Here is a 56,296-nt window from a genome sequence, read left to right on the forward strand (position 1 = left end):
GCCCCGCGGGCGCGGGGGTTGCGCCTCCTGCCCCGAGCTGGCGCCGGGCAAGGGGGGGTCGGCCCCGCGCTCGCGGGGGTTGCTCCCTGTCGGCGGACAGCACCCACGACGGGGGAAGTCGGCCCCGCGCTCGCGGGGGTTGCTCCCAGGATGGTGCCGTACGGGACGCCGACGCCCAGTCGGCCCCGCGCTCGCGGGGGTTGCTCCACCGAAGGACGGACACACCGTGACCGAGATCGGTCGGCCCCGCGCTCGCGGGGGTTGCTCTGCCGAGGTCGACGGGGTCGGTCTGGGTACCCAGTCGGCCCCGCGCTCGCGGGGGTTGCTCCTCCTCACCCACATGCTGCACCTGCCGGTCGAGGTCAGCCCCGCGCTCGCGGGGGTTGCTCCAGCGGCGAGTCCATGGACTACGTCAACAAGATGTCGGCCCCGCGCTCGCGGGGGTTGCTCCGCCAGCCAGGCCAGGCCCACGGCCATGTCGTGGTCGGCCCCGCGCTCGCGGGGGTTGCTCCACACGGACCGGCCGACCGTCACCCCGTAGCGTGTCGGCCCCGCGCTCGCGGGGGTTGCTCCACACGGACCGGCCGACCGTCACCCCGTAGCGTGTCGGCCCCGCGCTCGCGGGGGTTGCTCCATCGAGTGCCCGGCCATCCTGGGTGGCTCCGCGTCGACCCCGCGCTCGCGGGGGTTGCTCCGGCTACGAGACGCACATCCGCGTCCACCTCAAGTCGGCCCCGCGCTCGCGGGGGTTGCTCCGGCGCCAGGACCCGCCCCCTCGGCGACGCCTGGTCGGCCCCGCGCTCGCGGGGATTGCTCCGCCCAGGCCACCGCCGGAGCCCACGCCCGCCTGTCGGCGCCGCGCTCGCGGGGGTTGCTCCGGCGAGGCCCAGGTCGACGCCGCAGTGGACCAGTCGGCCCCGCGCTCGCGGGGGTTGCTCCAGGTGGTCGTCGTTCTGGAGGGTGGTGCTGCTGTCGGCCCCGCGCTCGCGGGGGTTGCTCCGACTTGATCCAGGGCGAGGCACTGCCGACGCAGTCGGCCCTGCGCTCGCGGGGGTTGCTCCGGCACGGAGGCGAGTTCCGTCTGGACGACTGCGTCGGCGGGGGTTGCTCCGAGCCGCCGCCAGCCGGCGGCAGGCAGGCAGGCAGGCAGGCAGAGTCGGCCCCGCGCTCGCGGGGGTTGCTCTGCGCAAGACCACCGTACCCGCCCAGGCCGCCAGTCGGCCCCGCGCTCGCGGGGGTTGCTCCTTCACCAAGGTCATCAACCAGTACGCCCGGCTGTCGGCCCCGCGCTCGCGGGGGGGTTACTCCTTCCCGGCCCTTCACGGTGATTGGGCTCTTGGGTCGGCCCCGCGCTCGCGGGGGTTGCTCCACGGCGTGGCGGGAGCGCTTCGTGAGCTGATCGTCGGCCCCGCGCTCGCGGGGGTTGCTCCGGGGCCTCTACGACCGCCAGAGCGACGCCGTGTCGGCCCCGCGCTCGCGGGGGTTGCTCCGCGGGCATGCCCGCCGGCGGTCTCAACCGCGTGTCGGCCCTGCGCTCGCCGGGTTGCTCCAGCTACATGCAGGGGCACGGGATGCAGGGGCGGTCGGCCCCACGACGACGCCTTCGGCCGCGCCCCCTCCCATGCTCTCTTCGACCGCATCAGGGTCAAGCAGCTCCACGACGCCACCCGCAGCATCACCGACTACGGCCCCACCGAGGTCGACACCACCGACCTGCCTCCCCGGCGTCACCCTCACACAGCTGGTCCGATGACCACGACCCGACCCCGGCCAGGAGAGTAGGACCAACCCCAGGTCGCCCTCTCCTGGCCGGGACTCCACACTTACTGTGCCTAACCAATGCGGCTCTGTCATCCAGCCCGACCAGCGGACACTCCGGCACCCGATCGACCCGGGGCTCGATGACAGGCCACCACCCAAAACCCCGCCGGCCCTCAGCACCGCCGTAGCAGCCCGCGTACCTCTTCGCGCAGAGGTCACGAGCGGCCCGACCCGCCGGACTGGAAGGTGTCGCGGTCAGTACTCGTTCTTGACGACGAAGTACGAACCGCGGATGGTGCCGGCGAGCTTCGACTTCTGGCGTGCGAACTTGAACCGGGAGGCGAGCTCCTCCGGGACGTCCATCCCCTCGGAGAGCTTGAACCCGACGGCCCGCTTCTTGGCGTCGTCGACGGTGTACATCACGTTGACCGACAGGCCGCTCTCGTAGAAGACGTAGGCCATTCGGATGTCCTCGACCTGGAAGGCCGTGGCTTCGAGCGGCCGGGAGGAGATGACGATGTCGCGTTCCTCCTTGAGGATCCGGTGCACCCAGTCGACGGCCGCCTTCGCCTGGCCCGCCGGCTCCACCGTGAAGACGTGGTCGTACTTGTTCTTGAAGTAGCGGGCCTCGTTCGCCCGCAGACCGGCGAGCGCGTCCGCGACGGGCGACGACTCCAGACCGACGGTCGAGACGGTGACGAAATCCACGGTGTAGGTCATGCCAGGCTCCTTCTCATCGGCGTCGGTGGGCGGCAGAGCTCCGGCCCGGGCGCCGAGCGCGCACGGACGGACCCGGCGGGCGCCCGCCCGGACCGCCGGGGAACGGGCGCCGTCCTGTGCACCGCGCTCACCTGTGCTCCGGGTTCTCGAAGTCGAACCGGCACCCCGCGTCCCACTCCGAGCGCTGGTTGCCGTGCGCCGGGATGCCGCCGGCGTCCTTCAGCATCCGCGCCAGGTGCAGCAGGTTCCACGTCATGAACGTGGTGTTCCGGTTCGTGAAGTCGTTCTCCGGACCACCGGACCCCGGGTCCAGGTACGACGGCCCCGGCCCCGCCTCCCCCACCCACCCCGCGTCCGCCTGCGGCGGGATCACGTACCCCAGGTGCTGCAGGCTGTAGAGCACGTTCATCGCACAGTGCTTCGCACCGTCCTCGTTCCCCGTGATCAGACAGCCGCCCACCCGACCGTAGTAGGCGTACTGGCCCTCGGAGTTGAGCAGCGAGGAGCACGCGTACAGCCGCTCGATCACCTGCTTCATCACCGAGGAGTTGTCACCCAGCCAGACGGGCCCGGCCAGGACGAGGATGTCGGCGGCCATCACCTGGGAGTAGATCACCGGCCACTCGTCCGTCTCCCAGCCGTGTTCCGTCATGTCCGGCCAGACGCCCGTGGCGATGTCGATGTCCACCGCGCGCAGGACCTCGACCTGGACGCCCTGGCGCTCCATGATGCCGCGGCTGACGTCGATCAGGCCCTCGGTGTGGCTCCGCTCCGGGGAGCGCTTGAGGGTGCAGTTGATGACCAGGGCGCTCAGGTCGCCGTAGGACGTCGCGGTGGTGTCGGCCATGGACGCAGTCTCCTTCGGGACGCCCGGGGCGGCCGGCGACCGGCCGGCCGCCGTTGACCGCGTTTCGGCCGGGCCTCGGGTCCACTCCACCAGCATCAGGGCGGCGCTGCCCGCCGGGCTCGGCCACGAGGGTGGGCGGGCGGTGCGGACCCTCGCGGCGGGTCCAGGAGTGAGGCGCCGAGGATTCGAAGAGTCGCGCAACGGGACAAAGGGGTCGGACGGGCGACTGCGGAGGGCGCCGACCGGTGACGGGGAGTGTGATCCACCCACGGCGGGGTACGGGGGCGTCACACAGCGTGTGACGAGACGAGGAGAAGCCGGTGAAGACGGATCAGGACGGCCGAACGCTCGCACAGGCACTGAAGGACCGGGCCGGGGCCTTCGTCAACAGCCACGTCGACCTGTGGGTGGCCGTTGAGCCCGATGCCACCCTGGTGCTGGCCGGGAACGACGCGCAGGCCCTCTTCCAGGCCGCCGCCGACTGGCTGGCGGACGACCCGCACGACGTGGTGGACGTGGGCTGGGAGCGCCAGCAGGCCGAGCCGACCCAGGCCCTGCGCATCCGACTGGCGGCGCGGGGCACCGCCGGAGCCGCCATCCCGTCGCCTGCCGCCGGCTGAGCGGCCGAGGACGGAGGAGGACGGAAGGCGACGTAGGGGAAGGAAGCGGCGGGCGGACCGTACGGGTCCGTCCGCCGCTCCGTCTCCGGGCGAAGGTCGCCGACCGACGAGGGATCAGGTGCGGTCCGCGTAGCGGGCGATCGCGCCGAGTACGGCCCGGTGCAGGGCGGGGCTGCCGGTGTGCCCGGAGTCGTCGATCACGGTCAGCTCGGCGTCCGGCCAGGCCGCGGCGAGTTCCCAGGCGGTCCTGAGCGGGGAACTCAGGTCGAGGCGGCCGTGGATCAGGGTGCCCGGAATGCCCGTCAGCCGGTGGGCGTCCCGGAGCAGCCGGCCGTCCTCCAGCCAGGCGTCGTGGGCGAAGTAGTGGGCGGCGATCCGGGTGAATGCCATCAGTGCGTCGTCCGGGCGATCGCTGTACCCACCGGGCTTGCCGAGCACCTCGTGGGCGATCACCGCGTCCTCCCAGGCGCACCAGTCGCGGGCCGCCGCCATCCTGACGGCGGTGTCCGGGCTGTTCAGCCGGCGGCTGTAGGCGGCCACCAGGTCACCGGCGCGGTCCTCCGGGGGCAGGGCGTCCCGGAAGGTCTCCCACGGTCCTGGCAGGAAGCGGCCGACCCCGCGGTAGAGCCAGTCGGTCTCCTCGGGGCGGGTCATGGTGACGCCGTTGATGACGATCTCGGAGACCCGCTCGGGGTACTGCTCGGCGTAGGCGAGGATCAGGGTGGAGCCCCAGGAGCCGCCGTACAGCAGCCACCGCTCGATGCCCAGGTGCTCCCGCAGCCGTTCCATGTCGGCGATCAGGTGCCCGGTGGTGTTGTGCTCCAGGGCGGTGGCGGGGTCGGAGGCGTGGGGGCGGCTGCGGCCGCAGCCCCGCTGGTCGAACAGCACCGCGCGGTAGCGCGCCGGGTCGAAGAGCCGCCGGCTGCCGGGCTTGCAGCCGGAGCCCGGGCCGCCGTGCACCACCAGTGCGGGCTTGCCGTCCGGGTTCCCGCAGGCCTCCCAGTAGACCTCGTTGCCGTCGCCGACGTCGAGCAGGCCGTGGGCGTAGGGCTCGATCGGGGGGAACTGCTCGATCGGGGACGGCGGCTCGGCGGGGAGCGCGGGCCCGGGTGCGGGGCGGGGCTCGGGCACGGTGACGGACCTCCGGATCGGTGGGGACGACCTCGCGAGGCTACCTCCGGGGACGCCGGGAGGACACGGGCTTTCCTGGACGGTCGGGGCGCCGGGCGCGGTGGACGTACCGTCAGGTGCCCTTCCCCGGAACGCCCCCGGGTTCGGCGCCGCCGGCGGGCCCGCCGTCCGTCCCGCCGCCGACCGAGAGGCGGCGGGCCGCCGGACCGCCGGTGCCGCGCAGGACCGAGACGATGCCGAGCGCGGCGGCGCTGACCGGGACGGCCAGCAGGGCGCCGATCACCCCGGCGACTCCCCCGCCCGCGATCACGACCACCATGATGGTGGCCGGGTGGAGCTGGACGGTACGGCTCTGGATCAGCGGCTGGAGGATGTACCCCTCCAGCGCCTGCACGGCCAGCACCACGCCCAGCGCCCAGAGGGCGGTGGCCAGCCCGCCGTCGGCCAGTGCGACCAGCACGGCGACGGTGCCGGAGAGGAAGGCGCCGACGTACGGGATGTAGGCGCCCATGAACACCAGGGCGCCGAGGCCGGGGGCGCCCGGCACCCCGAGCACGACCAGGCCGATGGTGATGAAGAAGGCGTCGATCAGTGCGATCACGGTGGTGCCGCGCATGAAGCCCGCCGTCGCGGCGAACGCCTCCTGCCCGCAGGCGATGACGGTCTCGGCCCGGTGCCCGGGCAGGAAGGAGCGGACGCTGTCGGGCGCGCGGTGGCCGTCCCGGAGGAAGAAGAAGACCAGGGCCAGCGACAGGATCGCGCCGGTGAGCAGTTGGACGGCCACCCCGAGTCCGGAGAGCAGTCCGCCGGCCAGTGAGCTCAGCAGGGAGCTGCCCTCCCCCGGGGCGTCCTGCAGCGAGTGCTGGATCTTCTCGCCGGTCGGGCCGAGCCAGTCGGCCAGCTTCGTGCCGGCGTCCTGGAGCGCCGAGGCGATCTGCGGGGCGCTGTGGGACAGCGAGTTGACCAGCAGGGCCAGCACTGCGCCGACCATCACGACGAGCATGATGCAGGTGAGGGCGGCCGCCCCGCTGCGTCCGAGGCCCCGGCGCATCAGCCAGGGCATGACGGGGTAGAGCAGCGCGGTGCCGAGCAGCGCCAGGATCATCGGAACGGTCGCGGCACGCAGCTCGACGACGGCGAAGACGACCAGGGCGGCGACGGTGATGAAGAGGATCACCGCCACGGACCAGGCCGCGGCGGCACGGACGGAGCGGGGCAGCAGGGCGTCCGGGGTGCGGGCGCCGTTCTGGTCCGGTGGACGGCCGTCCGCGTGGTTGTCCGCGGGTTCCGCTTCACCGCCGACGGGACGGTCGGCCTCGCCCCGCCCGGCGCCGGCTCCGTCATGGGACCGGGAGCGGTCGGGCGGGGTGCCGTGGTCCGGTGTGTCCTCTGCCGACATCCCGCCTCCCTGCCCTCCGCTATGTCCTGATGACGCCCATTGGGACATATCAGCACACAATCGGATGGAAAGGCTGGTCCTCCCTCGCCCCGGCGTGGCCGTCGCCGCGCGCCGCCTGCCCGGCGGGCGGCGCAGGCAGGGCAGGTCGGGCCGGCAGACAGGGCAGACAGACAGCGCAGGCAGGGCGGCGCGGCTACACCAGCTCCGGCCGCTCGATCCGCAGCTCGCCGCCGCCCGCGAAGTCCAGCAGCCGGCCGGCCTCCTCCTCGACGGCCACCTCGTCCCGCTCCCTCAGGGCGGTGAACGGCCGCACCCGGACGATCCAGGGACCCTCGGCGGCGCCCGCGCTGCGTGCCTTCATCCGGCCGGGACGGTCGGCCTTGGCGTCCGTCAGCTCCCAACTGCCGGCGACCAGTCCGTCCACCAGCAGGCTGCCGAGGATCAGACCGTTCACGGTCATCACCCGGGAGCGGTACTTCTCGGGCAGGATCCGGCTGCGGTCGGCGTGCGCGAGCAGCAGGTTGTCGAAGGGTGCCACCAGCCGTACGGGCGCCGGGGTGGCGGTCGGCGGGCGCGGCGCGTCGGGGAGGTCGTAGAGGATGCGGCCCTGCTCGTCCCGGAAGGTCACCAGCTGCGGGGCCAGGTCGGCCAGGACCTTGCCGAGTCGGGTCAGGCCGCACCACTTCTGCACGTCGGTGGCGGTGGCCGGGCCGAAGGCCGCGAGGTAGCGCAGGATCATGGCGTCCAGCGACGGCTTCGCGTCCGGCACCCGGCCGAGCCAGTGCTCGGCCGTGGTGTGGGCGGCCGGGCCGCTGCGGCCCCAGACGCCGCGCGGCGGCACCTGGACCAGCGGCAGCCGGCAGCGGACGGCCTGGGCGAGCGCGGCCGGGTCGCGGCCCGGCCGGTCCTGCGCCAGCAGGGCGCCGAGCTGCTGGAAGGTCCGCGGCTCCTGCTCGACCAGGGCCCGGCCGGCCGCGGCGAGCTCGTCGAGGTCCACACCGGTCAGCCGCTTGCCGTAGGCGTTGCGCAGCGCCTGGTCGAGCACCGGCTGCAGGAGCGGGCGCAGGGTCAGGCAGTCGTCGGCGGTGACCAGGTGGATGGTGCCCCGTTGGAGGGCGATCCGGACCACCTCGCGCCGCTCGATCAGCCCGGTCAGCTGATCGGGGGTGAACCCGTCGAGACGGGACCACAGGCCCAGGTACGACGGCAGCGGGACGGCCTGCGCCTGGAGGCCGAGCAGGTGCCCGACCATGGCGGCGGGCGTCGCGGTGGAGCGTTCCAGCAGGTGCTGGCGGGCCAGCAGGGCACGGCCCAGCGCCCGGGTGGTGAGGGTCGCGGCGCCCGCCGCCCGCGCGGTCACCGGTGGCCGTCCAGGACGGACCTGAGCACGGCGATCCGGTTGCTGGTGATCGAGTCCACGCCGGCCCGGCGCAGCCTGCGCATGGTGCGGCGCAGGTCGGCCGTCCAGGTGCTGACGGCGAGCCCGCGCTCGTGGGCGGAGGCCACGAACTCCGGGTTCGCGAGGCCGAAGGGCGGGTTGAGGTAGTGCGGGCGCAGGTCGGCGAGCAGCGCGGTGTCGGGCAGTCGGGGCTGGGTCCAGGTGAGCGCGATCTCGGCCTCGGGGGCGAGCGCCCGGACGGCGAGCATCGCGCCGACCGGGCCGCACCAGGCCGCCCGGTCCTCCAGGCCGAGACCGGCGACGACGGCGTGGGCGGCGGCCGCCGGGCCGGCGTCGTCCAGGTCGATCAGCAGCCGTGCGGTGGACGTGCCGGCGACCGCCTTGAGTGCGGCGGCCAGCGTCGGCACCGCGAGGGCGCCGGTGCCGACCGCGTCCAGCTGGTCGAGGGTGAGCGAGCGCAGCGGGCGCGAGTCCCCCCAGAGGCGCTGCAGGGTGGCGTCGTGCAGCAGGACGGGCACGCCGTCGCGGGTCAGCCGGACGTCCACCTCGACCGCGTCGGCACCTGCGGCGAGTGCGGACTCGATCGAGGGCAGGGTGTTCTCGCGGTGGCGGTAGGGATCCCCCCGGTGCGCGACGGCGAGCACCCGGGGCCGGGGGTGCAGGAAGCCTGCGGCGGTCGCGCTGCCCGCACGGTCGAGGGGGTCGGGCAGGGACGGGTGGGCGGGCATCGGTGCGGCGACCTCTTCCTGTTCCTGAGCACTGTTCCTGGACGCTGTTGCTGAGCACTGTTCCCGGCGCTGTTCCCGGCGCTGTTCCCGGACGTGACGGGGTGTGGCTCTTCCCCCGGAGTCGGGGCGAGCCCTACCGGCCCGGGTGGGCCGCCCCCTGGCGGTCAGGCGCGCTCTACCATCACGTTCGTCGACTTGATCACGGCGGTCGCCGCCGCGCCGGGCACCAGCCCGAGCTCCTCGGCGGACTCCCGGCTGATCAGCGAGACCACCCGGAACGGGCCGGCCTGGATCTCGACCTGCGCCGCGACGTCCCCCAGCACGACGTCGGTGACGATGCCCGGGAACCGGTTGCGGGCGGAGGACGGACGGCCCTCGACCTCGGTGTGCTCGCTCCGGGCCAACTCGCGGGCGAAGGACGCGAGCTGGGCGCCGGGGATGATCCGGTGGCCGTGCTCGTCCCGCTCGGCGGCGACCCGCCCGGCGTCGACCCACCGGCGCATGGTGTCGGCGCTGACGCCGAGCATCGCCGCGGCCTCACCGATGCGGTACGGGTTGACCGGCGCGGGCACGCCCATGTGCGACTCCTGGCGGTGTGTCGGCAAATCCACTGTCACGGCAAATCCACTGTCACCGCCATCCTGCCGTACGGCCGGGGCGGACCGCGAAGCGGAGCGCCGCCCACCCGGGCGGACGCGCCCGGCGGGTGGCGGATATTCAGCCACGATTCACCCGTAAACTGCACGTATCGGACAGTGTTTCCGTCCACTCGCCCGCGGTTCGGTCCGGTCTCCCGCGGTTCGGTCCGGCCGCCGGGCACGTCACCGCGCCGACCACCGGCCCCACGAACGACACGAACGACACGAACAACACCAACGACACGAACGAGAGGCACCGATGCCAGACGCACCGCCGCGCGGACCGTCGACAGGCCGCGTACCGGGGACTAGCCGCGCGCCGTGGACGGCGGACCCGGGTGGGGAGTCACCGCGGCGCGGCCCGCTCGACCCCGGATCGTCGGGCGCCCGCACCGTCCGCGGGATCCGCCGGGGCGCGCCCGTCGCGGAGCCGGTGCCGTTCGCCTTCACCGCCGACGACCGCCGGCAGTACGCCGTGGAGCGGGCCTACCCCGGCAATGTGGCACCACCCCGGCGCGAGCGGGTGTCCGCCCGGGTGGTCTGCGGCCGGGTCGCGATCGGCCTGCTGCTGGTGTCCGGTCTGGTCGCGGCGGTGGCGCTCGGTACGCCGGCCCTGTCGGCCCGCGGCTCCGACCCGGGCGACCGGCCCGGGGCGCAGCCCGCGCCGGTGCACGGCCGGCCCTGACCGCACCCGCCGCGGCGGCGCCGAGCCGTCCGTCACTCGTCCGACCACCGAGCCCGAAGCCGGTTCACGGCCCGCCGAAGAGGTCCTGGCGGGCCGCGTCGCAGGCGAGCAGGACGGCGCCGCCCAGGACGCCGCCGCCACCGACCGCGCCGACCCGCACCTCGGTGCGCAGCGGGGAGAGTTCGGCCAGGCGCCGGCCGACCCGGGCCGCCAGTTCGAGTCCGCCCGCCCGGCCGACCTCGCCGCCGAGCACCACGCAGCCCGGGTCGAGCACCACGCAGAGGGCGGCCGCGCCGACGGCCACCCGGTCGGCGAAGGCGTCCAGGAAGGCCGCGCCGGCCGGGCCCGCCGCGACCGCGGCGTGCACCACGGCCTCGGCGGCGGCGGCGTCGCCGGCCTCGTCGGCGGGCAGCCCGAGGGCGCGGGCGAGCGCGCAGACGGCGCTGCTGCCGACCTGACTGTGGAAGCCGCCCTCGCAGTCGGAGGCGCTGGGCAGCCGGTCCGTCCCCGGGACGGGCAGGAAGCCGATCTCGCCGGTACCGCCGGAGGCGCCTCGGCGCAGCCGGCCGTCCAGCACCACGCTGGCGCCGGTGCCGTGGCCGAGCCAGAGCAGGACGAAGGTGTCGCGGTCGCGGGCGGCGCCGGCGCGGAGCTCGGTGATGCCGGCCAGGTTGACCTCGTTCTCCAGGATCAGCCCGGTGCCCGGCAGTTCGCGCAGGGCGGCGATCAGTTCGGTGTGCCAGCCGGGCAGGCCGCCGGTGTTGTCGAGGCGCCCGGTGGCCGGGTCGACCAGGCCGGGGATGCCGACGGCCACGGTGTGCAGCTGCTGGACGCCGGCCGCGCGCGCGGTGTCCAGCAGGGTGGCGACCGTCCGCGCGGCCAGACCGCCGCCTGCGGCGCCGCCGCCCCCGGATCCCGTCGGGCCACCGCTCGCGGGTCCGGCCGGGATCTCGGCGGTGGCGAGGGTGCGGCCGGCCAGGTCGGCGATGACGAGGCTGACGCCGACGGAGCGGACGTCGATGGCGGCGATGTGGGCCCGGGAGGCGACGAGCGCGTACAGCCTGGCGTTCGGGCCTCGGCGCTGCTCGCCGCGCTCACCGGCCTGGGTGACGAGTCCGCTGCGCTGGAGGCGTTCCAGCAGGTCGGCGACGGTGGGGCGGGAGAGCCCGGTGAGGTCGCGCAGTTCGGTGGCGGTGAGCGGGCCCTGTTCGAGCAGCAGGTCGAGCGCCAGCCGGTCGTTGATGGCCCGGGCGGTGCTCGGTGTGGCCGTTCGAACGGTGGTCATGAGGCAGCATCCTTCCAGATTGCGCTCCCCCGACTGTTTCTATCAGGGTCCCTTCCTGATAATTTAGCGGACCGGGCGCCCGTCCGGGCTCCATGACCATGGGCGGACACGTCGCGCCCACCGCGCGACTCGGAGGGAACGACGAAATGCCCGAGATCCTGAAGGACCCACGCCGGGCCCGGGTGAGCATCGCCCTGGCGTTCGCCCTGCACGGCTCCGTCACCGGGAGCTTCGCCACCCGGATCCCCTGGATCCAGCACCACCTGGACCTCGGCCCCGGCCAGCTCGGGCTGGCCCTGGTGATGCCCGCCGTCGGATCCTCGCTGGCCATGCCGCTGGCCGGGCGGATCGTCCACCGGTTCGGGGGCCGGGCCGCCGTCAGCGGACTGGTCACCCTCTGGTGCCTGTCGCTGGCGCTGCCCGCGCTCGCCCCCTCGCTGCCCGTGCTCTGCGCGACCCTGCTGGTCTACGGCGCCACCGCCGGCATGGCCGACGTCGCGATGAACGCCCAGGGCGTGGAGATCGAGGAGCGGCTCGGCCGGTCGATCATGTCGGGACTGCACGGCATGTGGAGCGTCGGCACCCTGGTCGCCTCCGCCGTCGGCGTGTTCGCCGCCCACCGCGACCTGGACGCCCGGCTCCAGCTGGCCGTCACCGCCGTGGTGCTGGCGGCCGGCGCACTGCTGGCCGGCCGGCAGCTGCCGGACATCCGGCCCGGCGCGGAGGAGGAGGCGCCGCCGCGCTTCGCCCTGCCGCCGCGCAGCGCGCTGGCGATCGGCCTGGTCGGGTTCTGCGCGGTCTTCGCCGAGGGCGCCTCGATGGACTGGAGCGGCGTCTACCTGCGGGACGTCACCGGCGCCTCGGCGACGGTCGGGGCCGCCGCCTACACGGCCTTCGCCCTCACCATGGCGGTCAGCCGGCTGGCCGGCGACGCGGCGATCCGCCGGCTGGGGCCGGTGCTCGCGACCCGGATCAGCGGGCTGATCGCCACCGCGGGCGGCCTGCTGGTGGTCCTGGCGGACACCCCCTGGCTGGCGATCCCCGGCTTCGCGCTGATCGGGGTCGGGATCGCGGTCGTGGTGCCGCTCGCCTTCGCGGCGGCCGGACGCACCGGCGGCAACCCCAGCCAGGCGATCGCCGGCGTCGCGACCGTCACCTACACCTCCAGCCTGATCGCACCGGCCGTGATCGGCGTCCTGGCGGAGGCGACCTCGCTCAGCGTCTCCTTCTGCCTGGTCACCGTGCTCGCCGCGGCACTGATCCTGAGCGCCGGGGCGCTGCGCCGCCCGGCGCAGGGGTCGGACGCGCCGGCCGGGGCGCAGGCTCCGGCGGCCCGAGCCGCCGCCGACCCGGTACCCAGCGACTCCCGGCGCTGACCGCCCCGCACCCGCGGGGCCGGCCCGGGCTCCCGGCCCGGGCCGGCGCTCCCGCCCCCACCCCGGTGTGCCCACCCGCCCGCGGCAGCCGCCCTGACCGGGCCGGTCGCCCGGCCGGGGACGGCGGCCGCGGCCGGAGGGCCTATGCTCGCCCGGTGCACGCTCCCCCGCCCTCCCCGCCGGCCCAGCCCTGGCCGCGCCGTGTGCTGCGGTCGCCCTGGACCAGGCTGGCACTGCTCCTGGTGATCCTCGGGACGGCCGCCGGCTCCCTGCTCCTGTGGGACCCGTCCGCCCTGCTCTCCGGCGGCCTCACGTCGAGCGTCCCGGGGGTCTGGCAGGCGCCGGTCTTCGTCGCCGTCTACGCCGTGGGCACGGTGGCGTTCGTGCCGCGACCGGCACTGAACGCGGCGGCCGGCCTGCTGCTCGGCGTCGCGCAGGGGCTGCCGCTCGCCGTGCTCGGCACCACCCTCGGCGCGGCGCTCGCCTTCGGGCTCGGCCGGCTGCTCGGCCGCGACGCCCTGCGTCCGCTGCTGCGCGGCCGCGCGCTCACCGCCCTGGACCGCCGGTTCACCGAGCAGGGCTTCCGCAGCGTGCTGCTGCTCAGGCTGTTCCCCGGGCTGCCCTTCCAGGCGGGCAACTTCGCCGCCGCGTTCTCCGGCGTCGCGTTCGGGCCCTTCGTCGCCGCCACCGCGATCGGCGTGGTGCCGAGCACCGCCGCGTACGTGGTCGCCGCCGCGAGTGCCCGCACCCCGGGCTCGGCGGCCTTCCTGGTCTCGGCGGGCGCCATCGCGCTGATGGTGGTGCTCAGCGCGGTGTCGATGTGGCGGGCGGCCCGACGCCGCCCGCGCGCGCGGACCGCCTGAGCGGGCGCACGACCCCCGGGAAGCCGCCGACGCCCGCCCCGACGCCCGCCCCGGGGCCGAGCCCGGGGACCGACGTACGGCGCTCGCCCCGGAGCGCCGTCCGACTATTCGGTCGCCACTGTCGGTCCGCTCCGCCAGGATGACCGCCATGACCACCACAACGAGCGGCACCGACCGCGTCGACCCGCCCTTCGCCGCCGACGAGAGCGCCATGCTGGCCTCCTGGCTCGACTACCACCGCGCCACCCTCGCCGTGAAGTGCGAGGGCCTGACGGAGGACCAGCTGCGGCTGCGCTCCGTACCGCCGTCCAACCTCTCGCTGCTGGGCCTGGTCCGGCACATGGCCGAGGTCGAGCAGCACTGGTACCAGGTGATCCTGCTGGGCGAGGAGCTGAGCGAGGGGCTCTACTGGTCGGCCGAGGACGAGGACGGCGACTTCAACGGCGTGGACACCGCGGACGCCGCCGAGGCCTTCGCCACCTGGCAGGCCCAGATCGAACTGGCCCGACGGGCCTGCGAGGGCCTGCCGCTGGAGACGGTCGGACGCCGCCAGCGCCGGGGTGCGGACGTCACGCTGCGCTGGATCCAGGTACACATGATCGAGGAGTACGCCCGCCACAACGGGCACGCGGATCTGCTCCGCGAGCTTGTGGACGGCGCCACGGGGGAATGAATCCGGTTCACCGGGGTTGACGAAAGGTCAATTCCCGATTGACCGGGATCCGTCTGGCCCGACAGCGCAACCATCCGCGGAGCTGGGGCGTCGCACCTGATGTCCGGGTCGGCCCGGATCGGCGGCGCGCCACGACCCGTACGGCGGTCGCGAGCGGGCACCGAACCGGTGATCAGTGCGATACTCGGACAGTTCCGACGAGTGGATGACGTGTCAAAAGGGCACGCGCACCCGGGGAACGCGTTCGGGACGAGACAGGGAGGCGCGGCATGGGAGCACTTCGCGACGAGCACCACAACGGGTGGCTGATGCCCTCCGGAAACTACCCGGCCGCGGCCTACGACGATCCCTGGGCGGACCAGGAGACCATGCCGGCCGCCCCGGCTCCCACGAAGATCGTCTCCCTGCGGCCCACCGGCTTCGAGGCGGCCCGGACGGTCGGCGAGCACATCCGGGCCAGCACCCCGGTGGTGATGGACCTGACCGAGATGGACGACGCCGAGGCCAAGCGCATGGTCGACTTCGCCTCCGGTCTGATCTTCGGCACCTGCGGCGGGATCGAGCGGATCGCCCGCCGGGTCTTCCTGCTCACCCCCGCCGACGTCGAGGTCATGGTGATCGACCGGCCGCTGGACGAGACCGGGTTCTACAACCAGAGCTGACAGCAGTACGCGGGACACCCCACCGGGGACGGCAGCAGGAGCCGTCCCCGGTTTTTCGCGCGCCCGAACGGGTGGGGCGAGCGGCCGGGTTCGCGGCCGCCGCCGGGAAGGCCCGTCGCGCAGGGCCCGCCGGGCCGCCGGCCAACCTGAAGCAGGCCCCAAGCGGGCCTTAAATCCTTCCCGGGCCGCCCCTCCCGGAGCACCCGGCTTCCGAGGGTCGGTTGAGCCACTCGACGATAAAATGAGACACGGATGTCTCATCTGAACTACACTCGTCCCATGGCCACCGATCGTGACTCCGTCCTCGAAGCCGCCGTCGGCGTGCTCTCGCGCCGTCCGACCGCGCACCTGGACGAGATCGCCCGCGCGGCCGGCATCAGCCGCGCCACCCTGCACCGGATCTTCCCTGGCCGGGAGGCGCTGATCCGCGAGGTCGGCGCGCACAGCCTGCGCAAGTTCGCCGCCGCGCTGGACACCGCCGCCGTCGAGGACGGCGACGCCCAGTCCGCCCTGCGCCGCCTGGTCGACGCCGTGGTACCGGACGCAGCGCTCTGCGCCTTCATCGCCGGCGAGAACCAGCTCTACGACGATCCGGAGATCAACGAGCTCTGGGAGGTCCAGGACGCCCGGGTCCGCGCCCTGTTCCTGCGCGGCCAGCAAGAGGGCGTGTTCCGGATCGAGCTCTCCGCCGGCTGGCTCAGCGAAGCCTTCTTCGACCTCGTGGCCGGCGTCGGCTGGGCCGTCCAGGACGGACGCCTGGCCCCCCGCGACAGCGCATTCTCGCTCGCCGAGCTCTTCCTCGGCGGCGCACTCAGGAGACCTGAAACACCATGAGCACCACCATGCTCCCCACCACCCTCCCCACCAACCCCCGGCGGCGCTGGACCGGCCTGGCCGTCCTCGTCGTGGCCGTCACCCTGGTCGCCGTCGACGCCACCGTGCTGTCGCTGGCCATCCCCTCGATCAGCGAGACCCTGCGCCCCAGCAGCACCCAGCTGCTCTGGATCGGCGACATCTACTCCTTCGTGCTGGCCGGGCTGCTGGTCAGCATGGGCGCGCTCGGCGACCGCGTCGGCCGCCGGAAGCTGCTGCTGACCGGCTCCGCCGCGTTCGGCCTGGCCTCGCTGCTCGCCGCGTACGCACCCGGCCCGGGCTGGCTGATCCTGGCCCGCGCCCTGCTCGGCGTCGCGGGCGCGACCATCATGCCCGCCACCCTGTCGCTGATCCGCACGCTGTTCCCCGACGCCCGCGAGCGGGCCACCGCGATCGGGATCTGGGGCGCCGGCGCCGCGGCCGGCGCCGCGCTCGGGCCGGTGGTCGGCGGCGTCCTGCTGGAGCACTTCTGGTGGGGCTCGGTCTTCCTGCTGAACATCCCCGTCGTCCTGCTGCTGCTCGTCCTCGGCGTGCGCCTGCTCCCGGAGTCGAAGGACCCGAACCCCGGCCGCTGGGACGTACCCAGCGTGCTGCTCTCGATGGCGGGTGTGATCGGCGTCGTCTACGCCGTGAAGGAGGCGGCCGCGCACGGGCTCGGCCGCTGGGACGTGCCGGCGGCAGCCGCCCTCGGCGCCCTGGCCCTGACCCTCTTCGTCCGCCGCCAGCTGCGGCTGACCACCCCGCTGCTGGACGTCCGACTGTTCACCGACCGCCGCTTCACCGCCGCCGTGCTCTCCTCGCTGACCGCACTGATCGGCCTCTCCGGCGTGGTGTTCGTGATGTCCCAGTACCTGCAGCTGGTCCGCGGGTACGAGCCGCTGCGGGCCGGTCTCGCCGAGCTGCCGGCCTTCGCCGGTGCGGTGGCGGGCGGGCTGCTCACCGCCCGTCTGGCCCGCCGGGCCGGGGTCCGAATCGCGCTGACGGCCGGCCTGCTGGCGATGGGCACCGGCCTCGGCCTGCTCGGCTGGGTGAGCCAGGACAGCGGGTACCTGGTGATCGCCGTCGCCTTCCTGATCGTCGGCACCGCCGAGGGCCTGGTCTACGCGCTCGCCGCCGACATGGCGCTCGGCGCCGCACCGGCCGCCAAGTCCGGGGCCGCCTCCGCCGTCTCCGAGACGGCCTACGAGCTGGGCACCGCGCTCGGCATAGCCCTGGTCGGCTCGGTGGTCGGCGCCGTCTACGCCGGGGCGCTGGTCGTCCCGGCCGGTACCGACCCGGCCGCCGCCGCCCAGGCCGGGGAGTCCCTCGGCGGTGCGGTCGAGGCCGCCGGACACCTGCCGGCGCAGCTGTCCGGGCCGCTGCTGGACGGCGCCCGACACGCCTTCGTCCAGGGGCTGAACCTGTCCGCCCTGCTGGCCGCCGGGCTGCTGCTGGCCTCCGCCGGGCTGGCCTGGTACCTGCTGCGGGGCCGGAGCACCAGCGGCCCGGCCGCGAACGACGCGGGCACGGACGGGCGGTCGGCGGCCGACGAGGCCGCGGCCGAGGTCCACTCGGCGGCCTGAGCCGGGCCGGGCCCGGGGCCGGCTCCCACCCGGGGCCGGCCCCGCCCGGCTCACCAGGTCCGGGTGTGGCACCGCGTGGCGGCGGCGGCCCGGCTCGACTGGTCCGGCGTGCGGACGGGCCGGCGGACGGCAGTCAGCCGTCAGCCCCCGCCGCCGAACGGCAGCTCCAGCTCGGCCCAGACCACCTTGCCCTCCTTGGTCTGCCTGCTCCCCCAGCGGTGCGCCAGCTCGCCGACCAGGAACATCCCGCGCCCGCCCTCGTCGTGGTCCTCCAACTGGCGCAGCCGAGGGCTCTGGCCACCGGCGTCGGCCACCTCGACGGTCAGCACCCGGTCGCGGAACAGCCGAAGGCGGCGCGGCGCGTCGGCGTGCAGCAGGGCGTTGGTGACGAGCTCGCTGACCAGCAGTTCCGCGTAGTCGGAGAGCGCCGACAGGCCCCAGCCGCGGAGGGTGTCGCGGGTGAAGCGGCGGGCGTGGCCGGGCAGCCGGCCGCCGCCGTCGAGGTGCAGGGTGGCGATCCGGTCGGCCGGGACGGGCAGCACCCGTCCCATGATCATCGCGATGTCGTCCTCGGTGCCGTCGGTGACGAGGGCGGCGAGCACCGCGTCGCAGCTCTCCTCCAGCGTCCGGCCGTGCTGGGCCAGCGTCCGGGCGAGCCGTTCGATGCCGACGTCCAGGTCCTCGCCGCGGCGCTCGACCAGGCCGTCCGTGTAGAGCGCGACGACGCCGCCCTCGGGGACGGTGAACTCGGTGCTCTCGAACGCCACGCCGCCGACCCCGAGCGGCACGCCGGGCGGCAGGTCGACCCGGCGCGCGGTGCCGTCCGGCGCCACCCAGACCGGCGGGAGGTGGCCGGCGGAGGCCACCTTGACGGACCGGTCCACCGGGTCGAAGACCGCGCAGATGCAGGTGGCGAACTGGCCGTCGCCGATTCCCGACGCGGTCTCGTCCAGGCGGGTGAGGACCTGCTCCGGCGGCATGTCCAGGGTCGCCAGGGTGCGGGCGACCGTCCGCAGCTGGCCCATCGTGGCAGCGGCCCGGATGCCGTGGCCCATCACGTCGCCGACCACCAGCGCCACCCGGCCGCAGGACAGCGGCACCACGTCGAACCAGTCGCCGCCGACCTCGCTGACCACGCTGCTCGGCAGGTACCGGTACGCGATCTCCAGACCCAGCGTGCGGTGGATCTCCTGCGGCAGCAGGCTGCGCTGCAGGGTCAGCGCGGTCTCCCGCTCGCGCCGGTACAGCCGGGCGTTGTCGATCGCGATGGCGGCGCGGGCGACGAGTTCCTCGGCGAGCGCCACGTCGGCCGCGGTGAACGGCTCCGGGTTGCGCATCCGGATGAACTCGGAGCCGCCGAGCACCATCCCCCGGGCCATCAGCGGCACCATCAGGTACGAGTGGATGCCCGCCTCCATGCCCGGCGCGACGCGGTCCGGGGAGGCGACCAGGCTGGCGAGCACCGCCTCGTCGACGTGGGAGCGCAGCAGCGGCCGGCCACTGCGCAGGCACTGGGTGTAGACCCGCTGGGAGTCGTACTCCGAGGTCTCGCCCACCGTGTCCACGGCGTGCGTCATCCCCGACTCGTAGGCCTCGCCGACGGCCACGGCGTTCAGCCGCACCATCCGGTCCGGCGCGAGGTGGACGGGCTCCTCTCCCAGCAGGACGGGCTCCAGCAGGTCGACGGTGGCGAAGTCCGCGAAGCGCGGGACGACGGCCTCCACCAGCTCCTCGGCGGTGCGCTGGAGGTCCAGCGTGGTGCCGATCCGGGCGGTGGCCTCGGCGATCATGGCCAGGCGCTCCTGGGCCCGGGCGGCCCGGGCCTCGGCCTGGGAGCGCTCGGTGACGTCGATGATCGAGGAGCTGACGCCGAGGATCCGCCCGGTGGAGTCCTCCAGCCGGAAGTACGAGGCGGACCAGGAGCGGTCCCGGTGCGGGTCGCCCGGGGTGCGGCCGTGCGAGCGGGCGTCCACCACCGGGCGGCCGGTGGTGAGCACCCGGCGCATCACCTGCTCGATCTCGGCGCTGTTTATGCCGGGCAGGATGCCGCTGATCCGGCGGCCGATGTGGGCCCGGACGGGCATCCCGTTGATCCGGGCGAGCGCCTCGTTCAGCCGTACGAAGCGCAGGTCGGGGTCGTAGACGGCCAGCCCGATCGGCGACTGGCTGAAGAACCCGTTCAGGATCGCGAGGTCGGACTCCACCTGGCGCAGGGAGCTGACGTCGGAGGCGGTGGCGAGCAGCAGCGGTGCCCCGCCCGGGCCGACGATCGGGTAGGTGCGGAACTCCAGCTCGACGACGTGTCCGTCGCGGTGGCGCAGCGGGAACACGCCGGACCAGCCGCCGCCGGCCATGATCTGCTCGAAGAGGTCGGCCACCTTGGGCCACTCCTGCTCGCGGATCAGCAGGCGGGCCGCGTAGCTGCCGACCGCCTCCTCGCCGGTGTACCCGAGCAGGGCCTCGGCGTCCTCGCTCCAGTGCAGGATCAGGCCGTCGCCCTGGAGCAGTGCGGTGGCGAGCGGGACGAGGCGGTGGCCGTCCAGACGTGCCTGGTCGCCGCCCGGCCTGTCACGGCCGGCGTCGTCAGGCATGTCCCACTCGAATCCGCGCATGCACAGAACCACCCAGTCGGCACGGGCCCGGGCCTGGCGCTACGCCGCCCGGCCGGGTTCCCCTCCAGCCTGCACGGTCAGCGGCCCGGCGGCGACCCCTCTGGTCGTATTGGTGGGCGATCTTATGGGCCCGTACGGTGAGCGGACAATGCCTCAGAGCCCGGGGAGCGTCTCCTGCTCGCCCGCGACCACCCGGACGGCGTCTCCGGGGCCCCGGCACTCCCGGCCCAGCCGCAGCATCCTGGCCTCCGGGTCGTGCAGCGGCCGGCCGCACCTGCGGCACCGCACGACCGGCGGCAGCAGCCTCGGGACGGGCGGGGTCAGGGCGGGTGGTTCCTGCTCGGGCGCTGCCATCCCTCCAGTCTGCCGGGTGTCCGGGAAGCCCCGGGGAGCACCCCTGCGGGAAGGCGTGGGGAGCGGCCCTGCCGGGTAGGCGGTGGAGGGGCCGGTCCGGGCCGGCGGTGGTGCGGAGGACCGGGCCAGGGCCTAGGGTCTGTCCGGGGGATCTCGGCGGCTCGGCGCGCGGCGAGGTCCGCCGGGCAGACCCCGGCCTGCAGGCAGGATTCGGACGACCGGCGAAGGAGTACGCGATGGTGCACGCACGGGCGGGTCTGCGGGCGGAGCCCGGGGATCTGGTGGACGTGGCCAAGCTGGTGACGGCGTACTACACGCTGCACCCGGATCCGGCCGAGCCCGGTCAGCGGGTCGCGTTCGGCACCTCCGGCCACCGGGGCTCCGCGCTGGACACGGCGTTCAACGAGGACCACATCGCCGCGACCACCCAGGCGATCTGCGAGTACCGAGCCGCGCAGGGCACCGACGGGCCGCTGTTCCTGGGGGCCGACACCCACGCGCTGTCCGAGCCGGCCACCGCCACCGCGCTGGAGGTGCTGGCGGCCAACGGCGTCACCGTGCTGGTCGACGGCGCCGGCGGCTACACCCCGACGCCCGCCGTGTCGCACGCGATCCTCACCCACAACCGCACCCGGCCGCGCGGCGCGGCCGACGGCATCGTGGTGACGCCCTCGCACAACCCGCCGCGCGACGGCGGGTTCAAGTACAACCCGCCCAACGGCGGCCCGGCCGGCTCGGAGGCCACCGGCTGGATCCAGGACCGCGCCAACGAACTCATCCGCGGAGGCCTCGCCGGGGTGCGCCGCATCCCGTACTCCCGCGCGCTGGCGGCCGACACCACCGCCCACCACGACTACCTGACCGGCTACGTCGAGGACCTGCCGTCGGTGCTGGACCTGGACGCGGTGCGGGCGGCCGGGGTGCGGATCGGGGCCGACCCGCTGGGCGGTGCCTCGGTCGCCTACTGGGGCCGGATCGCCGAGACCCACCGCATCGACCTGACGGTGGTCAACCCGCTGACCGACCCCGCCTGGCGGTTCATGACCCTCGACTGGGACGGCCGGATCCGGATGGACTGCTCCTCCCCCTACGCGATGGCCTCACTGATCGACCGCAAGGACGAGTACAACGTCGCCACCGGCAACGACGCGGACGCCGACCGGCACGGCATCGTCACCCCCGACGGCGGCCTGATGAACCCCAACCACTACCTCGCCGTCGCCATCGACTACCTCTACCGGCACCGGCTGGACTGGCCGCTGAGCGCCGGCATCGGCAAGACCCTGGTCTCCTCCTCGATGATCGACCGCGTCGCCCAGGAGCTGAAGCGCACCCTGGTGGAGGTACCGGTCGGCTTCAAGTGGTTCGTCGACGGGCTCCTCGACGGCTCCGTCGCCTTCGGCGGCGAGGAGTCCGCCGGCGCCTCCTTCCTGCGCCGCGACGGCGAGGTGTGGACCACCGACAAGGACGGCATCCTGCTCGCGCTGCTCGCCGCCGAGATCACCGCCGTCAGCGGCAGCAGCCCCTCCGAGCGCTACGCCGACCTCACCGCCCGCTTCGGCGACCCGGCGTACGCCCGGGTGGACGCGCCCGCCGACCGCGAGCAGAAGGCCCTGCTGGGCCGGCTGAGCGCCGAGCAGGTGAAGGCCGACAGCCTCGCCGGGGAGCCGATCACCGCGGTCCTCACCGAGGCGCCGGGCAACGGCGCGGCGATCGGCGGTCTGAAGGTCTGCACCGAGAACGCCTGGTTCGCCGCCCGCCCCTCCGGCACCGAGGACGTCTACAAGATCTACGCCGAGAGCTTCCACGGCCCCGCGCACCTCGCCCAGGTGCAGGACGAGGCCCGGGCGCTGGTCGGGGACGTCCTGGGCGCCTGACACGAACGCGGCGCGGCCCCCCCGGGAGACGCCGGGGCGGGCCGCGCCGTGCGGTGACGGGCCGTGCGGTGACGGGCCGTGCGGTGACGGGCCGTGCGGTGGCGCGCCGGCTCAGGCCAGCCGGCGGGCGCCCTGGGCGGCCAGGGCCGTGAAGACCCGGGGGGTGGCGTAGCCGGCGGCGGTGAACGCGGCGGTGACGGCCGCGGCGACGTGCTCGGCGTCGGCCTCGGCGACCAGGGCGATCACCGAGCCGCCGAATCCGCCGCCGGTCATCCGGGCGCCCAGGGCGCCGGCGGCGACCGCGGTCTCGACCACCAGGTCGGTCTCGTCGCAGGAGACCCGGAAGTCGTCGCGCAGCGAGGCGTGCCCGGCCGTGAGGATCGGCCCGAGGGCCGCCGGGTCACCGGCCAGCATGGCCTCGACGGCCGCCTCGACCCGGGCGTTCTCGGTGACCACGTGCCGGGTCAGGGCGCGCAGCCCCTCGTCCGGGAGGGCGTCCAGGGCAGCGGGCAGGCCGGCCGGGCCGAGGTCGCGCAGGGCGGGCAGCCCGAGCAGTCCGGCGGCCTTCTCGCAGCCGGATCGGCGCTCGGCGTACGCGCCGTCGGCCAGGTCGTGCTTGACCCGGGTGTCGACCACCAGCAGCCGCAGCCCGGCGGCGGCGAGGTCGACCGGCAGCTGGCGGGCGGTGAGCGTACGGGTGTCCAGGAACATCGCCCGACCGGCCTCGCAGCAGGTGGAGGCGAGCTGGTCCATCGCACCGCAGGGCACGCCCACGAAGACGTTCTCGGCCCGCTGGGCGAGCAGGCCGAGCTCGACCCGGCCCAGACCGAGGTCCCACAGGTCGTTGTAGGCGACCGCGACCACGCACTCCAGGGCGGCCGAGGAGGAGAGGCCGGCGCCGGTGGGCACGTCGCTGTCGAAGTGGATGTCGGCGCCGCCGACCGGGTGTCCGGCGTCCCGCAGGGCCCAGACCACGCCCGCCGGGTACCTGGCCCAGCCGGGCACGGCGCCCGGCCGCACCTGGTCGGCGGTCAACTCGACCACCCCGCCGTCGCCCTGGGCGCTGTGCAGGCGCAGCCGGTCGTCCGCGCGCAGGCGGACGGCCGCGCGGGCGGCGTGCGGCAGGGCGATGGGCAGCACGAAGCCGTCGTTGTAGTCGGTGTGCTCGCCGATCAGGTTGACCCGGCCGGGCGCGGCCCACACGCCGTCGGGGGCTTCGCCGTAGACGGCCGTGAAGGCCTCGGTCAGCTCGTTCGGGGTCATCGGGCCACCTCCCGCAGGCGCCGGGCCGCAGCCTCGGGCGAGACGTCGTTGACGAATGCATCCATGCCGGACTCGACGCCGGCCAGGTACTTCAGCTTGCCCGCCGTCCGGCGGACGGTGAACAGCTCCAGGTGCAGGGCCAGCTCGTCCAGCCCCGGCCGGTCCGCACCCGAGGGGGCCTGGTGCCAGGCCGCGATGTACGGGGTGGGGGACGCCTGGGCCGTCTCGCCGGGCTCGGTGAACAGGCGGTCGAAGCGGCCCAGCAGGTCGAGGTAGAGCCCGGGGAACTCGGCCCGCTCGGCCTCGTTCAAGGCGGTCAGGTCGGCGACCCGCCGGTTCGGGTACAGGTGCACCTCGTAGGGCCAGCGGGCGGCGAACGGCACGAAGGCCGTCCAGTACTCGCCGGCCAGCACCACCCGGTCCCGGTCGCGGTCGCCGGCGGCCACGGCCTCGGCGTGCTGGGCGTGTTCGGCGGCCAGCAGGTCCTCGAAGAGGTTGCGGCCGGTGGCCTCGCGGTGGGCCGCCGCCTGGCGGGCCATCCGGGCGGTGCGCGGGGTGACGAACGGCAGGGCGTAGATCTGGCCGTGCGAGTGGGCCAGGGTGACGCCGATCTCGGCGCCGCGGTTCTCGAAGCAGTAGACCTGCCGGACTCCGGCCAGGGCCGACAGTTCGGCCGTTCGGTCCGTCCAGGCGTCCAGGACCAGGGCGGCGCGTTCGGGGGTGAGGTCGGCGAAGGAGGCCTCGTGGTCGGGGGTGAAGCAGACCACCTCGCAGCGGCCGGTGCCGGCGGCGGCGGTGCGCAGCGGGTCCTCGGCCTGGCCGCCGGGGGCGTCGGCGCCCAGGGAGGGGAAGCGGTTCTCGAAGACCACCACCTCGTAGTCCGCGTCCGGGACCTCGCTGGTGCGGCCGGCCCGGGAGGGGCAGAGCGGGCACTGGTCGGCCGGCGGATGGTAGGTGCGGCCCTGGCGGTGGGCGGCGATGGTCACCCAGTCGCCCGTCACCGGGTCGCGGCGGACTTCCGAGAGGCTGGCGACGGGCTCCAGCGCGCGGCCGTCCACTGCGGTGCGCACCGTGCCCGGCCGCGCGTCGTAGTAGATCAGCTCGCGGCCGTCCGCCAGCTTGGTGATGGTCTTGTTCACGGCTTCCGCTTTCTGGCTGCGCTCCATCCCGACCCCACGAGGCCGAGCATCGCAAACATAATCGAACCCGATGTAACAAAAGTCAACATCCAGGGGCATGCGCGACCGCACCGAGGTGGACACTCCGGGCGGTCAGCCGGCCGCCGCGGCGCTCTCCCGGAACCGCCGGAGCAGTTCCAGGGCCGGGGCGCTGGCCGGATCGAAGGCCTGGCTCGCGATGTCCGCGGTGACGGCCGGCCCGCGGAACCTGGCCCAGCGGCACTGGAAGCAGAACGCGATCTCGAACAGGACCTGCCCCTCGAAGAGCCGCCCGGGCTCGCAGTGGGCCCGGATCGCGTACCCGGGGATGAAGCAGCGCATCGCCGGACTCGACGGCAGCGCGGCCACCAGGGCGAGGACCTCCTGCGCGTCCTCCCAGTGGGCGATGGACTCGTCGGGAGGAGTGCTCGTCCCGCTCGACCAGCCGTGCGGGTCGTGGATCCGGACGGCTTCGACGAGCCCGGTCATGGCGGAGGTGGTGGGCAGCAGCATCCGGGCAGTCTCCCGGAAGCCAGGGCCCGGAGCCACGCCTTTTCACGCCGATCGAGCCGGCCCGGCCCGGGCGTCCGGGAACGCCGGCCCGCAGCCCCCGCTACCCGGCGGCGCCGAGGGCGGCGTCCAGCATCCGGGCCCACTGGCGGACCACGCCGGTGCGCCGCGCGCTGTCGTCGGTGAGCAGGTTGGCCAGGCCCAGGCCGCGGGCCATGTCCATGGTGGCCTGCACGGTCTCCCGGACGCCGGGACTGCTCTCGTCCGCCCCCAGGAAGTCCACGGCGGCCCGGTGCGACTCGCGGCCGACGTGGTTCTCCAGTGCCACGATCCGCTCCCGCAGCGGCTCCTCGGTGGCGGCGGCCACCCACAGGTGCAGCGCGGCCCGGAACAGCGGGCCGGTGTAGAGCCGCACGATCATGTCGACCACGGCCTCCGTCCGCCGCGGGCCGGGCGCCGGCAGCTCGTCCGCATGGGCGCGGACGGCTGCCAGGCGCTCGGCCGTGACGTGTTCGACGGCCGCCGTGAACAGGTCCTCACGGGTCGGGAAGTGGTGCTGGGCGGCGCCCCGGGAGACCCCCGCCCGCTCGGCCACCACCGAGACCGTGCTGCCGTTCCAGCCCAGCTCGGCCAGGCACTCCACCGCCGCCTCCAGCAACCGGCGGCGGGTCGCCCGGCTGCGGTCCTGCTGCGGCGCGCGGGCCGCGCCCGGCCCGGCCGGTGCCGGGGGCGCAGCGGGCGCGGCCGCGGAAGGAGGGGTGGTCGCGGCCGGCGGAGTGGTCGCGGTCGAAGGCGTGGTCATCGGTGCTCGGCGTCCCTGGGGCTGCGGGCGGATCTGCGGCGCTCGCCCCGATCCTGCCAGATCATCCGGCCGCCGCCCGTTCGCGGTCCCGCAGCTCCCGGCGCAGGATCTTGCCGCTCGCGGACTTCGGCACGGCCGCCAGGAACTCCACCGCCCGGACCTTCTTGTACGGCGCCACCTGACCGGCGACGAACTCCGCGACCTGCTCCTCGGTCAGGCTGCTGCCCGGCGCGCGCACCACGAAGGCCTTCGGCCGCTCCACCCCGTCCGCGTCGTGCACGCCGATCACCGCCGCGTCGGCGATCTGCGGGTGGGTCAGCAGCAGGGCCTCCAGCTCGGCGGGCGCGACCTGGTACCCCTTGTACTTGATCAGCTCCTTCACCCGGTCGACCACGAAGAGGTACCCGCGCTCGTCCACGTACCCGACGTCGCCGGTGTGCAGCCAGCCGTCCGCGTCGACGGTGGCGGCGGTGTCGTTGGGGCGGGCGAAGTAGCCCTTCATCACCTGCGGGCCACGAACCAGGATCTCCCCCGTCCGTCCGGCGCCGAGATCACCGTCCGCCTCCGGCCCGGCCCCGTCCAGCGCGGCGATCCGCAGCTCGGTCGAGGGCACCAGCCGCCCCACCGAGCCGCGGGCCGGGTCCGGGTCGTACGGGGAGACGACGTGGGTGACGGGCGACAGCTCCGTCATGCCGTAGCCCTGGAGGATCCGGGGCAGGCCGAGCCGGCGGGCGCAGGCTTCGGCCAGGTCCGCGTCCAGCGGCGCGGCGGCGCTGAGCACGTAGCGCAGCGACGACAGGTCGTACGCGTCGACCAGCGGATGCTTCGCCAGGGCCAGGACGATCGGCGGGGCCACGATCAGCGCCTCCACCCGCTGCTCCTGGATCGTCCGCAGGAACTGCTCCAGGTCGAAGCGCGGCAGGACGACCACGGTGGCGCCGCAGCGCAGCGGCTGGTTGAGCAGCGCCGCCAGCCCGTAGATGTGGAAGAACGGCAACACCGCCAGCACCCGCTCGCCGACCGCCGGGCGGTAGAGCGCGTCCGTCTGGGCGAGGTTGGTGGCGATCGAGCGGTGGGTGAGCATCACGCCCTTGGGCAGGCCGGTGGTGCCGCTGGAGTAGGGCAGGACGGCCACGTCGGCGGCCGGGTCGATCACCGGTGTCGGCGCGGGCGCGGTGGAGGCCAGCAGGTCGCCGAGCGAGCGGTGCCCCTCGGCGCCGTCGCAGACGAAGATCTCGGTGATCGGCTCGCCGGCGGCGGCCACGGTCTCGGCGGCGGCCAGCGCGACCGGCAGAAACGGCGAGACGGTGATGATCCAGCGCGCCCGGCTGTCGCGGAGCTGGGTGGCGAGCTCGCCGGCGGTGGTGAGCGAGCTGACCGTGGTCACGGTCGCGCCGGCGGCGGTCGCACCGAAGTAGACGACCGGGTAGGCGATGGTGTTGGGGCTGTACAGCGCCACCACGTCGCCGGGGCGCACGCCCGCCTCCGCCAGTCCCGCGCTCGCCCGCCGGACGGCGGCGGCCAGCCGGCCGTAGCTCACCGTCTCGCCCGTCACGCCGTCGATCAGCGCCGTGACGTCCGGGTGCCCGTCGGCCGTGCCGAGCACCGCCAGGTGCACGGGCAGGTCGACGGGCTCGACGTCCGGGTACTCGCTGCGGAACACCATGTATGCCTCCTTGGTGGGTCCTGACGACTGCTCACAGGGTGGCGTCGATCCGGCCCGGTGGACAGAGGTCCGCCGATGATCCGAACTGACGAAAAGCGGCAGCCGCTGGCGCGGCGTGCTTGTCGCCCGCCGGGCGACGTCTGAACGTGGGAGCTCCGTGGCGCCCGCCCACCGCACTTCTGGAGCACCCGACGTGACTGCCCCCTCCCGCCCGAGACACCGCCGGCCGGCCCCCGCCGGCACCGGCACCGCACGCACCCGCACCGCACGCACCGCCGCCGGCGCCGGACACACGACTGCCGTAGGCACGGTCGCCGCACGCACCGCCGCCGCACGCACCATCGCCGGTCCGCGGACCGCACAGGCCACCGCCGTGGGCGCGCTGACCGCCCTCCTCGCCCTCGGCGGCGCCCCCGCCGCCGTGGCCGCCCCCGGCGACAACGGCGACGTCAAGGTGCACGAGAGCACCACCGCCGCGACGGACCGACGGGACGAACCCCAGGTCTGCCGGTTCTACCTGGACGCCTTCGACTTCGACGACCTCCAGCGGGTCAGCTGGACGATCGACCAGCAGCCGCCGACCGGCACCCGCCAGGTGACCGCCGGGGTGCTGGCCTTGCTCAACGGCGCCGGCCAGACCCAGATCCTCTCCCTGCCGGACGGCCACTACCGGGTGAACTGGACCTTCACGGGCCAGCAGGGCGGCGCGAAGCACAAGGTTTTCACGGTCTCCTGCCCGCCCGACGGCGCCTCCACCGGCTCGCCCGGCCCCGGCGGACCGAGCGGCCTCGCCCTGCCGCCCAACCCGTCCGACCCGCCCGGCCCGGGCGGACCGAGTGCCGTCGCCGCCCCCCGCACCTCGCCCAGGGCCACGGCCACCGCGTCGCCCGCCGGCGGGAGCACGGCCGGGGGCACCGGCGGAGGTACCACCGGGGGCAGCGCCGGGAACACCGGTGGGAACAGCGGCGGTCGGCCGCCCGGCGGCGGCCCGCACGGCAGCCTGGACGCCGGCGGCGGCGGGACCTCGCACGGGCCCAACCCCCTGGAGGTGGGCGCCGGATCGGCGCTGCTGGCCCTCGCCGGGGTGATCGGCATCCGGGCCGCCCGCCGGCGGGCCGCCCGCAATGCCGCATCCTGATGCCGGCACCCGGTCGGGGCGCCGCCGCCGGGGCCGGCTGACCGCCGTCCTCGTGGCGCTCGCGCTGGCCGTCGGCGTCTGGCTGGTGCACGACGGCGCGCCCGGGAGCGGCCCACCCGCGCCCGGGCGGGCCGCCGCCCCGGGCCCGGCCACCCCGGCCGGGCCCGCCGCCGCGCCCTCGTCCGGCCGGGTGGCACCGGCGGGCCGGACCACCCCGCCCGGTAAACCGCCGCCCGCGCCGCTGCCGCCCGCGGTGCCCACCAGCGTGAGAATTCCGTCGATCAAGGTGAACGCTCCCCTCCTCGGGCTCGGCCTGGACGGCGCCGGGCACCTCGACACGCCGCCCGTCAACAAACCCGACCAGGCCGGGTGGTACCGGGACGGGCCCTCCCCCGGCTCGGCCGGGAACGCGATCATGGCGGGCCACGCCGACACCAGGACCGGCCCGGCGGTCTTCTACCGGCTCGGCCTGCTCCGCCCCGGCGACACCGTGGAGGTGGCCCGGCAGGACCACCGGACGGCCGTCTTCAGCATCGACGCCGTCCGCACCTACCCCCGCGCGACCCTGCCGGACGCCGCCGTGTACGGCCCGACCGACCGCCCCGAGCTGCGCATCATCACCTGCGGCGGGAAGTACGACCGGAAGGCCGGCTACTCCGACAACGTGGTGGTCTTCGCCCACCTCACCGCGACCCGCTGAGGCGGGCCGGGGCGCGGTGGAGCCGGCGGGGCGGCCGGACCGGACCGGTCTCGCGAGATGCGGTCTCGCGAGATGCGGTCTCGGGAGGTGCGGTCTCAGTACGAGCGGGGCAGGCCCAGGGTGTGCTGCGCCACGTAGTTGAGGATCATCTCGCGGCTGACCGGCGCCACCCGGCCCACCCGGGTCGCGGTGAGCAGCGCGCCCAGCCCGTACTCCTGGGTCAGCCCGTTGCCGCCGAGGGTCTGCACCGCCTGGTCCACGGTGCGGGCGGCGGCCTCGCCCGCCGCGTACTTCGCCATGTTGGCCGCCTCGCCGGCCGCCAGGTCGTCCCCGGCGTCGTACAGGTGGCCGGCCTTCTGGGTCATCAGCCGGGCGAGTTCGATCTCGATGGCGCAGACCGCCAACGGATGCGCCAGGCCCTGGTGCGCGCCGATCGGAGTGTCCCAGACCGTACGGGACTTGGCGTAGTCGACGGCCTTCGCCAGCGCCTGCCGGGCCAGCCCGAGGGAGAACGCGGCGGTCATGATCCGCTCCGGGTTGAGCCCGGCGAAGAGCTGGAGCAGGCCGGCGTTCTCGTCGCCGACCAGGGCGTCGGCCGGCAGTCGGACGTCGTCCAGGAAGACCTGGAACTGCTTCTCCGGGGCGACGAGTTCCATCGGGATCGGCCGGTACTCGAACCCCGGGGTGTCGCGCGGCACGACGAACAGGGCGGGCTTCAGCTTGCCCGTGCGCGCGTCCTCGGTGCGGCCGACGAACAGGACGGCGTCCGCGTGGTCGATGCCGGAGACGAACACCTTGCGGCCGGTGAGCAGCCAGTCCCCGCCGTCGCGGCGGGCGATGGTGGAGATCCGGTGCGAGTTGGACCCGGCGTCCGGCTCGGTGATGCCGAAGGCCATCCGGCGGGTGCCGTCGGCCAGACCCGGCAGCCAGCGCTGCTTCTGGTCCTCGGTGCCGTAGCGGGCGATCACCGTGCCGCAGATCGCCGGTGAGACGATCAGCAGCAGCAACGGGCAGCCCGCGGTGCCGAGTTCCTCCAGGACGATGGCGAGGTCGGTGATGCCGCCGCCCCCGCCGCCGTACTCGACCGGGAGGTTGACGCCGAGGTATCCCGACTTGCCCGCCTCGGCCCAGAGTTCGTCGGCGGGCAGGCCCCGGCGGGCCTTGTCGAGATAGTAGGCCGAGCCGTAGCGGCGGCCGAGGTCGCCGACGGCGCGGCGCAGGGCCCGGCGCTCGGCGGTCTCGATCAGCGGGCTGCTGTCTGCGGTCGTGGTGCGCGGTGCGGACATCCTGGGGTCCTTCCGGGCGGGGGTGAATCCGAGGGTGGGCGGAGACGGGCGGCGGGTGGGTCGAGGGGTGCCGAACGCGGTGGTGGCGCTGCCGCGGTCAGCCGGCCGGCTCGGCGGACGGCTTCACCACGGCCAGCAGGGCGCCGAGTTCGACCTGGTGGCCGGGGGCGACGTGCAGTTCGGTGAGGGTGCCGTCGGCGGGGGCGGTGACGCGGTGCTCCATCTTCATCGCCTCCAGCCAGAGCAGCGGCTGCCCGGCCGTGACGGTGTCCCCGACCGCCGCCGCGGTACGGGCGACGATGCCCGGCATCGGAGCCAGCAGAGCGCCGGGGTCGCTCTGGACGGCGGGCGGCGGGAACCGGTCGAGGGCGGTGAGGACGGTGGATCCGGTCGGCTCGTCGACGTGCACGAGTGAGCCGTAGCGGGCGATCGCGAAGCCACGTCGCCGGCCGGCCACGACGAGCACCACCTGCTCGGCGCCAGCCGAGAGCAGCTCCGTACCGGGGTGGCCCTCGGCATCCAACTCACCGTTCCTGCCCAGGCGGTAGCGCACCTCGTGCTCCGTCCCCTGCTGGCCGCGGAACCGCTTGACCTGAGGCTGGGACGGCAGGTTGCGCCAGCCGGACGGGAGCGCGCCGCGGCGGCCCGCGGCGTCCGCCAGGGCGGCGGCCAGCGCGGGGAGCGGATCCGCTTCGGCGGCGGCCGGCCGCAGGTCGGCGGCGTGCTCGGTGAGGAACGCGGTGTGCACGCTGCCGTCCAGGAAGGCCGGATGGCGCAGGACGGAGACGAGCAACTCCCGGTTGGTGGTGAGCCCGTGGATCCGGGCACCGGCCAGGGCGGTGGCCAGCCGGCGGGCGGCCGCGGCCCGGGTGGGGGCCCAGGCGATGGCCTTGGCGAGCATCGGATCGTAGTGGATGCCGACGGTGCTGCCGGCCTCCGCGCCGGAGTCCAGGCGCAGCCCGGTGTCCCCCGGCGCGATGCCGAACGCCACCTGGACGGAAGGGAGTTCGAGCCGGTGGAGGGTGCCGGTCTGCGGCTGCCAGTCGGCCGCCGGGTCCTCGGCGTAGAGCCGGGCCTCGATGGCGTGGCCGCGGGTGGCCGGCGGCCGTGCGGGCAGCGCCTCGCCCTCGGCGACCCGCAGTTGGAGGGCGACCAGGTCCAGCCCGGTGACGCATTCGGTGACCGGGTGCTCCACCTGGAGGCGGGTGTTCATCTCCAGGAACCAGAACCGGCCGTCGGGGCCGAGCAGGAACTCGGCGGTACCGGCGCCCGTGTAGCCGATGGCCCGGGCCGCGGCGGTGGCGGCGGCGTACAGCTCGGCGCGGTCGGCGTCGGCGAGGCCCGGGGCCGGGGCCTCCTCGACGACCTTCTGGTGCCGGCGCTGGATCGAGCAGTCGCGCTCGCCGACGGCCCAGACGGTGCCGTGGGTGTCGGCCATCAGCTGGACCTCGATGTGCCGTCCGGTGGGCAGGTACGGCTCGCAGAACACCTCGGCCGAGCCGAAGGCCTTCGCCGCCTCGGCCCGGGCGGCGGCGAGTTGGCCGGCGAGCTCGTCCGACGAGCGGACCACCCGCATGCCGCGACCCCCGCCGCCGGCCGCCGCCTTGACCAGCAGGGGGTAGTCCGCCTCCGACGGGTCCTCGACGGCGGTGAGCACCGGGACGCCGGCGGCGGCCATCAGCCGCTTGGCCTCGGTCTTGGAGCCCATCGCGGCGATCGCCGCGGGTGGCGGACCGACCCAGGTGAGTCCCGCGTCGAGGACGGCCCGCGCGAACTCGGCGTTCTCGGAGAGGAATCCGTAGCCGGGGTGCACCGCGTCGGCGCCGGCGTCCAGGGCGGCCCGGACGATCAGGTCGCCGCGCAGGTAGGTGTCCGCGGCGGCGGCGCCGGGCAGCCGGACGGCGGTGTCCGCCTCGCGGGTGTGCGGGGCGTCGGCGTCCGGGTCGGAGTACACGGCGACCGTGGTGATGCCCAGGTCGCGGCAGGTGCGGAAGACGCGCCGGGCGATCTCGCCGCGGTTGGCGACCAGCAGAGACGTGATCATGTTCGGTGAGTCCCTCACATCCGGAAGACGCCGTAGCCGCGCGCGCCCTCGACCGGGGCGTTGTGGATCGCGGAGAGGCAGAGGCCGAGCACGGTTCGGGTGTCGCGCGGGTCGATGACGCCGTCGTCGTAGAGGCGGCCGGAGAGGAAGACCGGCAGCGACTCGGCCTCGATCTGCTGCTCGACCATCGCCCGGATCGCCGCGTCCGCGTCCTCGTCGTAGGGCTGGCCCTTGGCCGCGGCCGACTGTCGGGCCACGATGGACAGCACACCCGCGAGCTGCTGCGGGCCCATCACCGCGGACTTGGCGCTCGGCCAGGCGAACAGGAACCGCGGGTCGTAGGCCCGGCCGCACATGCCGTAGTGGCCGGCGCCGTAGGAGGCGCCCATCAGCACCGAGATGTGCGGGACGCGGGAGTTGGCCACCGCGTTGATCATCATCGCGCCGTGCTTGATGATGCCGCCCTGCTCGTAGTCCCTGCCCACCATGTAGCCGGTGGTGTTGTGCAGGAAGAGCAGCGGGATATCGCGCTGGTTGGCGAGCTGGATGAACTGGGCGGCCTTCTGCGACTCCTCGCTGAACAGCACCCCCTGGGCGTTGGCGAGGATGCCGACGGGGTAGCCGTGCAGGCTCGCCCAGCCGGTGGCGAGGCTGGCGCCGTACAGCGGCTTGAACTCGTCGAAGTCCGAGCCGTCCACCACCCGGGCGATCACCTCGCGCGGGTCGAACGGCACCTTGAGGTCGCCCGGCACGATGCCGAGCAGCTCCTCCTGGTCGTACAGCGGCGGCTCGGCGAGCCCGTCCGGATCGGGGCCGGGCTTGCGGTGGTTCAGCCGGGCGACGATCCGGCGGGCCAGCCGCAGCGCGTCGGGCTCGTCCAGGGCGAAGTGGTCGGCCAGGCCCGAGGTACGGGCGTGCATCCGGGCCCCGCCCAGCGACTCGTCGTCGGACTCCTCGCCGGTGGCCATCTTCACCAGCGGGGGGCCGCCGAGGAACACCTTGGCGCGGTCCTTCACCATCACGGTGTGGTCGGACATGCCGGGCACGTAAGCGCCGCCGGCCGTGGAGTTCCCGAACACCACGGCGACGGTGGGGATTCCGGCGGCGGAGAGCCGGGTGAGGTCGCGGAACAGCGCGCCGCCGGGGATGAAGATCTCCTTCTGGCTGGGCAGGTCGGCGCCCCCGGACTCGACGAGGTTGACCAGCGGCAGCCGGTTGGCGAGCGCCACCTCGTTGGCGCGCAGCGCCTTGCGCAGCGTCCAGGGGTTGCTCGCGCCGCCGCGCACGGTCGGGTCGTTGGCCGTGATGACGCACTCCACGCCCTCGATCACGCCGATGCCCGTCACCAGGGCGGCGCCGACCGGGTAGTCGCTCCCCCAGGCCGCGAGCGGGGAGAGTTCGAGGAAGGGCGAGTCCGGGTCGACCAGCAGCTCGATGCGTTCACGGGCCAGCAACTTGCCCCGGGAGCGGTGGCGTTCGACGTACTTGGGGCCGCCGCCGGCGAGCGCCTTGGCGTGTTCGGCGGCGAGGCCGGTGAGCCGGGTCAGCATCGCTTCGCGGTGCTCGGCGTACTCGGGGCCGGCCGGGTCGAGGCGGGTGGGCAGGGCGGTCACAGCAGCGCCTCCGGGATGTCGAGGTGGCGGGAGCGGAGCCACTCCCCCAGGGCCTTGGCCTGCGGGTCGAACCGGGCCTGGGCGGCGACTCCCTCGCCGAGCAGGCCCTCGACGGTGAAGTTGACCGCCCACAGGTTCGGCAACAGGTGCCGGGTGACGGTCAACCCGGCCGTCTCCGGCAGGAGTTGGCGCAGCCGCTCGACGTCCAGGGTGTGCGCGAGCCAACGCCAGCCCTCCTCACTGCGGGCCCAGAGGCCGAGGTTGGCGTCGCCGCCCTTGTCGCCGCTGCGGGCGCCGAGCACCCGGCCGAGCGGTGCCCGGCGGGTGCAGCCGGCCTCGGGCGGCGGTGGCAACTCCGGTACGGCGAGCGGCTCCAGGGCACGGGTGGCGGGGGCGGGTCGGACGACGAGCCGGGTGCCGTCGGGGAGCACCGCCGTGTGGTCGAGGGTCGCCGGGTCGAGGTACGCGGCGTCGAAGACGCCGTAGGGTGCGCCGGGGCCGGGCGGCGCGGTGAGGTGGAAGCCGGGGTAGCTGGCGAGCGCGAGCCCGACGGCGGCCGAGCCGATCGAGCGGCCGACCCGGTGCTGGTCCGGGTCCCGGACGGTGAGCCGGAGCAGCGCACTCGCCGCCTCCTCGTCCGGTGCGTCCGGGTGGTCGGTGCGGGCGAGCGTCCAGCGCACCTCGGCCGGGCGGGCGGCGCCGAACTCCCGCTCCGTCTGCCCCCGGACGAGGGCGGCCTTCGCCTCGATGTCCAGCCCGGTGAGGACGAACACCACCTCGTTGCGCCAGCCGCCGATCCGGTTCAGTCCGACCTTGAGGGTGGGCGGCGGGGCCTCGCCTCGTACGCCGTCGATGCGGACCCGGTCCGGCCCGTCCTCGGTGAGCCGCACGCTGTCGAGCCGGGCGGTCACGTCGGGGCCGGCGTAGCGCGCACCGGCGGTCTCGTACAGCAGTTGGGCGGTGACGGTGCCGACGGTGACGGCGCCGCCGGTGCCGGGGTGCTTGGTGATCACGCTGCTGCCGTCGGCGTGCAGTTCGGCGAGCGGGAAGCCGGGGCGGCGCAGGTCGTGCTCGTCGAAGAAGGCGTAGTTGCCGCCGGTGGCCTGGGCCCCGCACTCCAGCACGTGCCCGGCCACCACGGCGCCGGCGAGGGCGTCCAGGTCCTGCGGGCCCCAACCGAAGTGGGCGACGGCCGGGCCGGCCACCAGGGCCGCGTCGGTGACCCGGCCGGTGACGACGAGATCGGCTCCGGCGCGCAGGCACTCGGCGATGCCGAACGCGCCGAGGTAGGCGTTGGCGGCGAGCAGCCCGTCGGGCAGGCCCAGCGCGGCGGCCCGGGGCAGCAGGTCGTCCCCCTCGACGTGCGCGACCCGGACGGTGAGGCCCTGGTCCGCGGCGAGTTCGCGCAGCGCCGCGGCGAGCCGGGCGGGGTTGAGGCCGCCGGCGTTGACGACGATCCGCACCCCCCGGTCGAGGGCGAGGGCGAGGCTCTTCTCCATCTGCCGCAGGAAGGTCCGGGCGTAGCCCAGGGCCGGATCCTTGGCGCGGTCGCGGGCGAGGATCAGCATGGTGAGCTCGGCGAGGTAGTCGCCGGTCAGGACGTCCAACGGGCCGTCGGTGAGCATCTCCTGGACGGCCTCGAAGCGGTCGCCGTAGAACCCCGAAGCATTGCCGATCCGCAGCACCGTGACGCCTCCCCTGCCCTGCCGGTTGCCTTCGGGCAGCAGCGTGGCACCGGGTACGAGAAAAAGCAAGCATGCATGCTTGTTTACGGGCGCCCACGCGCTGGGGCCCACGCGCTGGGAGCGCACGGGCTCGGCGGGCCGCGCGGACTCGCCCGGCCGCACGGACTCGCCGGCGTGGCTGGAACCGCAGGTGACGGCTCCCCAGGCGCCGAGACCGCGAGAGCATCCTGGCCGCCGCCCGCCGCCTGTTCGCCCGCGAGGGCCTCACCGTCTCCATGGCCGCCGTCGCCCGCGAGGCAGGAGTGGGCAAAGCCACCCTCTCCCGCCGCTTCGCCACCCGCGACGTCCTCGTCAACGCCGTCTTCGCCGACCGCATGGACGCCTACGCCCGAGCCGCCGCCCAGGCCCTCGCCGACGAGGACCCCTGGCGCGGCTTCACCGGCTACATCCACGCCATCTGCGCCATGCAGGCCGCCGACCGCGGCTTCGCCGACGTCCTCACCATGACCTTCCCCGCCGCCAAGGCCCTGGAGGAGCGCCGCACCGAGGCGTTCAACGACGCCCTCGAACTCATCGCCCGTGCCAAGGCCACCGGCCACCTGCGCGAGGACTTCACCGACCGCGACCTGCCCATCCTGCTGATGGCCAACGCCGGCGTCATCAACGCCACCGGCGACGCCGCACCCGACACCTGGCGACGCCTGACCGCCCACCTGCTCCGCTCCTACGCCACCCCCGGCGCGCCCCTGCCCCCGCTCCCCGACGCCCCCACGACCACCGCCCTCTACCGCGCCATGATCCAACTCGGACGCCCCGGCGGCGACCGCGCCGGCGAAGGCCGCTGATCCCCGGCCCGGCACCGGCGCGCGGGCGGAACGACACGCAACCGGCGGCGCCGAGCCCTCCGCTCGGCGAGCAGAGCCGAGCCAAGCCGAGTCGCGCGACGCGGCAGCGCGTCGACCTCTCTCCGCGGCGGTGCGGATGCCGTGGCGCAGTGGGCACCTAGGATCACCGGCATGGCCCTGCGACCTGTTCACGTGATCATCAAGGCACTTGACCACTCGGCGGTCGGCCGGTTCTGGGCGGACGCGCTCGGCTGGAGCGCCTACAGCCCCGGAGCGACCACCTACGTCGGCCCCGCCGGTGGCCTCGTCTGGCCGGACCCGGTCCACGTCGGCATCGACGTCGTTCCCGTCCCGGAACCGAAGACGACGACGAAGAACCGGGTGCACCTCGATCTCGCCACCACCTCCGCGGCCCACCAGAGGGAGCTGGTCGCCCGCCTGCGGGCGCTCGGTGCGACGCCCGCCGACGTGGGCCAGGGCGACGTCCCGTGGACGGTCCTCGCCGACCCGGAGGGCAACGAGTTCTGCGTGCTGGAGCCCCGGGAGGTCTACCGGGACACCGGGCCGATCGCCGCGGTGGTGGTCGACTGCACGGATCCTCGGGCCATGGCCCGGTTCTGGGGCGGGGTGACGGACTGGACCCGGCACGAGGTGGCCGACGACCACGCAACCCTGCGCTCCGCCGAAGGCGTCGGCCCGTACCTGGAGTTCCTCCGCACCCCCGAGGTGAAGACCGTGCCGGACCGGGTCCACCTCGACCTTCTGCCGTACCCCGGTGCCGACGGGGCGGCGGAGGTGGCCCGGCTGCGGGCGCTCGGCGCCGGCGATCTCGACGTCGGCCAGGGCGACACCCCCTGGACCTGCCTGACCGACCCGGAGGGTCACGAGTTCTGCGTCCTCGCCCCGCACTGACGCGGGCCCCGCCGCCCCCGACGCTTGAGTCCTGCCTGCCTGCGCCATGCCCCCGGGGCGGGTGGGGTCAGCCGAAGGCCTGTCCGAACTCCGCGTAGCCGAGGCAGGCGAGCAGCCAGAGGCCGGTGGCCGCCGCGGCACCCGCCGCCACCCGCTGGTACGCCCTGCGAGGCTGCCCGGGGCGAAAACCCAGCCAGCAGCCGTAGACCAGCACCGCGCCCATCGTGGCCCCGCCGGTCAAGGTCGCCACGGGGTGATGCCGGTACACCCACTGCGTGCCCAGGAACAACGCCGCCAAAGACGCGGTGGTCAGAGCGCAGAGCACCAGGGCGCCGACCGCCTCCAGCAGGAACTCGCCGCCCAGGCGGGCGACTCCGCGCGCCAGGGCCTGTCCGGCGGATCTCGGCGGATCAGCGACCGGCGTCGGTTCACCCTGCTCCTGGTCGTACCCCTCCACCGACACCGGGCCTCCCCCTTCGTCCGGACGCCGAGAGCGACCCGGCACCACCCATGATCACACGCGGCCCCGGACCTGCCCGCCGTCCGTCGGATCCTCGGACGGACACGAGCTGCCCGCCGACCGGGGCGCCGGCAGCGGCAAAGCCTCCGGCCGCCCGCCCGGGAACGGCGAAGGGCCAGGAGGCCTACCCGCCGCCGCCGTTCGGGCCCGGCTCCGACCGCGCCCGGAAGGTGCGGCGGTAGGTGTCCGGGGGCACGCCCACCGTACGGTTGAAGTGTCGGCGCAGGGTGGTGGCGGTGCCCATGCCGGTGGCCGACGCGATGGCGTCGATGCCGTCGTCGGTGTTCTCCAGCAACTCCTGCGCACGGCGGATGCGTTGGGTGAGCAGCCACTGCAGGGGGGTGGTGCCGGTCGCCGCTCGGAAGTGCCGGCCGAGGTTGCGCGAGCTCATCCGGGCCCGGCGGGCCAGGTCCTCGACGGTCAGCGGCCTGTCGAGCCGCTCCAGCGCCCAGGGGAACAGTGCGGCGAGCAGGTGGTCGCCCTGGGCGGGCACCGCGGCGGTGACGAACTGGGCCTGGCCGCCGGCCCGCAGGGGCGGCACGACCAGGCGGCGGGCGACGGCGTTGGCGACCGACGCGCCGTGGTCGAGGCGGACGAGGTGCAGGCAGAGGTCCAGCGCGGCGGCCTTGCCGGCGGAAGTGAGCACGCTGCCGTTGTCGACGTAGAGCACGTCCGGGTCGACCTCGATCGCGGGGTAGCGGTCGGCGAGCACCCCGGTGTGCGCCCAGTGCGTGGTCGCGCGCCTCCCGTCCAGCAGTCCGGCCGCGGCCAGCACGAAGGCGCCCGTGCAGAGGGAGGCCACCCGCGCGCCGGCCTGGTGGGCGGCGCGCACGGCGTCGACCAGTTCGGCGGGCGGGTCCACGTCCACGTCCGCCCAGCCGGGGACGATCACGGTGTCGGCGCGGCGGAGCCGTTCCAGCCCGAAGTCCGGCTCCAGCCGGAACCGGCCGACCTGCACGGCGTCCGCGCCGCAGACCTCCAGCTCGTACCAGGGCACGGACACGGCGTCCGGTGCCGAGCCGAAGACCTCGTTCGCCACGGCCAGTTCGAAGTGCAGCATTCCGTCGGTGACGGCCAGCGCTACGGTTCCCATGTCCGGAACTGTACGGGGGATGGCGTTCCGGACACTCACCGGGTGGCGCCCCGCCTCGCCAGACTGTCCGTAGCAGGCCATTTCGACACGGAGGTCAGAACCATGGGATCGGCGCAGGCAGTTGTGGTGTACGGGGCTTACGGGCACACCGGTCGCTTCGTGGTGGACCGGCTGCGGGAGTGCGGATTCCTGCCGGTGCTCGCCGGCCGCGACGCCGACAAGCTGCGGGCGATGGCGGCGACGCGGCCCGGACTCGACACCCGGCCCGCGTCGGTCGACGACCCGGCCGCGCTGGACCGCGCCCTGGCCGGCGCGGCGGCCGTGATCAACTGCGCCGGCCCGTTCGCCACCACCGCCGCCCCGGTGATCGAGGCGGCGCTGCGCGCCGGCATCCCGTACGTGGACGTGGCGGCCGAAGTCGAGGCCAACGTCGACACGTTCGCGCGGTTCGCGGAGCGCGCCCGCGCCGCCGGAGCGGTGGTCGTCCCCGCGATGGCCTTCTACGGCGGGCTCGGGGACCTGCTGGCCACCGCCGCGATGGGCGACTGGACGGCGGCCGACGAGGCGCACATCGCGTACGGCCTGAACAGCTGGCACCCCACCGAGGGGACGCGGGCCGCCGGCGCGGTCTCCCGGGACCGGCGCGGCGGCCGGCGCGTCCGGTACAGCAACGGGCGGTTGGAGTACCGCACGGACGGACTGCCCACCCTGGACTGGGACTTCCCCGAGCCGATGGGCACCCGGGCCGTCCTCGGGGAGTTCACGATGGCCGACGTCGTCACCATCCCCAGCCACCTGGCCGTCCCGGAGGTGCGCACGTACATGACGGTCGAGGCGGCCAGGGACCTGTCGGCCCCCGACACCCCGGCGCCGACCGCCGTCGACGAGCACGGGCGGTCCGCGCAGACCTTCCTCGTCGACGTCCTGGTGCGCTCCGGCGACGAGGAACGGCGCGCCGTGGCGCGGGGCCGGGACATCTACGCCGTGACGGCGCCGCTCGCGGTGGAGGCGGTATCCCGCATCCTCACCGGCCGGACCAGGGCGGTCGGTGTCGTCTCCGCCGGCGAGGTCTTCGACGCGCCCGACTTCCTCGACGCGCTGTCGGCGCACCTCTCGCTGGATGTCCGGCGGTAGGCGGCAGCCGACAGCCGGTGGTCGAGATCATCCGCGCCGGCGGCGACGCACGGGTCGGCCCACGGACCGGACGCTCGACCCCGCGTCGCCCTGGTGGAGGTGATCCGACAGAGGTGCCGGAGAACCGCGGTCTCGCGCGGTTCCGCCGCCGCCTGTCGGACCACCCCACCCGGGGCGGCCCGGCGGCCGTCCACGGATCGAAGGACGTCACCAGTCCGAGTTGGTCGCTCCCAGACTCAGCAGGACCTGGTCGAAGGTGTTGCCGTCGTTGTCGTCGGTGTACGACATCGCGAGTGCGCCGAACGGGAAGGAGGCCACCGCGACCTGCTCCTGCCGACCGGTCGTCACCTGGCTGACGGACTGGGCCGGCAGCCGGCCGGTGAAGGTGCCGTCGGGGTTGAGGCCCCGGGCCCAGACCGCCGGATCGGTGCCGGCGACGCTCCAGCCGACCACGGCGTCGCGCTGGTCGTCGATGCCGACGGTGGGGTTGCCGGCCCCGGCTCCGGCGGAGACCTCGACCTCGGCCGAGCCGGCGGTGCCGGTCGCGGTGAACGACCGCGCCCAGACACCGCGGGTGCCAGTGTGATCGGACTCCCATGCCACGGCGAAGTCGCCGTTGAAGTCGGCGGCCACGGCCGGGCGCTGCTGCTGCCCGCCGGCGATGCTGTTGGCGCTGCGGCGGGTGAGCACGACGGCCCCGTTCGCCTTGGCCAGCTTCACCAGACCGATCTGGTAGGAGCCGTTGTTGTCGGTGTCGTCGTCCCAGACCACGACGGCGTCGCCCGAGGCGGAGGTCGCCACGTCGGGGTTGTGGTGCGCGCCGCCGGTCGCGTTGACCGTCACCTCGTAGGCCTTCGTCGTGGTCCCGGTGAACCCGGCCGCCTTCACCGTCGCCGCCTCTGTGCCCTGGACGTCCTCCCACACCACGGAGAACGCGACCGCGGTGGTGCTGCCCGGCGCGCCGTCCGGGTCGACCGCGACCCGCGGATGGATCTGCTGGCCGTCGGCGCTCGCGTTGACCCGGCCGGAGCCGAGGACGGCACCGGCCGGCGAGAGCACCCGGTAGACGATGTTGTAGAACCCGTTGCCGTCCGGGTCCTCCGCCCACACGACGACGGCGTTGCCGCGGTCGTCGAGGCCCACGTCGGGCTGGAGGTGCCGCCAGGCCACCCCCGCGGTCCCGCCGGCCGAGAGCTTCAACTCGTAGGCGGAGACGCCGTTGTGGTACGTCCGCACCCATACGTCACTGTGTGCGTTGTCGGCCGGGGCGGTCGAGTCGCGGTCGTCCTCCCAGACCACCGCGACGTCGCCGAGGCGGTTGGCCGCGATCGAGGAGGTGTCCTGGTCACCGGTGGCGTCGCTGTTCGCCGTCACCCAGGACGAGGGCCCCGCCGCCAAGGCCGGGGCGACCATGGCGAGGACCGCGGCGAAACCGGCGACGACTGCGCCGAGTACGGAGAGCTTACGCATCGGCCAACCCCGGCTGTCCGTCGTGGATGACAAAGGTCCGGGCGGTGGTCGCCGCCGCGCCGTGCTCGGTCACCGTCGCCACCGACCGGAAGTCGGCCGTGAGTTGCGATCGCGTGACGCGCGTGCGGACGTAGCCGCGCTGATTGGAGTAGAAGCGCAGATGCGGGTTGAGCGATCCGTTGGGGATCGTCGTGGTGGTGCTTCCGTTGCCGCCGCTGGTGATGGAGGTGCAGACCAGCTCGGAGCCGATCGTCGCCGAGGACGGATTGGCGTAGTCGGCCTTGAGGTCGTTGCCCCAGGACGCGTGCACGTCACCGGTGAGGACGACGGGGTTGCGTACGGCCCGGTCGATGATGCCCTGCTGGATCCGCGCCCGGCTGGCCCGGTAACCGTCCCAGGCGTCCATGTTCATCGCGCCGGACGCGTTCACGTTGCGGGCGAAGAAGACCTGCTGGCCGATGAGGTCCCAGGTGCTCAGGTGCTGGCCGAGTCCGTCGAGCAGCCAGGCCTCCTGGGCGGAGCCGGTGATCGAACGGTTCGCCAGGTCGGCGTCGGCGCAGACCTTCGTCCCGTCGCCGCAGGCCTGGTCGTCGCGGAACTGGCGGGTGTCGAGCATGTGGAACGTGGCGAGGGTGCCCCAGCGGACCCGGCGGTAGAGCTGGATGCTGTTGCCGGAGGGCGTCGCGGCGGCCCGCAGCGGCATGTTCTCGAAGTAGGCCTGGTACGCGGCGGTGCGGCGAGCGGTCCACTGGGCGGCGGTCAGCACGGGGCTGCTGTCGGCGCGGACCATGTTGGCGTAGTTGTTCTCCACCTCGTGGTCGTCCGGCACCACCAGCCACGGCGCGATCGCGTGCGCGGCCTGCAGGTCCGGGTCGGTGCGGTAGAGCGCGTAGCGGCGGCGGTAGTCGGCCAGCGACACGATCTCGCTGCCGAGGTGCTGGCGCACCCCGCCGGTGCCGGCGCCGCCCTCGTAGATGTAGTCGCCCAGGTGCAGGATCAGGTCGGGGCGGTCGTCGGCCATGCGGCGGTAGGCGGTGTAGTAGCCGCTCTCGTAGTGGGCGCACGAGGCGAAGGCCATCGTGAAGTCACGCCCGACCGTGTTCGGCGCCGGCGCGGTGCGGGTCCGGCCCACCGGGGAGATGAACCCCTGGGCCCGGAACCGGTAGTAGTACTCCGCGTCCGGGGCGAGTCCACCGGCCAGCACGTGCACCGAGTGGGCCTGGGCGTAGCGGGCGGTGACCGTACCGGAGTTGACGAGGGTGGTGAAGTTCTGGTCGGCCGACAGCTGCCAGTCGACGGCGACGTCGGCGTTGGGCATGCCGCCCTGACCGTCCGCGTTGGTCGGGGTCGGAGCCAGACGCGTCCAGAGCACCACGCTGTTGTCGTCCGGCTCCCCGGAGGCGACACCGAGCGTGAAGGGGAAGGGAGTCGAGGCGGCGGCCGACGGCTGGGCCATCGCGCCGAGTTGGAGCGCGGCGGCGCCCGCGGTGGTGAGCCCGCCTAAGATGAAGATGCGGCGACTGAGGTTTCTCATGACCGGCCATGCTCGCGGACCCAGGTGAACTTCCGCCCCTGCGAGGGCGGCGGTCAAGTGACGTGGAAACGGCGCGAGTTGGTGAGTGTCCGTACGGTGATTGCGCTCCTCGGAACCGGCCTGCGAATCCGCGGAGTCGGCGGCCGGCCACCACCGGACCCGTACGGACTGTCCGGTGGAGGCGGTTCGGCGGCGGCGTTCAGGCCGGCGGCCCAGAGCCGGTCTGACGGTTCCCGCCGCGCGGCGGCGTTCAGACCGGCTCTGGAGACGACCCCGGAGCCGTCAGGCCCCGCCGCCGCCCTCCGGGCCCGGCCGGACGTCGGCCGCCGCCGCCGGACGCCGATGCAGGGCCCGCCCCGCCCGCCGGCCGAGCAGCAGGTAACCCAGCAGCGCACCCGTGGTGTTGAGGAGCACGTCGTCGATGTCGAAGGCCCGGCCGGTGATCAGCGCGCCCTGGACGAGTTCGACCAGCAGCATCACCACTGCGGTCCGGAGCAGGACGCCGAACAGGCCGCGCGCCCGCGGCAGCAGCACCGGCAGCAGCACCCCGAACGGCAGGCCGAGCAGGACGTTTCCGCCGACCTGGCGCAGGGCGTCCGCCGTGGTGGCGTACAGCAGGTAGTGGCGCAGCGAGTCCCCCGGGCGGACGTTGCTGTGCACCTCGCCGACGGCGCCGGGGACGGAGACCAGGGTGATCCGGGCGAGCACCGCCGCGAAGGCGACCATCCCGGCGAAGGCCACCAGCAGGGCGAGCGCCCTGAGGACGGCGGAGCCCCAGGAGCGCCGGGGTGCGGGGGGCACCGGAACGACGCTCCCGGAGGGGCGACGACGGCGCCACGGACGTCGGCCGGGGGCCGGCCCCCGCACGGCCCCCGCCGCCTGCGCCCCGGTTCTCGCGCCGTCCGCGCCCACAGCCTGCTTGATCATGACACCCCTCCGGTCTCCGACTCCCAGGCCCGGCCGTCTACCCGCACACCGGCGGCTCAAGCACGCGGCCCTGCGGGCGTCGGCCGCCCCCAGGGCCTGGAAGTCCGGGGCGGCCACCGTGGAAATCCGGCGGTTCCCCGTGCACGGAGCGCGATCGGGGGCACACCCGGAGCAGAAGTGTCGGGAAGGCCGACGCACGGAGGGCCCGGCGTGGCGGATACTGGCCGGTCGGGGCTCGGTTCAGGATCGGACGAGAGGAGGCCGGCATGGACGGTACGAACGTGTTCTGGCTGGTGGTGGCCGGGGTGGTCATCGCGGCCACCCTCGCGGTGGCGATCACGCTGCTGGTGAAGCTGGTGCGTGCCCGCCGCCTGCTCGGGGCGTCGGGGATCCCGATGTCGAGCAAGGTGCTGTTCTGGGCATCCCTGGTGTACCTGGTCAGCCCGGTCGACCTGCTGCCGGATCCCGTCCTGCTGGACGACATCGGCTTCCTGCTGGTGGCCCTCCGTTCGCTGCACAAGGCCGCGCGGGAGGCGGGGGTGCTCGGAGCGGGCGGGGACGGCGAGGGCGCCACGGACCGGCCGGCCGCCTGAGCCGCCGACCGGCCTGCGCCCGCGGGCGAGCCGAACGTGTCCGGGGTGGCTCGCCACCCCGGACTCCGCAACGGGCTCCGGCCCCGGGTTCCGGCAACGGGCTCAGGCAACGGGCTCAGGCGTCGGCCGAGCTCCACACCCGGCGGGCCTGCCGCGCCGGGTCGGGGACCGGCAGCGAGGCGATCAGCCTCCGGGTGTACTCGTCCGTCGGCGTGCCGAGGACCTGCGCGGTGCTGCCGGACTCGACGATCCGTCCGTGGTGCAGCACGGCGACCCGGTCCGCCACCTGCTGGACCACCGCGAGGTCGTGGCTGATGAACAGCGCGGCGAAGCCGAACTCCCGTTGCAACCGCAGGAACAGCTCCAGCACCTTGGCCTGGACCGAGACGTCCAGCGCCGACGTCGGCTCGTCGGCGATCACCAGGCGCGGGCGCAGGGCCAGCGCCCGGGCCAGGCTGGCGCGCTGGCGCTCGCCGCCGCTGAGTTCGTGCGGGTGGCGGGCCGCGTACGCCCGCGGCAGTTGGACCGACTCCAGCAGCGACTCGACCTCCGCCCGGATCGCCTGCCCGCCGAGGTCGCGCCGGTGGACCGCCAGCGGCTCCCCGACGCAGTCGGCGATGGTCAGCAGCGGGTTGAAGCTGGTCGCCGGGTCCTGGAAGACGAAGCCGATCTGCCCCGCCCGGCTGCCCGCCGTGGAGCGGCGCGCCCGCCGCAGCCGGCCCCGGGACGCCAGCGGCTCGCCGAGGACGTCCAGTTCACCCGAGCTGACGCCGGCCAGGCCGGCCACCGCCCGGCCGATCGTCGTCTTGCCGGATCCGCTCTCCCCCACCAGGCCGAGCACCTCGCCGGGGCGGATCTCGAAACTGACCCCGTCGACGGCCCGGAAGGCCTTGCTCCCCAGCCGCGCGGGGTAGTCGACGGTGAGCCCGGAGGCCCTGACCACGGGCTCCGCCGAGGGCGTGCCCGCCGGGACGGCTCCGGCCACGACGGCCGGCTCCGCCGACGGTCGCGGGAGCGAATCGGTCGCGGTGGCGAAGACCGGTACGGCGGCCAGTAGTTCACGGGTGTAGGAATGGGCCGGGGCGGCGAAGAGCCGGCGCACCGGAGCCTCCTCGACGACGCGCCCGTCACTCATCACCGCGACCCGGTCGGCCAGGTCGGCGACCACGCCCATGTTGTGGGTGATCAGCAGGACGGCGGTGCCGAAGTCGGTGCGGCAGCGGTGCAGCAGTTCGAGGATCTCGGCCTGCACCGTGACGTCCAGCGCGGTGGTCGGCTCGTCGGCCACGATCAGCCGGGTGCCGAGGGCCAGGGCCATGGCGATGACGGCGCGCTGCTTCTGGCCGCCGGAGAGCTGGTGCGGGTAGTGGTCGACCCGGACGGCCGGCTCGGGTATGCCGACCTGGCCGAGCATGTCGATCGCCCGGGCCCGCCGCTCGCTCTTCGACCGCACCCCGTGGGCCCGGAGCCCCTCGGCGAGCTGCCAGCCGATGGTGAACACCGGGTTCAACGCGGTGGACGGCTCCTGGAAGACCATGGCGGCATGCGAGCCGCGCAGGGCGCGCAGCCGGGCCGGCGAGGCGGTCAGGACGTCCTCGGTCGGCTCCGCCAGGCCGTCCCCCAGGAGTACCCGGCCGCTGGTGGACGCGGTGGCGGGCAGCAGGCCGAGGACGGACTTCGCGGTCACCGTCTTGCCGCTGCCGCTCTCGCCGACCAGGGCGAGCACCTCGCCGGGTGCCACGGACAGGTCGACACCCCGGACGGCGGGCGCCGACCCGGTGTCGGTGCTGAAGGAGATGTGCAGGTCCTCGATGCGCAGCAGGTCAGTCATTGCCGGGGTCTCCGTCCGGTACCACCTGTGCCGGTGCCGCCTGTGCCGGTACCGCCGGGGCGGGGGTGCGTCCCTGGCCGGGGCGGCGGCGCAGCCGGGGGTCGGCCAGGTCGGTGAGGCTCTCGCCGAGCAGTGTCGTCCCGAGCACGGTGAGGACGATGCCGAGCCCGGGTGGCAGTGCGGTCCACCAGATCCCCGAAGTGACGTCCGCCACCGCGCGGTTGAGGTCGTAGCCCCACTCCGCGGCCGAGTTGGGCTCGATCCCGAAGCCGAGGAATCCCAGGCCCGCCAGGGTGAGGATGGCCTCCGAGGCGTTGATGGTGAGGATCAGCGGCAGGGTGCGCACCGAGTTCCGCAGCACGTGCCGGAACATGATCCGCCACATGCCGGCGCCGATCACCCGGGCGGCCTCGACGAACGGCTCGGCCTTCACCCGGGCCACCTCGGCCCGCACCACCCGGAAGTACTGCGGCACGAAGGCCACCGCGACCGAGCAGGCCGCCGCACCCAGGCCGCCGAACAGGCTGGACTGCCCGCCGCTGATCACGATCGACATGACGATCGCCAGGAGCAGCGAGGGGAAGGCGTACATCGCGTCGGCGAGCCCCACCAGCAGCCGGTCCAGCCGGCCGCCGAGGTACCCGGAGACGAGTCCGAGCAGGACTCCGGCGACCACCGACAGCAGCAGCGCCGCGACGATGATGCCGAGCGCCGTCCGGGTGCCCCAGAGCGTCCGGGAGAGGACGTCGTAGCCGGCGACGGTGGTACCCAGCAGGTGCTCGCCGCTCGGGTGCTGCCGGGATCCGAAGAGCTCGGTACCGCTGCGCAGTTGGGCGTATCCGTAGGGTGCGAGCAGCGGGGCGAGGAGGGCCGCGAGGAGGAAGAGGCCGGTCAGCGCGGCGCCGGTCAGCAGCATCGCGCGCTGCAGCCCGACGCTGCCGCGGGCCCCGCCGGGCAGCGGGAGTCGTCGTCGGCGCGGCCCGGCGGCCGGCCGCACGAGCAGGTTGTCCGCCACTCAGTACCTCACTCGGGGGTCGATCAGCGCCGCGACGACGTCGACGAGGAAGTTGGTCAACGCGACGACCACGGCGAAGAGCGCCACGATCCCCTGCACGGCCGGGAAGTCACGGACCGTCAGGTAGTGGGCGAGTTCGTAGCCGAGGCCCTTCCATTCGAAGGTGGTCTCGGTGAGCACCGCCCCGCCGAGCAGTCCGGCGACCTGCAGACCGAACACGGTGACGACCGGGATCAGGGCCGGCCGGGTGGCGTGCCTGGTCACCAGTCGGAGCCGGCCGACCCCGCGGGAGCGGGCGGCCTCCACGTACTCGGCGGACAGGGTGCCGATCAGGTTCGTCCGGACCAGCCGGAGCAGCACGCCGGCGACCAGCAGCCCGAGTGCGAGGCCGGGCAGCACCGCGTGGCTCAGCACGTCCGTGACGGCCCCCGCGTCGCCGCTGCGGAGGGCGTCGACCAGGTACACGCCGGTGGTGCTCGTCTGGTCCTGCAGTTGGAGCTGGACGTCGATGCTCGCCCGGCCCGAGGCCGGGAACCAGCCCAGCCAGATGGCGAACACCAGCTTCAGCAGCAGCCCGAGGAAGAAGACCGGGGTCGCGTAGTTGAGGATCGCGAACAGCCGCAGGGCGACGTCGGGCGCGCGGTCGCGGTAGGAGGCGGCGATCATGCCCAGCGGCAGGCCGACGACCAGGGCGACGACCAGGGCGTAGCAGGACAGCTCGACGGTCGCCGCACCGAAGTTCCGCAGCACCTCCGACACGGCCCGGTTGTCGGTGGCCGTGGTGCCGAAGTCACCGGTCAGGGTGGCGCGCAGGTAGTCGAGGTACTGGGTGAACAGCGGCCGGTCGTAGCCCGCCTGGTGCAGTTTGGCGTGCAGCTGGTCCGGGGTCAGCCGGTCGCCGAAGGCGGTGGTGATCGGGTCGCCGGTGGCGCGCATCAGGAAGAAGACGAGGCTGACCAGGACGAGGACGGTGGGGATTATGAGGAGGAAGCGGACGATCAGGTAGCGGGTGAGGGCGTACCCGGCGGCGCCGCCGGTCGAACCGACGGCGCCGGGGGTGTCCTGGGTGTGGACGGTCACTTCTTCGCGAGCTCCGCCCAGCGGAACTGGTACGCGCTGGTGAGCTGGTCCGGCACGCCGCTGACGCCGCTGCGGGTGACGATCGCGGTGGAGCCCTGGAGCAGCGGCACCAGCGGCACCGCCGCGGCGGTCGCCTCCTGCGCCTGCTTGATCAGCGCGGTGCGCTTGCCCGGGTCGGTCTCGGTCTCCTCCTGCTTGATCAGCGCCAGCACCGCGGGGTCGCTGTAGCCGTTGTTGACCCAGTTGTTGTCGGCGTAGAAGGAGGAGAGGTAGTTGTCGGCGTCCAGGTAGTCCGCGTACCAGCCGAGCTGGTAGAGCGGGTACTGGTCGGCGACCCGCTCCTTGCCGTACTGGGCCCAGGCGGTGGACTGGAGGTTCACCTTGAACAGGCCGGTGGCCTCCAGCTGGGTCTTGACCAGCGCGTACTCGTCCGCCGAGGAGGAGCCGTAGTGGTCGGTGTTGTACTGCAGGTTGAGGGCCACCGGGGTGCTCACCCCGGCCGCCGCCAGCCGCTGCGCGGCCGCGGCCTTGTCCGGGCCGCCCTGCTTGTCGCCGTAGATCGACTTGAGGGCGGGGGTGGCGCCGGTGATGCCGTCGGGGACGGAGGTGTAGAGCGGCTGGAAGGTGTTCTTGTAGACCTGCGAGGCGAGTTGGGCCCGGTCGACCGAGTCCGCGACGGCCTGGCGGACCGCCAGCGCCTTGGCGGGGTCGGCCTGCTGGGTGGCCGAACCGAAGGGCTGGGTCTTGAGGTTGAAGACGATGAACCGGATGCCGTTGCCGGAGCCGGTGTGCACCACGATCCCCTGCTTGGTGGACAGGTCCTGCAGGTCGGTGGTGGGCAGCGTGCGGTAGACCGCGTCGATGGTGCCCTGCTGGACGTCGAGCTTCAGGTTGCTGGCGTCCGTGTAGTACTTGAGCTGGACGTTCTTCGTCTTCGGGGTGCCCAGTTGGCCCTGGTAGGCGCTGTTCGCGGTGAAGGAGACCAGCGAGTTCTTGTCGTAGCTGCCGATCGCGTAGGGACCGTTCCAGGGCTGGCCCGAGATGACGGCCGCGTCCTCCAGGATCCGGTCCGCGGGGAACACCTCCTCGTCCACGATGTAGCCGGCCGCGGTGGAGAGGATCTGCGGGAACAGCGTGTCGTTGGCCGACTTGACGGTGAAGACGACCTTGGTCGGGTCCGGCGCGGCCACCGACTGGAGGTTGTACAGCAGCGAGGAGGGGCCGTTCTTGTCCGCGATCTTCAGCTGCCGGTCGAAGCTGAACTTGACGTCCGAGGAGGTCAGTTCGTGTCCGTTGGCGAACTTGAGGCCCGGCTTCAGGGTGACCGTGTAGGTGGTCGGGTCGGTCAGCGCGATGCCGGCCGCCAAGTCCGGCGACACGTCCGAGGAGCCGTTCTTCGCGGTGAGCAGGGTCGCGTACACCTCGCTCTCGATCGTGCCCGACCCCGCGTCCCAGGAGCCCGCCGGGTCGAGGCCGGTCACCTGGTCGGTGGTCCCGATGACGAGGGCCTTCGCCGAACCGCCGCCGTCGCCGGACCCGCTCCGGGCGCTGGTGCAGGCGGTCAGGGCCACCAGCACCGCGGTGCCGAGGGAGAGGACACGGAAGGACTGTCCGGCCGAGCCGGTGAAAGTAGACATGGGAATTCGCTGCTCCAGCACGCGTGATGGACGCGAGCAGGCCGGGGGCCCGGGGTCGGGCGTGGCCTGTCGCGAAGAGGTCGGTCACCGGGATCGTCCGGCCGTCGGGCCGTACGGTGGTCAGTGACGACAGAGCGCGCTGGAGACCAGCAACAGGTCGATGTGGCGACGGCGAAACAGCCGCATACCGACCTCCTGGTGTTGGCAGCCGGCCCTGCGGCCGCTGCGATCGCGCTTGCGGAACGGGATGTCCGCCGTGCCTTCACCTGGAGCACCCCGCCGCGTCAGGGGGGTTGCCGTCCGGCCAGCCAGGGCTTGGACACCGGAACTCGTGGCGCGCTGGAACCGTAGATCACCGGGTAACCCGGCGTCAATGCCTGTCCACGGCACCCTGTTTGGCGGGCGCCCATCCGCCCCCGGCCGGTGGCCGCTCCACCGGCCGGTCGTGGGACCTCGGGGCGCCTTCGGACACGCATCGGCCGGCGATCGGCCAGGGCTCGGCCGGTCGGGGCTGCCCCGACCGGCCGAGCCCGCCGCCGGCTCAGGCCGACTCGATCCGCTCGACGATCAGCTCGCACAGCTCGTGGGTGCGCAGCGCGTCGCGGGCATCGAGGGTCTTGCCGGCCCGGACGGCGTCCAGGAAGGTCAGCACGACCTGCTCGATGCCGCGCTGGCGGGCGACGGACACCCAGTCGCCCCGGCGGCGGACCGTGGGCTGGCCGCGGTGGTCGATGACCTCGGCGAGGTTGTGGACCTCGCGCTTCGAGTCGCTGCCGGAGACCTCCAGGATCTCCTCGGTGGAACCGGACATCCGGTTCATGATCCCGAGCGCGGTGAAACCGTCGCCCGCGAGCGTCAGGACGAGATGCTCCAGCAGGCCGCCGCGGACCCGCGAGCGGACGTCCACGTGCTCGACCTCGCCCGGCACCAGGAACAGCAAGGAATCCACCACGTGAATGAAATCGTCATAGACCAGCGACCGAGGAGCCTCCGCCAGACCCTCGCGATTCTTCTGCAGGACGATCAGGTCACGCGGACGCTCCTTCGCCTGGACATAGGAGGGAGCATGACGGCGGTTGAAACCCACCATCAGGGAGCGGCCGGCCTTCTCCGCAAGGTCCACCAGGTGCCGGGCACCCGCGATGGTGTAATCGAGCGGCTTGTCCACGTACACGTCGATGCCCGCCGTCAGCAGCCGCTCGACGATCGGCACGTGCTGGTCGGTCGCCGCGTGGACGAAGGCGGCGCGCACGCCGCTGTCGATGAGGTCGCCGAGGTCCGTGTAGCGGTGGTCGAGACGGTACGCGTCGCCGATCCGGTCGAGCTTCGCCCGGTCACGGGTCATCAGCCGCAGGTCCAGACCGGGCAGTGCGGTGAGGACCGGGAGGTAGGCCTTCTGCGCGATGTCCCCGAGACCGATCACCGCGACCGGGAGCAGGGCGTCGGGGGCAGGGGTGGGGCTCATCGGGTCTCCTATTGGTGCGCACGATCATCGACTGGCCCCACCCTATGCGGGACAGATCCCCCGCCGCCGAGCCCCCACCCGAGGGCCGAGAAATCCTCAACCACCGACACGCCGCACCGCACGGACCACCCCCCTGGGACGCTCGACCAGACTCCACACCTCGACCGACAGTGCCGATCGACAGGCATGCTCGCCTGCGCGATGTCCGATCATGCGTACTGAGCTCTTCTCCTCCAGCCTGGAACGCCGACCTGTTATCGAGACCCACAGGAGCGAAGACCCCTTGACCCCCGAGTTAAGGGGTTCAACTATTGCCGATAGTCGAGATTTCAGCGTCTCGACTTTTTGTTGCTCAACCACTCTTATTTGCAGGCGAATTAGAGGAGTCATCCGCGTCTCGCCAATTGCGGATCCCCTCGCACCTGAGGCATCGTCAGCTTTTGCTTCGTACATAGACGTCCGTTTTCGCCCACGGCGCTCATGCGCGCTCATCCTGCCCGCCTTCGGCCACCTCCGGCCCCTCGGCCTGCGCCCGGAGCACATCGGCGCCTGGGTCACCGCACAGCTGAAGGCCCAGCGCGGGCGTGTCACCGTCCATCGGGCCGTGTCCACCCTGCGCAACGCGCTGAACGTTGCGGTGCGGTCGTGGCGGCTGCGCTACGACCCGGCCAAGCACTCCGTGCCGCCCAAGCCCCGCGCAGCCGAGCGCACCTGCCGGACCCCCGAGCAGGCCGCGACCTTCCTGCAGCACGGTGCAGAGCAGTACGCGGACCAGCTGACCGACCTGTTCGAGGTCATGCTCGGCACCGGCATGCGCCGCGGTGAGGTTCTCGCCCCGCACTGGTCGGACGTCCACCTCATGGACCGCAAGCTCTACGTCCGCTGGACCCTCGCCGCGATCGACAACGGGAAGATTCACCTCCGGAAGCCGAAGACCGAGGCCGGCCGGGCCTGGATCAGCCTCTCCCCCGGGGTCATGGCCGCGCTCCACCGCCAGGCCGCGATCCAGAGGGCCGCCCACCCCGACGCCCGGCACCATGGCAGTGCTCCACCGTCGGTTCGGCCTTCCCGGTGCTGGGGCACAATGAGCCGCAGACACCCACCTCGGCCACCGGAACCGACGAGTGGCGCAGTTCCGTGGCCGCCCCGCCGCGGTGGGTCGGGACGAGGGAGACGGTGCCGTGGTGCGGTGGCAGGGGATCGACTTCACGGTGGACGGACGCGAGCCTGTGACCGCCGAGGAGTACTACCGGATCGGCCTGCAGTGCTGGAACGGTGCGCAGTACCGTGCGGCGGCTGTCTTCTTCCTGGAACCCGCTGCGGATGCCGGTCACAGTGGCGCCGTGGAGCTTCTGGGGCACGTCGACTTCGTGGAGGGGAGGTATGCGAGTGCGGTGCAGCGGTTGCGGGCGAGCCCGGATTCGCCGCGGGCCGCTTACTACCTCGCCGTACTCCACCACCGCGGCTGCCCCCAAGCGGGCATCGCGCAGTCGCTCGACGAGGCGGCCCGCTGGTACGGCGTGGCGGCCGGACTGGGCGAGCCAGAAGCCATGCTCACCCTGGGGGAGCTGTACCTGGAGCGGCTGCTGCCCCTCACCCGTGCCCCCGCGGAGCAGGCGATGGAGTATTTTCTGGCGGCGGCCGCACGGGAGCACCCGTACGCCCAGTACCGCGCGGCCGAGCTCTACCGCACCCTCTACCAGGACCCCGGTCGGGCCGCCGCGCTGTACCGCTCCTGTGTGGACAATCCGCTGACCGGGCGTCACGCGCTGGGGTCGATGATGACCCTACAGAGTCAGGCGCACCTGCGGGAGATCGAGGCAGCCCGGACGGCCGACCTCCAGCAGCAGCGCCGCGATGCCGTCAATCCCATGCGCCACCGGGATGACTTCTACTGAACGGGCCCGTCACGGCGCATCGCACGGCGGGTCCACTGCAGGCCAGGAGCCACAGGAACACGTCGACCGCCGGCACCAGGTGCCCCGTCTCCTCGGTCTGGACGTCCAGGGCGTGGGGCACGTGGGACAGCTCCCGTGCTGCCGGGCGATGGCCGCGGGCCAGTCGCCGCGCTCCCGGTCGGGCGTCGCTCGCACCTCCCGGACCCGGTGGCCGACCGTCAGCCACACCCCGGCAGGGCAGCGGCCCGGGAGATGTCCGCACCGTGGGCCCGGAGCACCCGGGCGACCCCGGCCGACGAATCGGCGACACCGAGCCCGGGCCAGCCGTCGCGGACGGGGTCGGGCAGCGGACCGGCTGGTTCTCCCTTGACCTGCGCCTCCGCCGGTCGCGCCCCGGCCGAGGGTCAGCGCTTCCTGACCCCGTTGAGCAGGTAGTCGACGCGGGCGGCGGTGTTCTCCGGGTCGAGGGTGTCGGGTCCCATGATGAGGAGCCGGTAGTAGACCGGGCCGAAGAGCAGTTCGACGATGGTGCGGGTGGGGACGTCAGTACGCAGTTCGCCGGCCGCGACGGCCGTTTCGAGGCGCTCCTGCCAGCGCGCCATCCGGGGTTCGAAGTAGGTCCGGCGCAGTTCCTCGGCGAGGCGGGGGTCGCCCTGCGCGTCGGCGACCAGGCCGCGCCAGACGGTCCCGAGGTCCGTGCCGAGCAGGCGGACGACGGCCTGCGCGGTGGCTGTGATGTCGGCCTCGACGTCACCCGTGTCGGGCACCTGGGAGGCCGGCCCGGTGCGGGCGTTGAGCGCTTCGAGGACGACCGCGGCCCTGCTCGGCCACCAGCGGTAGATGGTCTGTTTCCCGACCCCGGCAGCCTGGGCGATGCCCTCGACGGTGACCTTTGCGTAGCCGTCGCGCAGGGCGAGTTCGAGGGCGGCGTCGAGGATCGCGCGGTGGGAGCGCTGGTTGCGCAGTTCCGGGTTCGGAGCAGGGGTCATGACCCGAATAATTCCACGAGTCGTCATGGAATCCGGTCGTCCAGCACCTGTAAGGCGAGACGTTCCGTATCGTCTTGACAAGATCCAACGGGCCGTGAACCATATGGCCCGAGACGAGACGTCGCGGATCGCCGCCGGGGGGCGGATATTTCCGATGGGGGATGGCATCGTGCTGGAAACGTTGGGTCTGACCGCCACCGCGGGCACCATCTACCAGGCGATGCTCGACCGCCCCGGCCAGGGCGTCGAAGGACTGGCGTCCGCCACCGGTCTCACACCGTCCCGGGTCCGCGACTGCCTCGACGAACTCGCCTCCTTCCTGCTCGTCCACCCGTCCAGCGAGCACCCCGGACAGATGCGCGCGGTCAGCCCCGAGATCGGCCTCGCCGACATGCTCGCCCGCCAGGAGGCCGAACTGGCTTCCCGGCAGGCCGCGTTGGCGGCTTCGCGGGCAGCGGTCACCCGGATTGTCGCCGACCGGGCCGACCGGCACTCCGGACACGGCGAGCGCCTCCTCGGCATGGACGCGATCCAGTCCCGCCTGGAGCAGATGGGTCACGCCGCCGGCGGCGAGATCCTCGGCGTCCACCCCGGTCCCGGCATGAGGCCGGAGGACCTCGCCGCGGGGCGCCCCGCCAACGCCGCGGCGATCGCGCGGGGCGTGACCATCAAGTCCCTCTACCAGGACGCCGTCCGCAACGACACGCACACCACCGCGTACGCCCACTGGCTGCTCGGCCTGGGCAGCGAGGTCCGTACCGCCCCCGTCATACCCCAGCGCCTCGTGGTCGTCGACCGAGCCCAGGCACTGGTGCCCATCGACCCGGCCGACACCCGCAAGGGCGCCTTGCACGTCACCGAACCCGGCATCCTCGGTGCCCTCCTGGACCTCTTCGAACAGGCCTGGTCCACCGCCGTCCCCCTCGGCGCATCGGGCCCCGGCGATCCCACCACCGGCCTCACCGGGATCGAACGCGAACTGCTCCGCCTGCTCGGCACCGGACTGACCGACGACGCCGCCGGCCAGCGGCTCGGCATCTCCTCCCGGACCGTCAGCCGCCTCATGTCCTCCATCATGGAACGCCTCGACGCCGCCAGCCGCTTCGAAGCAGGCATCAAGGCGGCCCAGAAGGGGTGGCTCTGACCGCGCCGGACACCCGCACGCACCGCAGCGACGACTGGAGGACGTCCGCCGGTCGACACCGCGGCCGTCCGCCTTCGCCGACCCGCGGCACCGCCCGCCACCGGCCAATGCCCACTCGAGGTGGACCGCGCCCGCCGCGGTGTGCGACTTCCCGGACCGGCCGGCCGCGACCATGCGGAGGCCGACCTACTCCTCGACCTGGGTCTCGGGGTCCACATGGTCGATGGATCCGAGCGCCAGGTCGATGTGGCCGTCCCGCAATGCCGGTCCCGCCTCCAAC

At 73.9% G+C, this 56,296-nt stretch carries 49 protein-coding genes, 1 CRISPR repeat array and 1 riboswitch (1 of these 51 cut by a window edge); of the genes, 18 read left to right on the plus strand and 31 right to left on the minus strand.

Annotation, left to right across the window (positions count from 1 at the left end; translation table 11 throughout):
* Nucleotides 1–1,551: a CRISPR direct-repeat array (repeat unit 25 nt; unit sequence GCCCCGCGCTCGCGGGGGTTGCTCC).
* 465 nt (nt 1,552–2,016) lie between these two features.
* Both ACFTWP_RS32470 and ACFTWP_RS32475 read right to left on the minus strand, forming a co-directional pair.
* Nucleotides 2,017–2,481: a phage tail protein gene (locus ACFTWP_RS32470; RefSeq protein ID WP_380268554.1), complete on the minus strand. Its 465-nt coding sequence runs from the start codon at nt 2,479–2,481 to the stop codon at nt 2,017–2,019.
* A gap of 127 nt (nt 2,482–2,608) precedes the next feature.
* Complete coding sequence (locus tag ACFTWP_RS32475; protein WP_380268555.1) at nt 2,609–3,328, minus strand: flavodoxin family protein; 720 nt, start codon at nt 3,326–3,328, stop codon at nt 2,609–2,611.
* A 320-nt stretch (nt 3,329–3,648) separates the two neighbouring features.
* Between ACFTWP_RS32475 and ACFTWP_RS32480 the strand changes: the two genes are divergently transcribed.
* Nucleotides 3,649–3,948, plus strand: a complete 300-nt coding sequence (locus tag ACFTWP_RS32480; protein ID WP_380268556.1) for a hypothetical protein — start codon at nt 3,649–3,651, stop codon at nt 3,946–3,948.
* A gap of 114 nt (nt 3,949–4,062) precedes the next feature.
* On the opposite strand, the gene pip is transcribed toward ACFTWP_RS32480, so the two are convergent.
* The 5 genes from pip to ACFTWP_RS32505 all read right to left on the minus strand — a co-directional run bounded on the left by pip (nt 4,063) and on the right by ACFTWP_RS32505 (nt 9,183).
* Nucleotides 4,063–5,079, minus strand: coding sequence for a prolyl aminopeptidase (gene pip, locus ACFTWP_RS32485; protein WP_380268557.1), 1,017 nt, complete (start codon nt 5,077–5,079; stop codon nt 4,063–4,065).
* Nucleotides 5,080–5,191: 112 nt separating this feature from the next.
* Complete coding sequence (locus tag ACFTWP_RS32490; protein WP_380268558.1) at nt 5,192–6,478, minus strand: AI-2E family transporter; 1,287 nt, start codon at nt 6,476–6,478, stop codon at nt 5,192–5,194.
* 193 nt (nt 6,479–6,671) lie between these two features.
* Nucleotides 6,672–7,838: a winged helix DNA-binding domain-containing protein gene (locus ACFTWP_RS32495; protein ID WP_380268559.1), complete on the minus strand. Its 1,167-nt coding sequence runs from the start codon at nt 7,836–7,838 to the stop codon at nt 6,672–6,674.
* A complete protein-coding gene (locus tag ACFTWP_RS32500; RefSeq protein WP_380268560.1) occupies nt 7,835–8,605 on the minus strand; it encodes a glycerophosphodiester phosphodiesterase in 771 nt (256 codons plus the stop codon). Before ACFTWP_RS32500 ends, ACFTWP_RS32495 begins: the two co-directional genes overlap by 4 nt.
* 164 nt (nt 8,606–8,769) lie before the next feature.
* Nucleotides 8,770–9,183, minus strand: coding sequence for a molybdopterin-binding protein (locus ACFTWP_RS32505; RefSeq protein ID WP_380268561.1), 414 nt, complete (start codon nt 9,181–9,183; stop codon nt 8,770–8,772).
* A gap of 493 nt (nt 9,184–9,676) precedes the next feature.
* Here ACFTWP_RS32505 and ACFTWP_RS32510 point away from each other — a divergent pair, with 493 nt between their 5' ends.
* Entirely contained in the window at nt 9,677–9,928 is a 252-nt protein-coding gene (locus tag ACFTWP_RS32510; RefSeq protein ID WP_380268562.1) for a hypothetical protein, read from the plus strand.
* 64 nt (nt 9,929–9,992) lie between these two features.
* Here ACFTWP_RS32510 and ACFTWP_RS32515 read toward each other — a convergent pair whose 3' ends face one another.
* Nucleotides 9,993–11,213: an ROK family transcriptional regulator gene (locus ACFTWP_RS32515; protein WP_380268563.1), complete on the minus strand. Its 1,221-nt coding sequence runs from the start codon at nt 11,211–11,213 to the stop codon at nt 9,993–9,995.
* A 146-nt stretch (nt 11,214–11,359) separates the two neighbouring features.
* Between ACFTWP_RS32515 and ACFTWP_RS32520 the strand changes: the two genes are divergently transcribed.
* The 6 genes from ACFTWP_RS32520 to ACFTWP_RS32545 all read left to right on the plus strand — a co-directional run bounded on the left by ACFTWP_RS32520 (nt 11,360) and on the right by ACFTWP_RS32545 (nt 17,222).
* Nucleotides 11,360–12,589 (plus strand): MFS transporter, encoded by a 1,230-nt coding sequence (locus ACFTWP_RS32520; protein ID WP_380268564.1) that lies wholly within the window; start codon nt 11,360–11,362, stop codon nt 12,587–12,589.
* A gap of 155 nt (nt 12,590–12,744) precedes the next feature.
* Complete coding sequence (locus ACFTWP_RS32525; protein WP_380268565.1) at nt 12,745–13,452, plus strand: TVP38/TMEM64 family protein; 708 nt, start codon at nt 12,745–12,747, stop codon at nt 13,450–13,452.
* A gap of 148 nt (nt 13,453–13,600) precedes the next feature.
* Nucleotides 13,601–14,125 carry a DinB family protein gene (locus ACFTWP_RS32530; protein WP_380268566.1) on the plus strand — a complete coding sequence of 175 codons (525 nt, stop codon included), beginning with the start codon at nt 13,601–13,603 and terminating at the stop codon, nt 14,123–14,125.
* 269 nt (nt 14,126–14,394) lie between these two features.
* Complete coding sequence (locus tag ACFTWP_RS32535; protein WP_190215149.1) at nt 14,395–14,787, plus strand: cell division protein SepF; 393 nt, start codon at nt 14,395–14,397, stop codon at nt 14,785–14,787.
* A 279-nt stretch (nt 14,788–15,066) separates the two neighbouring features.
* Entirely contained in the window at nt 15,067–15,621 is a 555-nt protein-coding gene (locus ACFTWP_RS32540) for a TetR/AcrR family transcriptional regulator (RefSeq protein ID WP_380268567.1), read from the plus strand.
* The gene (locus ACFTWP_RS32545; protein ID WP_380268568.1) at nt 15,618–17,222 is read left to right on the plus strand and encodes an MFS transporter; all 1,605 of its coding nucleotides are present in this window, start codon (nt 15,618–15,620) and stop codon (nt 17,220–17,222) included. Before ACFTWP_RS32540 ends, ACFTWP_RS32545 begins: the two co-directional genes overlap by 4 nt.
* A 140-nt stretch (nt 17,223–17,362) precedes the next feature.
* Here ACFTWP_RS32545 and ACFTWP_RS32550 read toward each other — a convergent pair whose 3' ends face one another.
* Together ACFTWP_RS32550 and ACFTWP_RS32555 are read right to left on the minus strand one after the other, a co-directional pair.
* Nucleotides 17,363–19,813 (minus strand): SpoIIE family protein phosphatase, encoded by a 2,451-nt coding sequence (locus ACFTWP_RS32550; RefSeq protein ID WP_380268569.1) that lies wholly within the window; start codon nt 19,811–19,813, stop codon nt 17,363–17,365.
* A 174-nt stretch (nt 19,814–19,987) separates the two neighbouring features.
* Nucleotides 19,988–20,188, minus strand: a complete 201-nt coding sequence (locus ACFTWP_RS32555; RefSeq protein WP_380268570.1) for a DUF6011 domain-containing protein — start codon at nt 20,186–20,188, stop codon at nt 19,988–19,990.
* Nucleotides 20,189–20,424: 236 nt separating this feature from the next.
* Between ACFTWP_RS32555 and pgm the strand changes: the two genes are divergently transcribed.
* Nucleotides 20,425–22,065 carry a phosphoglucomutase (alpha-D-glucose-1,6-bisphosphate-dependent) gene (gene pgm / locus ACFTWP_RS32560; RefSeq protein ID WP_380268571.1) on the plus strand — a complete coding sequence of 547 codons (1,641 nt, stop codon included), beginning with the start codon at nt 20,425–20,427 and terminating at the stop codon, nt 22,063–22,065.
* 111 nt (nt 22,066–22,176) lie between these two features.
* On the opposite strand, the gene galK is transcribed toward pgm, so the two are convergent.
* From galK to ACFTWP_RS32585, 5 genes are all read right to left on the minus strand, one after another.
* Nucleotides 22,177–23,328: a galactokinase gene (gene galK, locus ACFTWP_RS32565; protein ID WP_380268572.1), complete on the minus strand. Its 1,152-nt coding sequence runs from the start codon at nt 23,326–23,328 to the stop codon at nt 22,177–22,179.
* On the minus strand, nt 23,325–24,467 hold the full coding sequence (gene galT, locus ACFTWP_RS32570) for a galactose-1-phosphate uridylyltransferase (protein WP_380268573.1): 1,143 nt from the start codon (nt 24,465–24,467) through the stop codon (nt 23,325–23,327). Before galT ends, galK begins: the two co-directional genes overlap by 4 nt.
* 132 nt (nt 24,468–24,599) lie before the next feature.
* Nucleotides 24,600–24,998: a hypothetical protein gene (locus ACFTWP_RS32575; protein ID WP_380268574.1), complete on the minus strand. Its 399-nt coding sequence runs from the start codon at nt 24,996–24,998 to the stop codon at nt 24,600–24,602.
* Nucleotides 24,999–25,098: 100 nt separating this feature from the next.
* On the minus strand, nt 25,099–25,797 hold the full coding sequence (locus tag ACFTWP_RS32580) for a TetR/AcrR family transcriptional regulator (RefSeq protein WP_380268575.1): 699 nt from the start codon (nt 25,795–25,797) through the stop codon (nt 25,099–25,101).
* A gap of 61 nt (nt 25,798–25,858) precedes the next feature.
* Nucleotides 25,859–27,463, minus strand: a complete 1,605-nt coding sequence (locus ACFTWP_RS32585; protein WP_380268576.1) for an AMP-binding protein — start codon at nt 27,461–27,463, stop codon at nt 25,859–25,861.
* A 193-nt stretch (nt 27,464–27,656) separates the two neighbouring features.
* Between ACFTWP_RS32585 and ACFTWP_RS32590 the strand changes: the two genes are divergently transcribed.
* The gene (locus ACFTWP_RS32590) at nt 27,657–28,601 is read left to right on the plus strand and encodes a hypothetical protein (RefSeq protein WP_380268577.1); all 945 of its coding nucleotides are present in this window, start codon (nt 27,657–27,659) and stop codon (nt 28,599–28,601) included.
* Complete coding sequence (locus tag ACFTWP_RS32595; RefSeq protein WP_380268578.1) at nt 28,588–29,301, plus strand: class F sortase; 714 nt, start codon at nt 28,588–28,590, stop codon at nt 29,299–29,301. The genes ACFTWP_RS32590 and ACFTWP_RS32595 overlap by 14 nt, the downstream gene beginning before the upstream one ends.
* Nucleotides 29,302–29,396: 95 nt before the next feature.
* Here ACFTWP_RS32595 and ACFTWP_RS32600 read toward each other — a convergent pair whose 3' ends face one another.
* The 4 genes from ACFTWP_RS32600 to ACFTWP_RS32615 form a co-directional block, all read right to left on the minus strand.
* A complete protein-coding gene (locus tag ACFTWP_RS32600; protein ID WP_380268579.1) occupies nt 29,397–30,587 on the minus strand; it encodes an acyl-CoA dehydrogenase family protein in 1,191 nt (396 codons plus the stop codon).
* 97 nt (nt 30,588–30,684) lie between these two features.
* The gene (locus ACFTWP_RS32605) at nt 30,685–32,631 is read right to left on the minus strand and encodes an acetyl/propionyl/methylcrotonyl-CoA carboxylase subunit alpha (protein ID WP_380268580.1); all 1,947 of its coding nucleotides are present in this window, start codon (nt 32,629–32,631) and stop codon (nt 30,685–30,687) included.
* Nucleotides 32,632–32,645: 14 nt separating this feature from the next.
* Nucleotides 32,646–34,244, minus strand: a complete 1,599-nt coding sequence (locus ACFTWP_RS32610) for an acyl-CoA carboxylase subunit beta (RefSeq protein WP_380268581.1) — start codon at nt 34,242–34,244, stop codon at nt 32,646–32,648.
* Nucleotides 34,241–35,929, minus strand: a complete 1,689-nt coding sequence (locus tag ACFTWP_RS32615) for an acyclic terpene utilization AtuA family protein (protein WP_380268616.1) — start codon at nt 35,927–35,929, stop codon at nt 34,241–34,243. The genes ACFTWP_RS32610 and ACFTWP_RS32615 overlap by 4 nt, the downstream gene beginning before the upstream one ends.
* 227 nt (nt 35,930–36,156) lie before the next feature.
* Between ACFTWP_RS32615 and ACFTWP_RS32620 the strand changes: the two genes are divergently transcribed.
* Together ACFTWP_RS32620 and ACFTWP_RS32625 are read left to right on the plus strand one after the other, a co-directional pair.
* Nucleotides 36,157–36,774, plus strand: a complete 618-nt coding sequence (locus ACFTWP_RS32620) for a TetR/AcrR family transcriptional regulator (RefSeq protein ID WP_380268617.1) — start codon at nt 36,157–36,159, stop codon at nt 36,772–36,774.
* Between the two features lie 171 nt (nt 36,775–36,945).
* The gene (locus ACFTWP_RS32625; RefSeq protein ID WP_380268582.1) at nt 36,946–37,686 is read left to right on the plus strand and encodes a VOC family protein; all 741 of its coding nucleotides are present in this window, start codon (nt 36,946–36,948) and stop codon (nt 37,684–37,686) included.
* A gap of 67 nt (nt 37,687–37,753) precedes the next feature.
* Here the strand turns inward: ACFTWP_RS32625 and ACFTWP_RS32630 are convergent, their stop codons facing one another.
* Both ACFTWP_RS32630 and ACFTWP_RS32635 read right to left on the minus strand, forming a co-directional pair.
* On the minus strand, nt 37,754–38,149 hold the full coding sequence (locus ACFTWP_RS32630) for a hypothetical protein (protein WP_380268583.1): 396 nt from the start codon (nt 38,147–38,149) through the stop codon (nt 37,754–37,756).
* A 181-nt stretch (nt 38,150–38,330) separates the two neighbouring features.
* A complete protein-coding gene (locus tag ACFTWP_RS32635; protein ID WP_380268584.1) occupies nt 38,331–39,299 on the minus strand; it encodes a helix-turn-helix domain-containing protein in 969 nt (322 codons plus the stop codon).
* 102 nt (nt 39,300–39,401) lie between these two features.
* Between ACFTWP_RS32635 and ACFTWP_RS32640 the strand changes: the two genes are divergently transcribed.
* Complete coding sequence (locus ACFTWP_RS32640; RefSeq protein ID WP_380268585.1) at nt 39,402–40,433, plus strand: saccharopine dehydrogenase family protein; 1,032 nt, start codon at nt 39,402–39,404, stop codon at nt 40,431–40,433.
* A 207-nt stretch (nt 40,434–40,640) separates the two neighbouring features.
* On the opposite strand, the gene ACFTWP_RS32645 is transcribed toward ACFTWP_RS32640, so the two are convergent.
* The 3 genes from ACFTWP_RS32645 to ACFTWP_RS32655 all read right to left on the minus strand — a co-directional run bounded on the left by ACFTWP_RS32645 (nt 40,641) and on the right by ACFTWP_RS32655 (nt 44,238).
* Nucleotides 40,641–41,903 (minus strand): hypothetical protein, encoded by a 1,263-nt coding sequence (locus tag ACFTWP_RS32645; RefSeq protein WP_380268586.1) that lies wholly within the window; start codon nt 41,901–41,903, stop codon nt 40,641–40,643.
* Nucleotides 41,896–43,437, minus strand: a complete 1,542-nt coding sequence (locus ACFTWP_RS32650) for an alkaline phosphatase D family protein (RefSeq protein WP_380268587.1) — start codon at nt 43,435–43,437, stop codon at nt 41,896–41,898. Before ACFTWP_RS32650 ends, ACFTWP_RS32645 begins: the two co-directional genes overlap by 8 nt.
* A gap of 282 nt (nt 43,438–43,719) precedes the next feature.
* On the minus strand, nt 43,720–44,238 hold the full coding sequence (locus ACFTWP_RS32655) for a VanZ family protein (protein ID WP_380268588.1): 519 nt from the start codon (nt 44,236–44,238) through the stop codon (nt 43,720–43,722).
* A 392-nt stretch (nt 44,239–44,630) separates the two neighbouring features.
* Here ACFTWP_RS32655 and ACFTWP_RS32660 point away from each other — a divergent pair, with 392 nt between their 5' ends.
* Nucleotides 44,631–44,957 (plus strand): YkvA family protein, encoded by a 327-nt coding sequence (locus ACFTWP_RS32660; RefSeq protein WP_380268589.1) that lies wholly within the window; start codon nt 44,631–44,633, stop codon nt 44,955–44,957.
* 115 nt (nt 44,958–45,072) lie between these two features.
* Here the strand turns inward: ACFTWP_RS32660 and ACFTWP_RS32665 are convergent, their stop codons facing one another.
* From ACFTWP_RS32665 to ACFTWP_RS32690, 6 genes are all read right to left on the minus strand, one after another.
* Nucleotides 45,073–46,788 (minus strand): dipeptide ABC transporter ATP-binding protein, encoded by a 1,716-nt coding sequence (locus ACFTWP_RS32665; protein WP_380268590.1) that lies wholly within the window; start codon nt 46,786–46,788, stop codon nt 45,073–45,075.
* Nucleotides 46,781–47,803, minus strand: a complete 1,023-nt coding sequence (locus tag ACFTWP_RS32670) for an ABC transporter permease (RefSeq protein WP_380268591.1) — start codon at nt 47,801–47,803, stop codon at nt 46,781–46,783. Before ACFTWP_RS32670 ends, ACFTWP_RS32665 begins: the two co-directional genes overlap by 8 nt.
* Nucleotides 47,804–48,883: an ABC transporter permease gene (locus tag ACFTWP_RS32675; RefSeq protein WP_380268592.1), complete on the minus strand. Its 1,080-nt coding sequence runs from the start codon at nt 48,881–48,883 to the stop codon at nt 47,804–47,806.
* Complete coding sequence (locus ACFTWP_RS32680) at nt 48,880–50,520, minus strand: ABC transporter substrate-binding protein (RefSeq protein ID WP_380268593.1); 1,641 nt, start codon at nt 50,518–50,520, stop codon at nt 48,880–48,882. Before ACFTWP_RS32680 ends, ACFTWP_RS32675 begins: the two co-directional genes overlap by 4 nt.
* A 226-nt stretch (nt 50,521–50,746) precedes the next feature.
* A riboswitch (SAM riboswitch) is annotated at nt 50,747–50,857 on the minus strand.
* Nucleotides 50,858–51,061: 204 nt separating this feature from the next.
* A complete protein-coding gene (locus ACFTWP_RS32685; RefSeq protein WP_380268594.1) occupies nt 51,062–51,985 on the minus strand; it encodes a Gfo/Idh/MocA family protein in 924 nt (307 codons plus the stop codon).
* Between the two features lie 478 nt (nt 51,986–52,463).
* The gene (locus ACFTWP_RS32690) at nt 52,464–53,024 is read right to left on the minus strand and encodes a hypothetical protein (protein WP_380268595.1); all 561 of its coding nucleotides are present in this window, start codon (nt 53,022–53,024) and stop codon (nt 52,464–52,466) included.
* Between the two features lie 142 nt (nt 53,025–53,166).
* Here ACFTWP_RS32690 and ACFTWP_RS32695 point away from each other — a divergent pair, with 142 nt between their 5' ends.
* On the plus strand, nt 53,167–53,883 hold the full coding sequence (locus tag ACFTWP_RS32695; protein WP_380268596.1) for a tetratricopeptide repeat protein: 717 nt from the start codon (nt 53,167–53,169) through the stop codon (nt 53,881–53,883).
* Nucleotides 53,884–54,287: 404 nt separating this feature from the next.
* Here ACFTWP_RS32695 and ACFTWP_RS32700 read toward each other — a convergent pair whose 3' ends face one another.
* Nucleotides 54,288–54,872 (minus strand): TetR/AcrR family transcriptional regulator, encoded by a 585-nt coding sequence (locus tag ACFTWP_RS32700; RefSeq protein WP_380268597.1) that lies wholly within the window; start codon nt 54,870–54,872, stop codon nt 54,288–54,290.
* Nucleotides 54,873–55,041: 169 nt separating this feature from the next.
* On the opposite strand from ACFTWP_RS32700, the gene ACFTWP_RS32705 reads away from it, so the two are divergent.
* Complete coding sequence (locus ACFTWP_RS32705) at nt 55,042–56,016, plus strand: LuxR C-terminal-related transcriptional regulator (protein ID WP_380268598.1); 975 nt, start codon at nt 55,042–55,044, stop codon at nt 56,014–56,016.
* A gap of 260 nt (nt 56,017–56,276) precedes the next feature.
* Nucleotides 56,277–56,296: the 5' portion of a hypothetical protein gene (locus tag ACFTWP_RS32710; RefSeq protein ID WP_380268599.1), read on the plus strand. It continues 229 nt past the right edge of the window; the window shows 20 of its 249 coding nt (coding positions 1–20); the start codon lies at nt 56,277–56,279; the stop codon falls past the right edge of the window.

Source organism: Kitasatospora sp. NPDC057015, assembly GCF_042673745.1.
Lineage (GTDB): Bacteria > Actinomycetota > Actinomycetes > Streptomycetales > Streptomycetaceae > Kitasatospora.

Coding starts and splice junctions, on each gene's coding strand:
- ACFTWP_RS32600 (WP_380268579.1), bottom strand. CDS start 30,587: ATGTCCGCACCGCGCACCACGACCGCAGACAGCAGCCCGCTGATCGAG.
- galK (WP_380268572.1), bottom strand. CDS start 23,328: ATGACCCCGAACGAGCTGACCGAGGCCTTCACGGCCGTCTACGGCGAA.
- ACFTWP_RS32550 (WP_380268569.1), bottom strand. CDS start 19,813: ATGCCTGACGACGCCGGCCGTGACAGGCCGGGCGGCGACCAGGCACGT.
- ACFTWP_RS32640 (WP_380268585.1), top strand. CDS start 39,402: ATGGGATCGGCGCAGGCAGTTGTGGTGTACGGGGCTTACGGGCACACC.
- ACFTWP_RS32635 (WP_380268584.1), bottom strand. CDS start 39,299: ATGGGAACCGTAGCGCTGGCCGTCACCGACGGAATGCTGCACTTCGAA.
- ACFTWP_RS32665 (WP_380268590.1), bottom strand. CDS start 46,788: ATGACTGACCTGCTGCGCATCGAGGACCTGCACATCTCCTTCAGCACC.
- ACFTWP_RS32580 (WP_380268575.1), bottom strand. CDS start 25,797: ATGACCACGCCTTCGACCGCGACCACTCCGCCGGCCGCGACCACCCCT.
- ACFTWP_RS32530 (WP_380268566.1), top strand. CDS start 13,601: ATGACCACCACAACGAGCGGCACCGACCGCGTCGACCCGCCCTTCGCC.
- ACFTWP_RS32605 (WP_380268580.1), bottom strand. CDS start 32,631: ATGATCACGTCTCTGCTGGTCGCCAACCGCGGCGAGATCGCCCGGCGC.
- ACFTWP_RS32545 (WP_380268568.1), top strand. CDS start 15,618: ATGAGCACCACCATGCTCCCCACCACCCTCCCCACCAACCCCCGGCGG.
- ACFTWP_RS32650 (WP_380268587.1), bottom strand. CDS start 43,437: ATGAGAAACCTCAGTCGCCGCATCTTCATCTTAGGCGGGCTCACCACC.
- ACFTWP_RS32585 (WP_380268576.1), bottom strand. CDS start 27,463: ATGGTGTTCCGCAGCGAGTACCCGGACGTCGAGCCCGTCGACCTGCCC.
- pgm (WP_380268571.1), top strand. CDS start 20,425: ATGGTGCACGCACGGGCGGGTCTGCGGGCGGAGCCCGGGGATCTGGTG.
- ACFTWP_RS32645 (WP_380268586.1), bottom strand. CDS start 41,903: ATGCGTAAGCTCTCCGTACTCGGCGCAGTCGTCGCCGGTTTCGCCGCG.
- ACFTWP_RS32515 (WP_380268563.1), bottom strand. CDS start 11,213: ATGACCACCGTTCGAACGGCCACACCGAGCACCGCCCGGGCCATCAAC.
- ACFTWP_RS32700 (WP_380268597.1), bottom strand. CDS start 54,872: ATGACCCCTGCTCCGAACCCGGAACTGCGCAACCAGCGCTCCCACCGC.
- ACFTWP_RS32680 (WP_380268593.1), bottom strand. CDS start 50,520: ATGTCTACTTTCACCGGCTCGGCCGGACAGTCCTTCCGTGTCCTCTCC.
- ACFTWP_RS32490 (WP_380268558.1), bottom strand. CDS start 6,478: ATGTCGGCAGAGGACACACCGGACCACGGCACCCCGCCCGACCGCTCC.
- ACFTWP_RS32685 (WP_380268594.1), bottom strand. CDS start 51,985: ATGAGCCCCACCCCTGCCCCCGACGCCCTGCTCCCGGTCGCGGTGATC.
- ACFTWP_RS32540 (WP_380268567.1), top strand. CDS start 15,067: ATGGCCACCGATCGTGACTCCGTCCTCGAAGCCGCCGTCGGCGTGCTC.
- ACFTWP_RS32470 (WP_380268554.1), bottom strand. CDS start 2,481: ATGACCTACACCGTGGATTTCGTCACCGTCTCGACCGTCGGTCTGGAG.
- ACFTWP_RS32500 (WP_380268560.1), bottom strand. CDS start 8,605: ATGCCCGCCCACCCGTCCCTGCCCGACCCCCTCGACCGTGCGGGCAGC.
- ACFTWP_RS32535 (WP_190215149.1), top strand. CDS start 14,395: ATGGGAGCACTTCGCGACGAGCACCACAACGGGTGGCTGATGCCCTCC.
- ACFTWP_RS32625 (WP_380268582.1), top strand. CDS start 36,946: ATGGCCCTGCGACCTGTTCACGTGATCATCAAGGCACTTGACCACTCG.
- ACFTWP_RS32595 (WP_380268578.1), top strand. CDS start 28,588: ATGCCGCATCCTGATGCCGGCACCCGGTCGGGGCGCCGCCGCCGGGGC.
- ACFTWP_RS32690 (WP_380268595.1), bottom strand. CDS start 53,024: ATGGTGCCGGGCGTCGGGGTGGGCGGCCCTCTGGATCGCGGCCTGGCG.
- ACFTWP_RS32575 (WP_380268574.1), bottom strand. CDS start 24,998: ATGCTGCTGCCCACCACCTCCGCCATGACCGGGCTCGTCGAAGCCGTC.
- ACFTWP_RS32520 (WP_380268564.1), top strand. CDS start 11,360: ATGCCCGAGATCCTGAAGGACCCACGCCGGGCCCGGGTGAGCATCGCC.
- ACFTWP_RS32475 (WP_380268555.1), bottom strand. CDS start 3,328: ATGGCCGACACCACCGCGACGTCCTACGGCGACCTGAGCGCCCTGGTC.
- ACFTWP_RS32555 (WP_380268570.1), bottom strand. CDS start 20,188: ATGGCAGCGCCCGAGCAGGAACCACCCGCCCTGACCCCGCCCGTCCCG.
- ACFTWP_RS32505 (WP_380268561.1), bottom strand. CDS start 9,183: ATGGGCGTGCCCGCGCCGGTCAACCCGTACCGCATCGGTGAGGCCGCG.
- ACFTWP_RS32660 (WP_380268589.1), top strand. CDS start 44,631: ATGGACGGTACGAACGTGTTCTGGCTGGTGGTGGCCGGGGTGGTCATC.